Raw genomic sequence first — 57374 nt, forward strand, 5'->3', positions numbered from 1 at the left:
CGGCCCCCCCCGACCCCACCCCCCCCCGCGCTGCGCCCGGACACCGCCCCCCCCCCCCCCCCCAACCCCCCCCCCCCCCCCCCGGCGCGGGGGGGGGGGGGGGGGGCCGCCCCGCCCCCCCGCCCCGAAGACGTCACCAGGTGGCGGATCGCGCGAGTCCGATTTCCTCGCCCTATCGGCGCTCGGCGGTGGGGCCAGCGTTGTCCGCGACGGCAGCGGTCTCCGCGGCGAGTCGTTCGGAGGCGTCGCGAGTGGCGGAGAGTCAGGTCAGCTGATCCTGGGTGGGCTGGGCGTCGGTGGTCTGTTCCGGGTGGGGTGCGGAGCTGCGCAGGGTGACCGCCGCGATGACAGCTCCTGCGGCGGCGAGGATCCCGGCGCCGATGAAGGCGGCGGAGTAACCGTCGGTCAGGGCCGGCAGGTCGCCGAGTTGGTCGGCGCCGTAGGACGCGGCGACGGCGGTCATGGCGGCCAGGCCGAGGGCGGAGCCGACCTGGTAGCTGGTGTTGACGATGCCGGATGCCAGCCCGCCTTCCTCGGGGCGGGCGTTGGAGATCGCGGTGCCCAGCGACGGGATGAAGGCGAGTGACATGCCCAGCGCCGCGACGAGCGAGGCGGGCAGGACGTCGGCGACGAAGGTGCCGTCGGGACGGATCAGAGCGAGCCATCCGAGTCCGGCGGCGAGGACCGCGAGGCCGGTCACGACCATGGGCTTGGGGCCGAACCGGTTGATGGCCCGCGGTGCGAGGGCGATCATCCCGACCATGATGAGGACGGTCATGGGCAGCAGTGCGGCACCGCTGGGGAACGCGGTGTAGCCGAGGACCTGCTGCAGGTACAGGTTGAGGTAGAACCACATCGGGATCCAGGCCGCGCCGAGCAGCAGTTGGGCGATGTTCGCGGCGGCGAGGTTCGTGGCGCGGAAGATGGACAGGCGCATCAGCGGCTCCCGACGCGCGGCCTGGATGGCGAGGAACGCCGCCAGGGCGGCGACGGCGCCGGCCAGGACCAACCAGGTCTGCCCCGAGGACCAGCCGACCTCGGGGGCGCGCACGATGGCGTAGACGGCGGCCCCGAGACCGAGGGTCACGGTGAGCGCTCCGGCGACGTCGAGGGAGCCTCGGCGGGCGCCGCCGGCCGGCATCAGCGCCGGGGTGGCGAGGACGGCGACCAGTGCGATCGGGATGTTGATGTAGAAGACCCAGGGCCAGCTGACGTACTCGGTGATGACGCCGCCGAGGAAGACGCCGGCGGTGCCGCCGGCGGGTGCCGCGGCTCCGTAGAGAGCAAGGGCTCTGGTGAGTTCCCGCGGCTCGGCGCCGAAGAGCATCATCAGCAGGGTCAGCGCCGAGGGCGCGATCAGGGCGGCGCCGGCGCCCTGGACGGCGCGGGCGGCCAGTTCGACTGCGACGCTGTCGGCCAGGCCGGCGGCGGCCGACCCGGCCAGGAGGATCAGCCAGCCAGCGGTGAACATGCGGCGGGCGCCGAACAGGTCGGACAACCGGCCACCGAGCAGCAGCAGGCCGCCGAAGGCGACGACGTAGGCGTTGAACACCCAGGACAGGTTCTCTGGCGAGAAGCCGAGGTCCGTCTGCATCCGAGGTAGAGCGACGCCGATGATCGAGGTGTCCATGATGACCATGAACTGGGCGAGCGCGATGAGGCCGAGCGCCCACCACCGCTTGGTCCTGGGTGACATCACAACCACTCCTTTATGCCCCTAGGGGGTACGGGTAAGTGGAGAATGTTTACCCCCTAGGGGTATTGGACGTCAAGTGATCCACGTCAACGACGCCCGATCACGCGAACCCCTTGCGCCATATACCCCCCTGGGGTAGCTTCCGCCTATCAAGAAAGGCGGATCGTGACGGGACACCGGCACCCAGACAGAGGACGGGACCACGCCGCAGCTCGGCCGGGCTGAGGGAGGACTCCGGGTGACCAGGAGGTCAGACGAGCACTGGCGCAGATGTACGCCGTGCCGCCCAGGCGGCTTCCCCAACCCCGAAGCCACGCTGCGGAGGATTCGATGCCGCTGACCGCCCCGTCCGGTCCTGATCTGCCTTGCCCACCCACACCCACCAGAGGAGATGTCCATGTGCAACAGCGAATCCGGTTGCGGCTGCGCCACTGCCGTTGACACCGCCCCGGCAGCCACCGCCACCCAGGACGGCGTCCGGACCACCTACACCGTGTCCGGAATGACCTGCGGGGGCTGCGCCAACTCCGTGCGCAAGCACCTCAGCACCGTCGCTGGCGTCACGGGCGTCGAGGTCGATGTGACCGACGGCCTGGTCACCGTCACCAGCGACGCCGCCCTGGAGACCGCCGACGTACGCACCGCGGTCGAACAGGCCGGCTATCAGCTCGTCGGCTGACCACCTGGCCGGTCGTGTCCGTCCCAGGCACGGGCACGACCGGCCGCGCCCCTGCCGCATCAACACGGTCACAGGAGTCGACATGACTGGCGCAGATCATCCCGACCACTACCCCACCAGCCCTGGGCTCGTGGTCTACGGCACCGGCTGGTGCCCCGACGTGCGGCGCAGCCGGGCCGTGCTCGACGCCGCCGGCGTCGCCTACCACTACGTCGACCTCGACCGGGACCAAGCCGCCACCAGGCTCGTCCGACGGCTGCAGCACGGACGTCGACGCGTCCCCACGCTGCTGTGGCCGGACGGCACCTGCCTGGTCGAGCCCACGGATGAGGACCTGCGGACTCACCTCGACCAGCGAGAAGCAGAATCCAGCACCGGTGACCGGTGACGGCCTACCGGCCACCACCGCCGCTGGAGCGAGAAGAACATGGCGAGGCCGAGGTATCTCGCCGCGAGCCGATGGAGCGGGAGATCTGGGGGCCGCCTGGCGGCGGTCCGGCGTTCCGGAACGCGCTGCCGGACCGTCCGGGCGGCACCCGTGCGGCTGCCACCCGGACCACCCTTCAGTCGCTGGAACCCCCTGCACTGATGAGCTGCCCGAACAGGTCGGTGCTGATGTTGCCGCCGGAGACGACCAACCCGACCCGGCGGTGCGGCATCCGGACCCGGCCGGCCAACATCGCGGCTACGGCAAGGGCGCCGCTCGGCTCAACGACGAGCTTCATCCGATCGAACAGGAATTTCATCGCGATCAGAATTTCCTCGTCGGTGACCACGACGACCTCGTCCACGAACCGCTGAATGATGGGAAACGTGACGTCCCCGGTCCGCTCCCCGGTCACACCGTCCGCGATGGTGCGGGGCACCGGAATGCGGACCGGTTGACCGGCCCGCAGAGATCGCCGGCTCTTGTCCTCAGCCTCAGTTTCCACCCCGACGATGTGCGTGGTGGGTGCGATCGTCCGAAGGACGGTGGCACAGCCAGCCAGTTGTCCGCCACCGCCGAGCAGGACGACCAGCGCGTCCAAACCGTCGACGTCGTCCCAGAACTCCACCGCCGTCGTGCCCGCACCGGCGACCACGTCCGGATGGTCATATGGTGGGATCACGGTCAACCCGCGCTCGGCAGCGAGCCGGTCGGTGATCTCGAACCGGTTGTCGGTGTAGCGGTCGAACATGACCACCTCAGCGCCGTAGTGGGCGGTGGCAGTCACCTTGGGCGCCGACGCGTCGCTCGACATGACAACGACGGCGTGGGAGCCAAGCACACGCGCGGCTAGCGCGACCGCCCGTGCGGGGTTGCCTGCGGAGAAGGCGACGACGCCACGGCGGCGGGCATCGTCGTTCAACCGGGCGACGGCGTTGTAGGCACCCCGGAACTTGAATGCACCGACGCGTTGGAGGCTCTCACATTTGACGAACAATGTGGCGCTGGTTCGCTGGTTCACGGTGCGTGAAGGGAAGACGGGTGTGCGGTGGACGACACCGAAGAGCCGTTTGAACCCGACGTACCCGAGTCGCCTGCACCTCCAGACGCGCGGCGGCCCGGTCGGATCATCCCGACCGGGCCGCCGTTCGTGCGCCTGTCAGTGCTCTCCGGGGGTGAGCTTGACCCGGCGCAGCAGCTGGGCGTTCAGCGCCACCACGATGGTGGAGGCGGACATCAGCACCGCACCGACCGCCGGGCTGAGCGTGAACCCAGCCCAGGCCAGCGCGCCGGCGGCAAGTGGGATCGCCACCACGTTGTAGCCGGCGGCCCAGACCAGGTTCTGGATCATCTTCCGGTACGACGCGCGCGACAGCCGGATCACGCCGATGACCCCACGCGGGTCCGACGAGGCCAGGATGACCCCCGCGGACTCGATCGCGACGTCGGTGCCGGCGCCGATCGCCAGGCCGACGTCGGCACGGGCCAGGGCCGGGGCGTCGTTGACGCCGTCGCCGACCATCGCCACGGTCAGCCCCCGGGCCTGCAGCTCGGCGACCGCCCGGTCCTTGTCCGCGGGCAGCACCTCGGCGAAGACCTCGTCCACCCCCGACCGGAACCCGAGATCCGCGGCGATCGCCTCGGCAACCGGCCGGGCATCTCCGGTAATCATGACGATCTTCTTGACGCCCTGTTCGCGCAGATCGGCGATGGCCTGGCGGGCCTCCGGACGGACCTCGTCCTCCAAGGCGAACGCACCGACCGCAGCCGGTTGGCCGGCCTCCGGCAGACGGATCAGATGCAGCACCGCCGCACCACGGGCCGACCATCCCCGCGCAACGGTGTCCAGCTCCTCGGGAACCTGCGCGCCGAGTTCCCGCAGCAGGGCGGGGCCACCCACCGCCCAGGTGGTGCCGTCGACGACCGCCCGGACCCCTCGACCGGTCAGGGACCGGAAGTCCCGGGCGGTCGCCCGCAGCCCCCGGTCCTGCGCGACCTTGACGAGAGCCTTGGCGAGGGGGTGTTCGCTGTCGGCCTCGACCGCGCCGGCGATCCGCAGCACCTCGTCCTCGGTGGTGCCGCTGGCGGCGGCCGTGGCGGTGACGGTGTGGGCGCCCTTGGTCAGGGTGCCGGTCTTGTCGAACAGCACCGCGTCGACGGTGCGCATCCGCTCCAGCGCCAGGCGGTCCTTGACCAGGATGCCGGCCTTGGCCGACACCGCGGTGGACAACGCGATCACCAGCGGAATGGCCAGCCCGAGGGCATGAGGGCAGGCGATCACCAACACCGTCACCGTCCGGACCACAGACTCGTCAACATCACCCAGCGCCCACCAGGCGGCGAAGGTGACCAGCGCCGCGGCAGTGGCAACGTAGAACAGCATCGCGGCGAACCGGTCAGCCAGGACCTGCGCCCGGCCGCTGGACGCCTGAGCCTGGCTGACCAACCGACCAATGCCGGCCAGCGCCGTGTCCTCGCCCACCGCGTCGACCCGGACCCGCAACGCGGAGTCGGTGGCCACCGTGCCGGCCACCACCCGGTCCCCCACGCCACGCGGCACCGGCCGGGACTCCCCCGTGATCATCGACTCGTCCAGCTCGGCGGAGCCGTCGATGATCCGGCCGTCGGCCGGCACCCGGGCACCGGAGCGGACCAGGACCACGTCTCCGACCCGCAACTCGGACACCGACACGCGGTGCACGGCGCCGTCATCATGGACCCGTTCGGCGTCATCCGGGAGCAACGCCGCCAGCGCGGCGAGGGCGCCCTGCGCCTGGCCGATCGCCTTCATCTCCTGCCAGTGCCCCAGCAGCATGATCGTGACCAGCGCCGCCAGTTCCCACCAGAAGTCCAGATCGAACGCACCGAGACTGGTGGCCATCGAGGCGACATAGGCCACCGCGATCGCCATCGAGATCAGCAGCATCATCCCTGGAGCGCGGTCGCGGACCTCGCGGACGCCGCCGACCAGGAACGGCCAGCCGCCGTAGAAGAAGACCACCGAGCCGAGGACCGGGCCCGCCCAGCTCATGCCCGGGAAGTCGAGGGTGTAGCCGAACCAGCCCATCACCATGTGACTGGTCGCCACGATCGGAATCGTCAGCGCCAAGCTCAGCCAGAACTTGCGCCGGAACTGCTCCGGGTCGTGCCCCGCGTGCTTGTCGTGACCGCCGTGCCCACCGGCAGATCCATGCCCCGCGTGGTCATGGTGACCGCCGTGGTGGCCACCCGCAGCCCCAGCACCGCTTCCATGCCCGCCATCGGGTCCACCGCCAGGCTGCTCGCCCACCGGCACCAGATGCCCGTGATGCCCAACGGTGACCATGGCATCGGTGTCAGTCGCGTGTTCGTGCCTCATGCCGTCCACCTCCAACCGGAACCATATACCCCCTAGGGGTATATGGCAACCGTCGGGCCATTACCCACCCCTCCCCTGCTACAACGATGGTTCGGGAGTCCGACGGACAGCACGGGACGCAACCCCTACCCCCCAGCCGTATCGAACCATGACCGGAGAGGCGGGCACGCCCTCGCCGTGTCGCAGACACCTGGAGCGAGGGCGAGCCAGGAGGCTCCAGCAGCAAACGGGACAGCAAGCACAGGGACACTGCTGCCGCCGCCCGCCGCCCGCCGCCCGCCGTCGCAGCCGCGATAGCCGCGTACGGCCGGGCGCCCAACTCCCCCGACCCCACTGGCAATCGGGACCGAGGCGGCCGTTGCCCTCGCCGCCGCCGGATGGATCGCCGACCCCGGCCGACAGCGCGCCGAGCAAACGCGAGCAGGCCATGACGGCCGCCAAGGCTCCGGACGGCATCAGCCCCCACCGAAGAAGGGATCGTCGCCATCGCTGAGAACCGGGCGACCTGGTGAGCGCCCAGCTGAACCGGGCCAACCGCCCCAGAATGTGAAACAACTACTTATAGCAGCCGAAGGCATGTTCGCCTCAAAAACCTGGAAAGCACTCCGACCGGACATGAATCCTTCTTATGTTCGTCGTGGCTCGTCTTCCTGAGCCGACCAGAAGGGAGTGAGGGACATGTCCAAGAGGTTTCTGACCCGGCTCGCCGGCGGGGTAGCGCTGGGCAGCGCCGCCCTGCTGCTCGGTACGCCCGCCGCCGCGCTCGCCGCGCCCTACGGACACCCGGAGCCCGGGGCCTGGGACCGCACCGAGGTTGTCTGCGCGAACACCGAGCAGAGCAACGAGGTGATCGTCGCCCAAATCATCAAGGACAACACCATCCGGGACAGCGAAGTCAACGTCGAGCAGTCCGCAGCGGTCGAGACGACGAACGACAACAGGACTCAGCCCAACAACGTCGTCGTCTGCATCGGCAACGTCGACGTCGACGTGGAGTAGGGCCGGGAGCTGCTCGAGTCGCTCCAGCATGCCGGTTTCAGCGGGTCCGGCTCGCCGGTGGGCCAGCATGCCGGCAAACGGGTGGTCGGGGTGACGAAGGCTTGAGGGGTTCTTCGCGGGCAGCGGTCGGCTGCCCGCGAAGAACCGCCAGTGGCCGGGGTCAGTAATGCCGGCAGAGCAGGAGACGGAGTGCGGTCGCAGTATTCTCCAACGGGCGGTGGCAGCGACGTAGGCCCCGAGCGCTCGTCGAGTTACCCGAGCCCGGCGACGGCGGTGCGTAGGTCCGCTCCCCGTCGCCGTGCTTGCCCGGTCCTCGCACGTCGGACGCGCGGGGTGCGGGCAGGACCCGCACTGCCGCTGAGGGCAGGGCGAGGTCGCCGTGGGAGCCCCGTTGCCCGGGGCAGCCTTACGTCCCGGTGGTGGCTCGTGGCGTTTGAGGCACGTAGGCGCTCGATCGGTGATGTGCTGGGCTGTCGTGGCAGCCACGACGGTGGTGACGCGACCTTGGCGGCAACGTGCAGAGCCGCACGAAGGCGATGGGGCACGCGATCCACCCAATGTTGATCGTGTTCCCCTTGGGGCTGCTTGCCACCACGGTGATCTTCGACATCGTGTAACTGGCCGCCGACCGCCCGGGGTTCGCCCTGGCGGCGGCGGGTTACATGATCGCGGCGGGAATCATCGGTGGGCTGACAGCGCGGTCCTCGCCCTGGTGTTCAGTTTCGCCGGTGCGGCCCTAGCCGGTGTTACCGGATGGCTTCGCGGCGAGCTGGTCGAGCGGCTCAGGGTCGGCATGGACGAGGGCGCCGACGTGAACGCGCCGAGTTCGCTGTCCCACAAGCACGCCTGAATCTCTGATCGAGCGAGGGGTGGACCGGGCTGATGGCAAGCAGACACGAAACTCCGCAACCAGCTGGGTTGGGCACAGCCCAGCGGTTGGCCACCACCGGGCGTGCCGTCGCCCAAGCCTGCGGCACGTGCTTGCCGGGGAGGACGAGACGTGGGCCTGAACCGGCCGGAGCACTCGTCGTGCCAACTGTGAACAGTCGCGACGTCGACCGCTGCTGAGATGGACTGGGCCGGATGGGCGTTGTTCGGGTTGGTCGCTACCGTGGCGCTCACCGCAGCGCTGATCACTGCACAACTGGCCGGCCTCACCCGCCTCGACATTCCTCTGGTGCTCGGGACCCTCGTCACCGAGGATCCCGACCGGGCCCGGGTCGTCGGGTTCTTCATCCACCTCTGCGCCGGTCAGGGCTTCGCCCTCGGCTACGCGGCCATGTTTGCCCTGCTGCACCGCGCCACCTGGTGGATCGGGGCGCTGATCGGGAGCCTCCACGTCGGGATCGCGCTGACGGTGCTCCTGCCGCTGCTTCCGGGTTTTCACCCGCGCATGGCCTCGCAACGGGCGGGCCCGGCCAGCACAGCCGTGTTGGAGCCGCCTGGCCTGTTCGCCCTCAACTACGGGGTCCAAACTCCCGCGGTCGCGGCAGTCGTCCACATCATCTACGGAAGCGTCCTCGGACTGCTCCTTCAGGCCGATTGACCGGCGTCACGCGACTCCTTGGGAAGCTATCTCCATGACTGGCGGGCCCGACGTGACGTGGCCTCGGCCCCCAGCGCCCATCAGCGACTATGGGCTGCTGGGTGACACGCGCACCGCTGCCCTCGTCGCCTCTGACGGCGGGATCGACTGGCTCTGCCTGCCCCGCTTCGACGGCGAGCCCCTGTTCGGCCGGCTGGTCGGCGGCCCGGACGCGGGAACCTTCCGGCTCGGCCCGGCCGGGCCGGCCACGGTCGTCGAACGACGTTACCGGCAACACACCGCCACACTGACGACGACCTGGGCGGTGGGCAGCAGCCGCCTCACCCTCACCGAGGCCATGGTGGCCGAGGTCAGCGGTCGCCTGCTGCCCACGACACTGATCGTCCGGCGCCTGTCGACCGAGGAGGCAACGGTGGACGCCGTCGTCGAGTTCGACCCTCGCCTCGGCGTACGGCACCGCAGGCCCCGGGTCCACCGCCGACGCCGGGCACTGGTGTGTGATTGGGGGTCGCTCGCGGTCTCGCTGGTCGCCGCACCCGACCTCACCATCGAGCCAGGTCGACCTGCCTCGATCACGGTCAGGCCAGGCCGACCGATCACCCTCGTACTGGCCGTGGCCCACCGTGAGCCGCTGATCCACGTCGAACCGGCGGCAGCCTGGGAACTGCTCATCGAGGACGAAAACCGATGGCGTGCCTGGACCACCGAAATCGACGCGTCGCTGCCGTTCCGGGAGCACGTCGTACGAAGCCTGCTGACCCTGCGGCTGTTGACCTACTCGCCCTCGCAAGCGCCGGTGGCGGCACCCACAACGTCCCTGCCCGAAGATCCCGGCGGGGTGCGGAACTGGGACTACCGCTATGTCTGGCCCCGTGACGCCAGCATCGGCGTGAGCGCCTTCCTCAGCGTCGGCAAGGCAGCCGAAGCCCACGGTTTCCTCGCGTGGCTGTTGCACGCCAGCCGGCTGCAGCGGCCACGCCTACCGGCCCTACTCACCCTCCACGGCCGCCACGTACCTACGGAACGGGAACTGCCCGGCTGGCCCGGCTATCTCGACAGCCTTCCGGTACGGATCGGCAACGGCGCTGCCGGGCAACACCAACTCGACGGCTACGGCTGGGTGATCGACGCCGCCTGGGCGTTCGCGCAGTCCGGACACCGCCTCTACACGGAGACGTGGCGCGCGGTGCGCGGCTTCGCCGACCTGGTCGCCCTTAGCTGGCAGGAGCCCGACGCCGGCATCTGGGAGGTCCGCGAACCCGGCCAACACGTACATTCCAAGCTCATGGGCTGGCTCGCCCTGGACCGGGCCCTGCGCATCGCTGACACCCACCCACTGCCGGACCGCCAACGTCGACGCTGGCAGAAAACACGAGATGCCATCGCCGACGAGGTCCGGACACACGGCTTCGACCCGACGACGAACAGCTACGTCCGCAGCTACGGCTGCCGGGACCTCGACGCGGCCCTGCTCGTCCTGCCGCTGCTGGGCATGGACAGCGTCGACTCGCCCCGTGTGCATGGCACCATCGACGCCATTCGGGACAGACTTTCCGCTGGTGGTCCCCTCCTCTACCGCTACCCGCCGGGACGTGACGGCTTCCCCGGTACCGAAGGCGCGTTCCTGCCCTGCTCGTTCTGGCTCGTTCAAGCCCTCGCCCGCACCGGGCGCCGCATCGAGGCGCTCGAGCTGTTCGAGACCATGCTCGGCCACGCCAGCCCGCTCGGCCTCTACGCCGAGGAGCTGAACCCCGCGACCGGCGCCCACCTCGGCAACTACCCCCAGACGCTGACCCACGCCGCGCTCGTCCAAGCCGCACTCGCGATTCGAGACGCCCCCCACTCGTGATCCAGGCAGGTCGTCGCGGCTCGGCGCGGGCGTAGGGCTGCGGCAGGCAACCACATCCTTGCGGCGGTACGACTTCTGCGCGGGAGACGGGAGCGGCTTAGGCTCGTTATGACCCACTTGAAGGAGTTGGCCATGCTGAGCCTGTCGTCCCCTTCCACGACTGTCCTTCGTGCCGCCGTCGCGGCCGCGCTGGCCGTTGGCGTCGCCGCGTCCATGCCAGCCTGCACCTCGGCTGCTCCCACGGCTGGGGAAGCCACCGCCTCGCCGGTGACATCGGCACCCGCCAGCGGGGCCGTGGACACGCCCTCGGCCACCGGCTCCACCCCGGGCAACGAGTCGCAGCCGGCCGCCCCGGGGGCGGCCGGCAGCGCAGACCCGATCATGCGGGGCGAGCGGCAGGTCGTTCTGCGGCCGGTCGGGTCGTTCGAGTCGATCCTGGCGGTCGACGCCAAGGGCCGACTGAACCTGACCGACGGCGACACGGACAAGGGCCTGTTCGTGTTGTTGCCCGCCAGCGGCAACCGCTACCAGATCCGGACCGCAAAGGCCCACAACGGCAGCGAGCCCGACTGCATGGGCCTGCGCAACAACGGCAGCGCCCCGGCGACGGTCGTGGCCGCTGCCTGCGACGCCGGCCGAGCCGGCCAAATGTTCACCATCGAGAAGACGCAGGAAAAGAGCCAAGGCCGCCCGACCTACACCATCAGCGGCGAGGGCAAGGTCCACCTGCGCGCATCGGACGAGCAGGGCCTGATCGCCCAACGGATGGGCGAGGGCGACACCGGCGAAGGCCTCACCTTCGACTTCGTCGACAACGGCGCGGCGCCCGCGGGCCCGGGCGACTGAGCGCGCCGAGATCGCCGGGGCGGCGTCGTCGGGACGGACGCAGACACGCCGGGTCCTACCTGGAGGCCATGTCGGCTGACTGTGAGCATGGCGGGGTCGGCTCAGCAGTGGTGAGCTGGCAGTGGCGGGCGTGACCCTTCGCCTGACTGGCCTTTGTGCCTTTGGGTCGACTTGTCCGCCCGCTGTTGCCGGCGCCGGCCCGGCGGGAGACGTTTGGCCTGATCAGGAGCTTGACCGCCAGTTAGCGGCTGGCGTGTCTCATCACAGTCCTGCCATCTCCGCACCGGACCGGACCCGTGCGTCCCCACGGTGAGGAGAGAACGCATGTCCATGCTGACAGAACTGGTCGAGGTCGTCATCGGCGTCGACACGCACAAAGACACACACACCGCCGCCGTGCTCGACACCCGCACCGGCGGGGTCCTGGCCAGGGCCACGGTGAGCACCGACCCGGACGGCTACGCCGCACTGCTGGCCCTGGCCGAGCAGCACTCGGGGCTGCGGGCCTGGGCGTTGGAGGGCTCCGGCGGCTACGGCGCCGGCCTGGCCCGGCACCTGGCCGATCGTGGTGAGCTGGTCGTCGAACTGGACCGGCCGCAGCGTCCCGCCCGCCGCGCCGGGGCGAAGTCCGACGCGATCGACGCCGAACGCGCCGCCCGCGACGCCCTGGCGCGCACTCGCCTGGCGCAACCCAAGACCGGCCCCGAGCGGGCCGCACTGCAGATGCGCCTGACCGCCCGCCGCGCCGCCGTGGAAGCCAGCGCCGACGCCCAGCGGCAGCTGCACGCCCTGGTGACCACCGCCCCCGAAGTGGTGCGGGCCCGCTTCCGCGGCCAGAGCACCCGGGTCATGCTCACCACCGCCACCCGACTGCGCCCCACCACCAACGCCGACGTCGAGGTGTTCACCTGCCTGAGTGTGCTGCGCGACCTCGCCCGCCGCGTCCGCTTCCTCGAAGCCGAAGCCACCGAGCACGAGAAGGCGATCCGAACAATCGTCCGCTCCTGGCGACCGGACCTGCTCGACCTCACCGGCGTCGGACCGATCGTCGCGGCCACCGTGCTCACCGCCTGGTCACACCCCGGCCGCTGCCGCAACGACGCCGCGTTCGCCATGCTCGCCGGCACCGCCCCCATCCCCGCGTCCTCCGGCAAGACCGTCCGCTACCGCCTCAACCGCTCAGGAAACCGCCAACTCAACCGCGCCCTGCACACCATCGTCCTGACCCGCCTCCAACACGATGAACGCACCCGCGCCTACGCCGACCGCCGCCGCAGCCAAGGCAAAACCGACCGAGAGATCAAACGCTGCCTCAAACGCTACGTCGCCCGAGAGATCTACCGACGCCTCGAAACTCCACCCCAACCACTTGACGCGGCATAGGAGCGTCGACCAAGTCGGCGGTACCGACCCGGCAGATGCCTCACATGCTTCTCGTCGCCGCCGCCCTCGCGGCCGACCAGCCGGCCCCCGACGGCTGGCGGTCGAACCCGTCCCGCCAGACATTGAAGGACGTCCTTGAAAGGCCGCATAGCTCGTCCAGGACGATCTGGCTCGCTGCGGTGAGAGTTGACCGGCTGCGCACCGCCGCATAGACGTGGCGGCTCAACGGTCGGCGCAGCGGGCGGGTGTCGACGTGGTAGCGACGGTCGACGGCAAGCTCGGGCAGGAGCGACACGGACAGGCCGGCTTCGACATGCGCCAGAAGCAGTTCGTAGCTGGCGAAGCGGCCAGCCACCACTGGCTCGAAGCCGGCCTGCCGGCACGTACTCGTCACCAGGTTGGACAGGTACGTGCCGGGCATGTCGACGGACCACGCCGCATCGGCGAAGTCGGCCAGGTCCGCCGATTCGTCCGACGCGACCTGCGACCGTGGCAGCACGAGCACGATGGCATCGGTGAGCAGAGGGATGGTGTGCACGTCAGGATGCAGCGGCATGGACCCGTCGATGAAGTCCGCCGTCACGATGATGTCGTAGTCGCCGCGGCGCAGGGCCGGTTGGCTGGCCTGGGGATCGAGTTCGGCGACCTCGAGCTCGACCCTGGGATGCGCCTTCTGGAGCCGCACGGCGAGCGGAACGACGAGGGCCCGGATGGCGCTGGAGAAAGCCGCGAGGCGTACCGGTCCCGTTGGTTGTCCGGAGAGGCCCTGTAAGTCCACCTCGGCGGCCTTGATCTGGTCGAGGATGATGCGGGCGTGCCGGGCGAGCGTGCGCCCAGCAGGCGTGAGCTGTACGCGGCGGCCGGTGCGCCGCAGGAGTTCGGTGTGGGTCTCCGCCTCCAGGACCGCCAGCTGTGCCGACACTGCCGACGGACTCATGTGCAGGGCCGCGGCGACGGCCCGCATGGTGCCGAGGCTGTCCAGCAGGCTGAGCATCTCCAGGCGTGCTGTGTTGAGCCGCATCGGAAACTCCTTGTGCATAAATTCCGCACAGCGTAGCCAGAAACCTTGGCTTTTCGTGCATAACGAACGGCCCTATCGTGAGGCGTATGACGCTGACTACGGAGCAGAGCGCCGCCGAACAGTTCTGGTCTGACGTCGACCGCCATCTGGTGCGCTACGGCGGTCCGTTCACGCCCGAGATCATCGAGCGCGCGGCCGGCAGCTTCGTGTACGCCGCCGACGGCCGGCAGATCCTGGACTTCACCTCAGGTCAGATGAGCGCCATTCTCGGCCACTGTCATCCCGCGATCGTCCACACGGTGCAGCGGGAAATCGCCAGCCTGGACCATCTCTTCAGCGGCATGCTGTCGCGCTCGGTGGTCGACCTCGCGCGCCGGCTCGCCGAGTCCCTCCCCCCGCCACTCGAGAAGGCGCTGCTGCTGACGACCGGCGCCGAGTCGAACGAGGCAGCCATTCGGATGGCCAAGCTCGTGACGGGCAAACACGAGATCGTCGCCTTCGCCAAGTCGTGGCACGGCATGACGCACGCGGCGGCCGCCGCAACATACAGCGCCGGCCACCGGGGTTACGGGCCTACGCCGCCGGGAAACTTCGCGATCCCCACGCCCAACCCGTACCGCCCCGACTTCACCACCTCGGACGGCGAGTTTGACTGGCAGCGGCAGCTCGACTACGGCTTCACCCTCGTCGATGCCCAGTCGTCGGGGAGTCTCGCGGCGTGCATCGTCGAGCCGATCCTCAGCTCTGGCGGCATCATCGAGCCACCGCCGGGCTACTTCGCCGCCCTGGCCCGCAAGTGCCGCGAGCGCGGCATGCTGCTGATCGTCGACGAGGCGCAGACCGGCCTGTGCCGCACCGGCACGTGGTACGCCTTCCAACGCGACGGCATCGTGCCCGACATCCTCACGCTGTCCAAGACGCTGGGCGCCGGCCTACCACTCGCCGCGGTAATCACGACCGAAGAGATCGAACAACGGGCACACGAGCTGGGTTACCTCTTCTACACCACCCACGTGTCCGACCCCCTCGTCGCCGCCGTCGGCAACACCGTGCTCGACGTCCTCCAACAGGAGCAGATGGACATCCGAGCACGGGAGCTGGGCGGGTTCCTACGCGCCGGCCTGCTTGACATCAGAGACCGGCACGACGTGGTGGGAGACGTACGGGGGCGCGGGCTGATGCAGGGGATCGAACTCGTCATCGACCGGGAAACGCGTGAAGGCTCCGACGTCCTCGGCGCCCAGGTCACCCGCCGCTGCCTCGAACTTGGCCTCCACATGAACGTCGTGCAACTGCCCGGCATGGGAAGCACCTTCCGGATCGCACCACCCCTCACCACGACCCGAGAGGAACTGGCCCTCGGTCTGGAAATCCTCGACCAGGCGATCGGCGAAGCGGCGCCGGCCTGACCGGCCGCGTCACCCGTTCCCGTCGGCGTTGATGGCGTCACCTGGCCGCCGACGCAGACCAGATCGAGCAAGGCGTAGGGCGTACGCGTCTTGGCTCCTGCTCGAATACCGCGATGGCGCGTGCGCGCGGCGAGCCGGTCACGGTGCCGCGCCCGCCAGTGCGGCCCCAGCTCGTTGATCAGGCCCTCGATCGTCGAGCAGGACGGGCGTGTCAACCGCCAGTTCGTCATGATCGCAGCACCCACCGCGGCATGGATAACGATCGCCGATACTCAATGACTCGCGACGAGACACGAGGTAACCGCTCAGCCGGGCCGACGTCGGGCCCGGTGTGCAGCGGACCGTCCCGGGCAAACGGCGCCCTCCAGCTCAGGACAGCACACGGTAGGTCACATGCATAACCGAGGTCGCGGCTCGCGACTTCACCTGCTCGAGTTTCAGCGGCGGGACACCCTCGAACAGCCGCGTGCCGGCACCGAGCGTGAGCGGCACGATGTGCAGCCGCAGCTCGTCGATCAGGCCGGCGGCGAGGTACTGGTTGATGGTGGTCGCGCCGCCCAGGATCGCGACATCGCCGTCGCCGGCCACCGCGCGTGCCTGTGCCAGCGCCGACTCGACTCCGTCCGTGACGAAGTAGTACGTGGTGCCGCCGTCCATCGGCTGCGGGTCGCGCCCGTGGTGGGTGAGCACGAAGACCGGTGCGTGGAACGGCGGATCGTCGCCCCACCAGCCGTTCCACTGCCGATCCCACTCGCCACGCACCGGGCCGAACATGTTGCGCCCCATGATGAATGCGTTGGCGGCGGTCATCTGGTCGACCTCGGCCCGGTTCTCGGAGGGAGTGTCGAACATCCAGGCGTGCAGCTTGCCGCCCGAGCCGTCGCCGCCGTCGTCGCCGAACGGGCGTTCCTCGGTCTGGTTGAGCCCGGCCGAGTATCCGTCGGCCGAGATCGTGATGTCGCAGATCGCCCGGCCCATTCCGCTGGTCATTGCTTTCTCCTCCTCGTAACGGCCTCCGTCGCCTTCGCAGGGTCGCGTCCCGCCGAGAGGGGCTGAGTCTCCGCTCGTCTTTTCGGGGGGTGCTGGTCCCAAAAGGTGTCGTCGATGAGCCAGTGGACGGCTTCCGATTCGACATCCTGCTGGACCGGCAATATGTACCGCCGTTCGCGCCATGCCACCGCCTCCAAGGAGGCGCTTCAGACCGCAGCGAACAACAACAAAGTGAACGATCCCACTTTAACGTATATCGCACCGGGGGGCTTGCCGCAAGACCCGGGGCTTACCGCAGAATCGTCGGCCGGACCCAAGAAAACGGATGAAGAAAATGAGGGCACGACATGCGTGCGTTGTTGACGACCTATGGGAGGCGCGGTGACGTCGAAGCGCTGGTCGCGTTCCGGGTGCGATTGCGGCCGATCGACGCGGAGATGGGGGTGTGCGCACCGCCCGAATGGGCGGAGCGGCCAGCCGACCGCCACAGGGGAAGGCAGGGAGAGACGAGGGCAAACCCAGCGGGTCGGACCGAACTCGAGACGCGGGTGATCCGCCCGGTCGGTGGAGTGCCGCGGAGGACGGCCGCCTCGGAGGTATCGCGATGATCGAGCAGTACGTGACGAGTCTCCAAAAGGTCGACGAGATGCAGGCCGCAATCGTTGGCGGCAAGGGCGCGCACCTGGGGGCGTTGTCGCGGATCGACGGCATCCGGGTGCCGGCTGGCTTTTGCGTGACAACAGACGCCTTCCGGCGGATCATGGCCGAAGCGCCGTCGATCGACGGCCGGCTCGATCAGCTGTCGCGCCTGAAGCCGGACGACCGGGAGACGATCCGCACGCTCAGTGCGGAGATCCGCCGGACCATCGAGGCGATCGTCCTCCCCGACGATGTGGCGGCAGCCATCACCCGGGCTCTCACCCAGCTGGGCGAGCGAGCCGCCTACGCCGTCCGGTCCAGCGCGACGGCAGAGGACCTGCCGACGGCCTCCTTCGCAGGGCAGCAGGACACGTACCTGAACATCATGGGGCAGGCGGCGATCCTCCAGCACGTCAGCCGGTGCTGGGCCTCGCTGTTCACCGAGCGGGCCGTGACCTACCGTCAGCGCAACGGCATCGACCACCGCGCGGTCCACATGGCCGTTGTCGTACAGAAGATGGTTTTCCCGCAGGTGGCCGGCGTCCTGTTCACGGCCGACCCCGTCACGTCCAACCGGAAGGTCGCCGCTGTGGAGGCCAGCTTCGGCCTCGGCGAGGCTCTGGTCTCCGGGTTGGTGAACGCGGACGCCTACAAGGAGAGCGACGGTAAGATCATCGACAAGGCAATCGCCACCAAGCGGCTTGCCATCCACGCCCTGCCGGCTGGCGGGACGAAGGAACAGCCGGTCGACTCGGAGCGGCAGGAGCAGCCGGCACTGGCGGATGCACAGGTCCTGCGGCTGGTGCAGCTGGGCCGGCGGATCGAAGCCCACTTCGGCCACCCGCAGGACATCGAATGGTGCCTGGTCGACGATGACTTCCAGATCGTCCAGAGCCGGCCGATCACCACGCTGTTCCCCGTCCCCGAGACCCGCGACGGGGCCAACCACGTCTACGTCTCCGTCGGTCACCAGCAGATGATGACGGACCCCATGAAGCCTCTGGGGCTTTCCGTGTGGCAACTGACGGCCCTCGCGCCGATGCACGACGCCGGTGGTCGACTGTTCGTCGACGTCACCCGGGCTCTGGCGTCGCCGTCGAGCCGCGCCGGCCTCCTGGAGCTCGTGGGAAGATCCGATCCGCTGACCAGGGACGCGCTGGAGACCATCATCGACCGCGGCGACCTCATCCCGTCGCTGCCCGACCAGGGTCCACCAGGGCCGCCCGCTGGCGGCGGCGCCCCCGAACCGGTCGAGACCGATCCGGCCATCGTCACCGACCTGGTCGAACGCAGCCAGGCGTCCATCGCCACCTTGCAGCGCGACATCGCGACGAAATCCGGGCCGGCGCTGTTCGACTTCCTCCTGGCGTCCTTCGAGGAGCACAAGCGGCTCGTCGGCGATCCGCGGAGCATGCAGGTGATCATGGCGGGGATGGAAGCCTCGTGGTGGCTCAACGAGCAGCTGCAGGCGTGGCTGGGCGAAAAGAATGCTTCCGACACGCTCACGTTGTCCGCGCCCCACAACGTCACGTCGGAGATGGGGCTGGCGCTCCTGGACGTCGCCGACGTCATCCGCCCGCATCCGGAGGTCGTGACCTTCCTGCGGCAGGTCAAGGACGAAGGCTTCCTGGATGAGCTGACCGGGCTCCCGGGCGGCCAGGATGCGCGAGACGCCATCAGGGCCTATCTCGACAGGTACGGCATGCGCTGCGTCGGCGAGATCGACATCACGAGGCCGCGCTGGAGCGAACGCCCCACCACGCTGGTGTCCCTCATCCTCGACAACATCAGGAACTTCGAGCCGGGCGCTCGCAAGCGGCGCTTCGAGCAAGGACGCCAGGAGGCGGAGAAAAAGGAACACGACGTCCTGGAACGCTTGCGGGCCCTGCCGGACGGGGAACGGAAAGCCGAAGAAACCAAGCGGATGATCGACCGGGTCCGCACCTTCATCGGGTACCGGGAGTACCCGAAGTACGTCATTGTCAGCCGCTACTTCGTCTACAAACAGGCCCTGCTCGACGAGGCCGAGCGCCTCGTGCAGGCCAACGTGCTTCGCGAGAAGGAAGACATCTTCTACCTGACGTTCCAGGAGCTTCACGACGTCGTGCGCACGAACCAGGCGGATGATCAGCTCATCCGGCAGCGCAAGGACGCGTTCAGGTCGTACCAAGCGCTCACACCGCCCCGGGTGCTCACGTCGGAAGGGGAAGGTGTCGCCGGGGCGTACCGACGAGACGATGTGCCGCACGACGCGCTGGTCGGCCTCCCGGTTTCCGGTGGAACCGTCGAGGGGCGAGCTCGCGTCATCCTGGACATCTCCGAGGCCGATCTCGCACCAGGCGACATCCTGGTCACCGCCTACACCGACCCGAGCTGGTCGCCCCTGTTCGTCGCGATCGAGGGGTTGGTGACGGAGGCGGGCGGCCTCATGACCCACGGGGCGGTGGTCGCCCGGGAGTACGGCCTGCCCGCCGTCGTCGGTGTGGAGCATGCGACCAGGCTGATCCGGGATGGGCAGCGGATTCGCGTGCACGGAACCGACGGGTACGTCGAGATCCTGCCCTGACTCCCATCGACCGAGAGGTCATCCGAGCTTCTGGCAGACGCCGAACTCGATCACGAGCGCCCGGAGCGGTCGGGCGGCGACCGCCCGTGGACGGGGACGTCACGGACGGTGCCGCGCGAACGGCACCCCCACGTGACCTCCGACGTCCACGGCGGCCGGTGACCGTTGCCGAGGTACGAGTACGGCGAGCCACCCGTTCCGTGCGGGTCGCCGAGGATCACACCTGGTGCAGCTCAGTGACGGTGGTCGAGCAGCGCGTCGGCGAGCTTCTCGGGGTCGATCCCGTTGACCGCCCGGAGCTGGTCGAACAGGTCCCGGGGGATGGCGGAGAGCCCGCTGACCGCGCCGGCCATCCCGGTCGCGATCGCGCCGATGGTGTCGGTGTCCCCGCCGAGGTTCGCCGCCAGCACGGCGCAGCGCAACGGGTCCGCGTCCGAGCGGACCAGCAGACCGATCGCGGCGGGCACCGTCTCGGCGGTCGCCACGCCACCACCGACCAGGTCGTAGAGGTCCGCGAGGAAGTCGACGTCGTCCCCGGGCTGCCGCGCCAGGTCGGCGGCCCACTGGGCGCGGCGGACCACCGAGGGGCTGACCACCTGCTCGCCCCGGGTCGCGCCGAGCCGGCCCGCCTCATACCCGACCTCCAGCGCCCCGGCCAGCCGGGTGGGCCGGTCGGCCGAGCCAGGCGCCTCGACAGCGGCGCTGATGGTGCCCGCGACGAGGCTGGCACCGCTGATCGCCACGCTGGTGTGGTGGGACATCAGCGAGGCGGCCACCACCCCGTCGACCAGCGCGTCGAGTCGGTCGCTGCGGTGCAGCAGGCCGACCGGGGCGATCCGCATCGCGGCGCCGTTGGTCTCCCCGCCCTTGCCGGTCTCCGCCGGGTCGGCCCCCTCCCGGAGCCGCCGGATCGCCTGGGCCGAACTGGGGCCTAGGAAATTGCCCTCGCTCGCTCCCACCCGGTCGGCCCACTCGACGAGGTGCCGGGCGACCACGGCGGTGTCCACGGTGCCGCCCGCGGCGAGGATCGCCCCGGCGAGCATGTACGTCTGCTGCGTGTCGTCGGTGACCTGGCCGGCGACGAAGCCGTCCACCACGAAGTGGCCGTCCGGGCCGGGCAGGAAACGGTCGATCCAGCCGAAGGTCGACACGACCCGCTGGCGTGGCCACAGCTCGCCGGGCATGCCCATGGCGTCGCCGAGCGCGACCCCGGCCAGGCAGCCCCGCGCCCGATCCGCCGTGGTCACGGTGTCCAGCGTCGCTCGGTCGGTCATGTCGGGTACTCCATTCATCGGTTCTACAGTGGTCACAACGATCCCCACCCCGTCAGCCGGGCCCAGACGACCACGCCGACCACCACGGCGGTCACCACGGCTATGGCGGGATCACGCCAGGTCGGACGCAGGATGGTCAGCGCGGTGGGTTGCCGGGTGATGCCGTAGCCACGGTTGAGCATCGCGGCGGCCAACTCCTCGGACATCCGGATGCCGGTGGAGAAGAGCGGCACCATGATGGTGGTGTAGGCGCGAATCGCACCGATCATCCCGCCGTCGATCTTTGCGCCCCGGGCCCGCTGGGCGTCCAGTACCTGATTGGCCCGGTGCTGCATGGTCGGGACGAACCGCAGGGCGGTCATCACGATGAAGACCACCGGAAACGGCAGCCGGGCCATGCGCATCAGGGCGACGAAGTGCTCCACCGGCGTACTGACGATCAGCGCGGCGGTCAGGCACACCATGGTGAGGATCCGCAGGCCCAGGTTGGCGCCGTGGGCCAGGCCGCCGACGGTCAGCGGCAGGCCGTCACCGAACCAGAGGTGCACCAGCACCCGGGCGGAGGAGGACGAGCCGAAGTCACCGGGGCCCCGACTGAGCGCCGCGAAGACCAGAATCAGGACGACGACCGGGGCCAAGGGCGCCAGTAGCTTGCCCACCTGCCGCCCCGGCACGCCAAGCGCGGGCAGGAGCAGCAGCGAGCCGACGGCCAGCAGCGCGTTGGGCAGCGGGTGGGCGAACTGGAAGGTCAACACCACCGCGACCACGAAGACGAGGAGCTTGGTGCGGACGTCCATCCGGTGAAAGAAGCTCGTGCCGTGCCGGTACTCGAGGAACATCAGGCTTCCTCCCACAGTTCGACGAACGCTTCCACGGTGGTGACCGGGGGCAGCCCGAGCCGCCGGGCCAGGCGGGTCACCTGGGGTGCGACGAGTTGGGTCCCGGCGAGCAGGTCCTCGTCGGCGAAGAGGTCGGCCACCGGAAGGTCGGCGCGCAGCCGCCCGGCATCGAACACCAGCGCCCGATGTGCGTACTCGGCGACCAGGGGCATGTCGTGCGTGACCATCAGGATGGTCCGGCCGGCCCGGTTCAACTCGCGGACCAGGTCCATGATCGCCCGCGCGCCGCGCCAGTCCTGGCCGGTCGTCGGCTCGTCGACGATGAGGATCCGGGGTTCCAGGGCCAGGACGCTGGCCACCGCCAGCCGCTGCCGCTGCCCCTTACCGAGCCGGAACGGGTGGTGGTCGAGGTGGGCGCGCATGCCCACCAGGTCGAGCACCTCGCGTACCTTCTCCTCGATCCGGTCGTCCGCCCAGCCCGCGTTACGGAGCCCGAACGCGACCTCGTCGCGGACGGTCGGGGCGAAGATCTGGTGATCCGGATTCTGGAAGACGTACCCGACGTCGGTGGCCAGGTCGCTGACCGAGCGGTCGCCGGTGGGGCGGCCGTACACCCGCAACTGGCCGGCAGTGGGACGGAGCAGGCCGTTGAGGTGCCGGGCGAAGGTTGTCTTCCCGGCGCCGTTACGGCCGAGCAGGGCGACGAACTCGCCCTCCCGGACCCGGACGTCCACGTCGGACAGGGCCTGGACCCCGGACGGGTAGCGGTGGCCGAGGCCGGTCGCCTCGATCACGACGGCCGCGTCCGCCGCAACCGCCGGCTGCGGGGCTCGGGCGCTGGCGCGTGCCCGGGCGGTGACCGGTAGCCGGTCCTGGAGCACGGCGACCGCCTCGTCCAGGGTCACCGCCGTCCGGTCGGCGGGCAGCCGGCCGGCCCGCTGGAGCGCGTGGCAGACGGTGGTCACCTGCGGTGGTCGCAGTCCCACCGCCTCGGCCCGCTCCGCGGCGGCGAAGAACTCCGCCGGTGGGCCGTCGTGTACGAGGGCACCGTCGTGCAGGACGATCAGCCGGTCGGCCCACTGCGCCACGAGTTCCGGCTCGTGCTCGACCAGGACCACGGTCCGGTGGCGGTCGGCGGCGGCCTGCTCCACCACCGCGAACACCTGGGCCGTACCGGCCGGGTCCAGTTCGCTGGTCGGCTCGTCGAGCACGAGGATCTCCGGAGCCATGGCCAGGATGCCGGCGATGGCCAGCCGCTGCTGCTGCCCACCGGACATCTGCCCGGTGTCCCGGTCGGCCAGCTCGCCGAGGCCGACCGCGTCGAGGGCCCGGCGGGCCCGGTCGAGCACCTCGGCGCGGGGCAGCCCGAGGTTTGCCGGGCCGACCGCCGCGTCGTCCAGCGCGAGCCGGCCGGTGATCTGCGACTCCGGGTCCTGCATGACCAGGCCGACGTGCCGGACCAGGTCGACCACGTCGTGTTCGACGGTGTCCAGGCCGACCGCGGTCAGGTACCCGTGCATCTCACCGTCGTGGTGGTGCGGGATGAGCCCGTTGAACATCATCAACAAGGTGGTCTTCCCGGCCCCGGTGGCGCCCATGACGGCGACCCGCTCGCCGCGCCGGATCTGGAAGGAGACGTCGGTGAGCTGGCGCTCGGTGGCCGACCGGTACCGGAAGCCGACGCCGTCGGCGCGCAGCACGGCGTCCGGGTCGCCGGTGCCCCGCGACTCGCCGCCGGCGGCTCGGGTCAGTCCTCGGGTGGTCATGGTGCCTCCTCGGTCAGGTCGGCGACCACGCTCACCGGCAGCGGATCGGGGAAGGCGGCACGGACCGCGGTCAGGTCGGTCGGGCGGCAGCTCACCAGGACGCAGGCCGACGGGCCGGCGGAGCGGTCGACCGGTACGGGATGGTCGGTCCGCCAGTCGACGGTGAGCCCGGCGCTGGCCGCGAGCTGCGGCACCTCCCAGGCCAGGCCCTTGGAGCCCACCGGGAGCGCGTCGTGGACGATGCCGCTGTCGAGCAGGGCCCGCAGGTCGGCGAGACCGACGAAGTCGGGGTGGCCGGGGACGACCCGGTCCCGGGGTGCCGAGCGGGGCAGACCCAGGCAGACCACCACGTCCCCCGGGCGGGAGGCCCCGGGGCGCAGCGCCCCGTGAGCCGCCTCGCCGAGGACGGTCACCCCGATGCCGGTGGCGACGGTGGGGACGTTGTCCTCGGTCGTACCGGTGACCCGGTCGGCGTCAAGGCCGACCTCGGCGGCGAGCGCGACGACCGCGGCGATCATCTCCCGGCCCTGCGGGTCGGCCTCCACGCAGAGCGTGTTGACCACGAGGGTCGGAGTGGCTCCGGCGCAGAGCACCTCCAGCAGCGGCACGCGGGTGGCGAAGTGCGCGACGGTCGACGCCGGTACGGCCACCGTGTCGTGCGGCTTCGGGCCGATGCCGCCCACGGAGTCGCAGGCGACGACGAGGCAGCTGTCGGTGAGGTCGAGTACGGTGAGGTCCCGGATTCGCCGGACGCCGCGTACCGCGCCGGTCATCTGGTCTCCTCCTCTGCGAGGCCGGCGGAGCGCAGGGCCCGGGTCGCGGCGGCAGCGACCAGGATGTTGATCGCCGACCCGACGGTGAGTGGCAGCACGAGCGCGGCGAAGAGTCCGACGCCGCCGATCGGGATCATGATGGCGGCGCCGCCGACCCCGTTGAGCACGATGCCGACGACGATCGCGAGCCAGATGTTCACCCGGCGGGCCAGCAGGCCGAAGATCGCCACGAAGACGGCCATCTCGGCCGCGACCAGCAGGTGGACGGGGAGGCCGAGCGGGAAACCGGTGGTCAGGGCGGAGAGCAGGTGCCCGAGCGCCCCGACGATGGACCCTTCGAGCGGGCTGAACGCGGCGCCGGCGAGGAAGGCGGGCGCGGAGTCGAGCGCCACCGTGCCGGTCGGGCTGGGCAGCTTGATGAACGCGCCGACGGCGCTGAGCGCGACGAGGATGGCGATGCGGGCGATCCGGCGGGGGGTGAAGAAGCGCGCGGCACCGCGACGGCGTTCGACCCGCCGGGCTTCGCCATTGCTCGGGCCGGTTCTTTCCGGCGCTCGGAGACCGTCACGAGGTTCGTCCGGACCGTGCTTGATGTTTCGCTCGCTGGGCTCGCTCATGGGGGAACCTCCGGTCAGCTTTCGGGGGTGGGGGGTGTGTGCGGGGAACGGGCCGCCTCGAGGTCGAGGTCGGTGCGGATGGTGAACCGATCGGCGCGCAGGACGCTCTTGACGTACTCGACTGCGCGGTCGGCGGCGTCGTAGGTGACCCGTTCGACCAGGAAGGCGGGGGCGCCGACCCGCTGGTCGAGGCAGGTCGCCTCGAAGTCGTCGAGGACGGTGGCGGTGAGCTGCTCGTGCCCGCGTACCGGCTGGATGCCGAAGGCGCGCAGCGAGTCGTAGAGCGACCGGTCGTTCAGGTCGACGCCGAGCAGGGGGGCGCACCGGTCGGCGGGGAGCCACACCGTCTCCAGCGACACCGGGCTGCCGTCGAGGGAACGGACCCGGCGCAGCTCGATCACCGTGTCCGGGCCGTCGGCGACCCGGAGGACCTCGCAGAGCCGGGCGGAGGGACGGACGGCGCCCATGGCGAGGACCTTCGAGCGGACTCGGTGCCCGCGCCGGGCCAGCTCGGCGGAGAACCCGTGCAGGAACCGCATGTCGTGCTCGACCCGGGGTTCGGCCACATACGTGCCGTCGCCCTGCCGCCGGTTGACGAGCCCATCGCGTTCGAGGCGGGTCAGCGCCTCGCGGACCGTCGCCCGGCTCACGCCCAACTGCTCGGCCATGGCCCGTTCGGTGGGCAGCCGGCTGCCCGGGGGGAGGTCGGAGCCGCCGAGCCGCTGCCGCAACGCCTCGTAGACCTGGTAGTACGCGGGTACCGGCCGGGTCTCGTCGACGACGACATCGCTGATGTCGGCGGGCTCGTACATGATCACCTCGAACATTGGGCGGCTATTGGTCCCGAACCGTAGACCAATGACCGCCCAATGACAATGCCCTGGTCAAGCTGCGTCTCGTGGGTGACCCCGCAACGGGCTCCCGGACGCACCCGACGGGTCGAGATCCCGGCACGACCGGCTCATCTGCCGAGCGGCGCCTCCTGGCGTGCGACGGTGCCGATGGCGTCGATGCGGCCCCACCGCCCTGGAATGTCGAGCAGTTCGATCCGACCGAACCGTTCGGGCAGTGCCGGCGCGACCACCAGATCCTCGCCGTACGGCTCAAGGCCGAGCAGCGTGCGCACCAGCAGCAGGGGGGCCGCGGTGGCCAGGGCCTGCGGGCTGTTCGCCGGCGGATACTGGACGGGGTGCCGGGTCAACTCGCGGTCGTAGCCGCCGAAGGCCTCCGGAAGGCGCCCCTGGAAATGCCGGGACGCGTCGAGGATTCCCTCGGCGATGCGCCCGGCCTCCTGGTGGAATCCGTAGCGGCGCAGGCCCCAGGCAATGAAGGAGTTGTCGAACGGCCAGACGGTGCCGACGTGGTAGCCGAGCGGGTTGTACCGCCCCTCGCCGTGCGCGAGGGTGCGTACCCCCCAGCCGGAGAAGAGGCGGGGGCCGAGCAGGTGCTCGGCGATCTTCGCGGCTCGGGATTCGTCGACGATGCCGCTCCACAGGAGGTGGCCGATGTTGGAGGAGAGGGCGTCGACCTGACGGCCGTCGCCGTCGAGGGCGAGCGCGTAGTACTCGCCCTCGTCGATCCAGAAGTCGCGGTTGAAGCGGTCCTTGAGTTCGGCGGCCTCGCTTTCCAGCCGATCGGCGTACGCGGGGTCGCGCCAGAACCGGCGGGCGAGTCGGGCGCCGCGGACCTTGGCGTCGTAGGCGTAGCCCTGCAGTTCGCAGGTCGCCCGGGGCTGGCTCGGCAGCCGGCCGTCGCGGAACGAGATGGCGTTCGGGGATTCCTTCCAGCACTGGTTCTCCAGCCCGGTCCGCTCGTTGCGGCGCTGGTACCAGACGTAGCCGTCGCCCATGATGTCGCCGTACTCGTCGATCCAGTGCAGCGCCGCGCGCGCCTCGTCCTCGAATTCGCGCACGAGTGTGGCGTCCCCCGTCCACCGCTCGTACTCGTCGAGCAGAATCACGTAGAGCGGGGTGCTGTCGGCAGCACCGAAATACTCCGACTGGGGGCGTTCCTCGAACGCGACCAGCTCGCTGTAGCGGACCTCGCGCGCGACCTTGCCCGGCTCCTCGTCGAGGAAGTCGTCGAGCACGGAGCCCTGGTCGATGCCGAGCATCCGCAGGGTGTGGACGGCCAACTCCGGCGTGAACGGCAACACCTGCAGGCTGGTGAGGATGGCGTCGCGGCCGGTGAGAGTCGCGTTCCACGGCAGCCCCGCCGCCGGCAACGGCTCGGTCGGCAGCGTCAGCGGCGCGAACCGGAGCGCGGCGAGATCGACCAGGCTGCGCTCGTAGGCCCGCTCCACCGGCTTCCAGTCGCAGCCCAACCGCGGAGCCTTGTCGAGCCACTGCCGCAGGTCGTCCTGCAGCCGCGCGGCGTCGCGTCGTTCGCGGGCGGGAGAAATGTGCTCTCGGACATCCTGACCGTCGGGGCGCAGCACCAGCCCCTGGACGTGCAGCTTGGTGCTCCACTGCCCGTGGGGTTCGATCCGGATGTGGTAGGTCAGCCCCTGTTCGTCGACCTGCGCCGGCTCAGTCGTGGAGATCACCGTCTCCCGCCGGAACTTCTCCCGCACGTAGCCGAGGTGCAGGCGCCCGTCCTCGACGTGCTGGTAGAGCCGACCGGGTCTCACCCATTCCTGTCCGATCGCGAGCACCGAGACGAAGTCACCGGCCGCGTCCACGCGGACCGTGAAATCAGCCGGTTCCCCGGAATGGTTGAGCACCGTCAACCGCTCCTCGAAGCTGCTGCCGACCACCGACCGTTCCCGGATCACCGACACCTTGGCGTCCACGTAGTGCGTCGGGGCCCCCGGCACCAGGAAGAACCGCACCTCGAAGTACGACGGGTCGTCCACGGCCAGCGCGCTCACCCGTTCGCCGTTGACGGTCAGCCGCCACCGCGACAGGAACCGGGTGTCGAACGAGAAGAATCCCAACGGGACGGTGGGGCCGGCGTCAATGTCGCCACTGCCGTCGCTCAACACGAAGACGTTGCCGTCCAGGACTCTGACGAGGTCGCTCTTCATCCCTGCCTCCGAACGTCACGGGCGGCGAACCGCGGGTGACGCGCGCCGGGCGGAGGCGCGAAAAGCCGCTCCAACAGGAGGACGAACCGGAACTGTCCTTCGGAGGTTATGTCGTTCCGCAGCCACGCCGCGAGCGGTTTGGCCTCGCCACGCGCCAACCGGTCGAAGAACGCGCTGTCGGCGCGGACGACCGCGTCGGCGTCGCTGTTCTGCTGCGACACCCGAACGGTGCCACCGCGGATCTCCACCAACCAGTGGTCGACCTCGTGGTCGTGCGCGAGGTCGAAGCGTATGGTGCCGTTCGTCTTCTTCAGCAGGCGTTCGTGGCCGTGGCGTTCGAGCGCCTCGAAGAACGTCCTGGTCGCCTCCGACATGGCACCACCTCCCGCAGAATCCGCCGGACCACGGGCAGCATCATTCGGACCAGGGTGGGGCCACCTCACCCGGATCGGATGAACCTGGCGGGCGTCCGCGGGCCCGCGCGGTGCCGCCGGCCCGCGGGGAGCAACTGCCCGCCAGGTCCGCCCCGGTCGGCCTGCCCACCGGGTACGCCCGACGGCTGCCGCCTCGATCGCGTGCGCCCGGGAACGTACGCGCCTTCGCCCACGCCCGCGGACGGATACCTGGATCTCGGGTACGAGCGCGACCAGTTCCGGCGGGAGACGATCAACTCCACCAACGAGCCGGCGCGGGTCGACGAGGGCTGCAACCGCCACCGGCCGTGACTCGATCCTTACCGGTCTACAGGCGCTGCCCGTGGTGCCGGACCAAGCCGTGGCCACCTTGCGCCTACTCGGTCTCGATCAGGCTGCTGCCCAAGACGACTTCCGCGACGAGGAGCCGGGAAAGATCATGCACGAGTTCCGGTACAGCGAGTTGTCCGCGTTCGAGGAGCAGCCCGACACGCCGTACTTCGCCAGGACGTGGAGCCGACCATGAGACCCGCAGCGGAGAGCATCATAGCGACACGACCCAACCGCCGTCGACGGTGAGCGTGTGCCCGGTGACGTACGCGGACGCGTTCGAGGCGAGGAACACCACGGCGCCGGCCAGGTCCCCCGCCTCGCCGACCCGGCCCAGGGGGATGTGCCTTGCCACCAGTTCGTCCTCGACTTCCCTGGTGGGCATGAGGTCGGCGGTCATCTCCGTGCGCATGTAGCCCGGGGCGATGGCATTCACCCGGATGCCATGCCTGCCCCACTCGTAGGCGAGGTTCTTCGTCAGCTGCACCACGGCGGCCTTCGACGCGTCGTACACCGAGGACCGCTCGCCGTCGACGACCAGACCGCCGATGGAGGCGAGGTTGATGATCCGGCCCCCGCCGCGCGGCCGCATGGCCCGCGCGGCGCGCTGGGCCACGAAGTACGTGCCGCGCAGGTTGACCCCCAGGGTCAGGTCGAACTCGGCGGCGGTGGCGTCCAACGCGCTGTTACGCAGCGACACACCGGCGTTGTTCACCACCACGTCGGGGACGCGGCCTTGCTGTTCGAGGGCGCCGAACGCGGCCTCGATACTGTCGAGGGAGGTGACCTCCAGCGCCAGCGGAAGCGCGCGGACGCCCTGCTGGCGCAGGTAGTCGCAGGCCTGCTCGGCGCGGTCCGCCGTCAGATCGGTCGCGATGATCTCGGCGCCGGCGTGGCCGAGGGCGAGGGCCTGGGCGCGGCCGAGACCGCCGTGGGCGCCGGTGACGAGGGCGCGTGCTCCGTCGAGGGTGAACAGGGATGTCAGTGCGGCCGATCGCACGGCGCTGTCCTTTCCGGCTCGGGCACGCCCCCCTCGGGCGGCTACAGGCCGTAGTTGGTGAGGATCTCGAACACCTGCTGGGAGTCGTGGCGGACGTGCTCGCGCATCTGCTCGGCGGCGGTGGCGGCGTCATCGTCGGCGATGGCCGCCGCGAGGGGACGGTGGTCCACCGCGGTCCAGTCCGGGGTGGTGACCACCTTGGAGCAGAAGTACCACTGCCGCAGGGCCAGGTTGAAGTGGATCCGGGCGGTCGTCTTGAGGTACTCGTTGCGGCTCATTAGGTAGATGCCCTTGTGGAACGCGGCGTCCAGGTCGATGCACCGTTGCAGGTCGGTGGTGCGGGCCTGCTCCTCGGCGAGCGCGACGAGTTGTTCCTTCTCCGCTTTAGAGCCGCGGCGGCAGGCCAGCGTCGTGGCCAGGGACTCCAGTTCCAGTCGCAGTTCCATGACCGAGCGGGAGTCCTTGAGCGCGATCTCGGTGGCGTAGGTGCCGCTGCGCGGGTAGATGACCACCAGCTTCTCGAACTCCAGCCGCCTGATGGCCTCACGCACCGGGGAGAGGCCCACGCCGAGGTCGGCCCGCAGGTCGTTCTCGACGAGCCGGTCCCCGGGCATGATCTCGGCGCGGACGAGTCGAGAGCACAGGCTGGCGTAGGCCGACTGGCTCAGCAGGGCGTTACCCGTCTGGTCAATGCCGACGAGCGCGCCCTTTCCGACGTACTCCGACAACATCGCGATTCCTTCCCCACGTCGTGCGCCGCTTCTGGGCAGCGGCCCCGCACTCTGGCAAGCTACCGGACGGTTACGGGCGCTTCGACGCTCCGGCGCGGGACGGGTCGCCGAGAAGGTCGTCGATCACCGTCGAGATGCCGTTCTCCACCGTGCAGGCATAGTCCCCGACGGAGAACTCCCCACCGAGCACCTCGACCACCTTCAACCCGACGCCGTTGACCGAGAGCGAGTCGGTGAGCTCGACGGCTGCGGGTCCGAAGCTCCGGTGCTTGAGAACGAAGTCCTTCGAGGTGTCCCGGGAGACGATCTCGAAGATCCGGAACCCCGGCCCGTCGGCTTCCGGCAGGGCGTGGACCTGAAGGTGCGGGTAGAGGGACATGTCCGCCCAGGCCGTGTTGTCGTGCCCGTCCCCGGGGGTCATCGAGATACCGAAGATCAGCTTGCCGGAGCGGTGCACGGCGCCGGAGACCGCGTCGGCGGTGTCGGTCAGCGCGATGTCGGCGTACTGCTTGGGATAGCCCCAGACCTCCCGGCCGAAGGCGACGCTCCAGGGCTGGTCCTCGTACTCGAAGAAGTAGTTGACTCCCCGGTGATCGCCGTAGCGGACGGGAATGACGACGCCCGAGTCGTAGAAGGGGCCGGGGGTGGCGTTGCCGAAGTCCGCGATCTGCACGACGAACCGGTCGTCGGCGAGCTCGAACGGGGTTGGCGCGAGGAGCGCCTCCAGGTTCGCCCGGTCGCCTCGGCAGTAGACGGAGAGGCTGCGCAGGTCCTTGCACCAGTAGGGCCGGTCGCCGCTCGGGTACCCGAGGTAGGTGAAGAAGTCCCTGGTGTCGTACGTCTTGCTCATCGGTTGGTTTCCCTGACCTTGTCTTATCGAGGGTGGGCCTAGTCCCGGCCGGCTTCGTGGATCTTGCGGAGGAACGACCGGAGTTCGGGCGCGGTGGGTGATTCGAAGATCTGCTCGGGCGGGCCCTGCTCGAGGATCACGCCCCGGTGCAGGAAGCAGACCTTCGATGAGATCTCGCGGGCGAAGGGCATCTCGTGGGTCGTCATCATCATGGTGATGCCGTCGGAGGCGAGTTCCCGGACCAGGTTCAGCACCTCGATCACGAGTTCCGGGTCGAGGGCTGAGGTGATCTCGTCCAGCAGCAGGGCCTGCGGGCGCATGAGCATCGCCCGGGCGATGGCGACGCGCTGCTGCTGGCCGCCGGAGAGCTGCGAGGGATAGGCGTCGGCCTTGTCGCGCAGGCCCACGCGGTCGAGCATCGCCCGCGCGTTGGCCTCGGCCTCGACCTTGCTCGCCACGCCGGCGCGGATCGGGGTGAGCGTGCAGTTCCGCAGCACCGTCATGTGCGGGAACAGGTTGTAGCTCTGGAAGACGATCCCGACCCGGCGGCGCAGCCCGACCAGGTCGACGCCCTCGCCGGAGACGACGTCACCATCGAGGAGGATCTGCCCGCCCTGGACGTCCTCCAGCCCGTTGACGCAGCGCAGCAGCGTCGACTTGCCGGAACCGGAGGCGCCGATGAGCGTGACGACCTCGTGCCGGCCGACGGTGAGGTCGACCTTGTCCAGCACGGTGAGGTCGCCGTACCGCTTGGTCACCTTGTCGAACTCGATAAACGCTCGGGACATGACTCACGCCCCTGTCTTCCTGGCCCCGGTACGGGCGAGCAGGTAGTCGACGAACCGGGTCTGCGGGATGGTGATGAGAACGAAGACGATGCACACGGCGGTCACCGCGGAGAGGTTGAAATCGTTCGCCGAGTAGATCTTGGCCTGGCTGAACGCGTCGATGATGCCGACGACGATCACCAGCGCGGTGTCCTTCTGCAAGCCGATGAAGGTGCTGAGCATGGGCGCGGCGATGTTGCGGGCCATCTGCGGCAGGATGACGAACCGCTGGACGTCGGTCTGGGTCAGGCCCATGGAGAGGGCTGCGGAGCTCTGGCCGGGGTTGATCGACTCGATCCCGGCGCGGTACAGCTCCGCGTTGTAGGCGCTGTACGTCATGGCCAACGCCACGATGGCGTAGACGACCAGCGATCCGCCGCTGAGGAACGGCACCTCGGTCAGCGGTAGGCCGTAGCAGACGAGGTAGATCAGGACGACCGACGGGATGCCGCGGAACACGTCGATGTAGGCGATGGACAGCGCCCTGACCGGGCGGAAGCCCCGGCCCGGCAGTTGCCGGCCGATGGCGAGCACGAGCCCGAAGACCATGGCGAGGACCTGGGCGCCGAGCGCGATCTGGATGTTGATCCACAGGGCGCGGAGGATGTCGAGGAAGCTGCGCGACATGTACTCGCCGTTGAAGAACGTCTTCTGCACCGCCCCGTCGTTGGTGAAGACCATCAGGGCGAGCACGGCCACGATGGCCAGGCAGCCGCTGAGTCCGAGGGACGAGATGGCGGCGTTGCGGGAATGTGCCGCCGCCCGGCGGGCCTCGACGTACCGACCGGCCCCCCAGTCCTGCCGGGACCGGCGGCTGCGCCGGTAGGCCAGCGAGAGGGGCCAACCGAGCGCGGCGACCGGGAGCGCGGCACCGAGCAGGATCCGGGTGGCGGGTGCGTCGACCAGCATGGTGGCGAGCTGGTAGCACAGGGTCGCGGCCAGGACGGTGAGGACGGCGGCGGCGGTGAGGTAGGCCGTCGTCGACAGTGGCCTGGTCGGAGTGAGGCCGGTACCGGACGTTGTCGGCGGGGCGTCACGTGTCTCGGGTGACTGTACCTTCATGGTCAGACACTCCAGTCGGCCAGTTTGTCAGGGTCGCCGCCGAGGATCGGGTTCAGCCACTTGTCCATGATGGCGGCGAGCGTGCCGTCCTTCTCCATGTCGGCGAGGATCTGGTTGACCGCCGTGACGTTCTGCGAGCCCTTGGGGAACAGCGCTGCCACGTCGCCGCCGACCGGGTACTGTCCGATGACCTCGAGCTTGCCGTCCGAGCTGGCCGCCCGGGGCATGACGGTGGCGGTGTCGTTGAGCGCGGCGTCGACCTGCCCGGCCAGTACGGCGTTGAAGAGGTCGTCGTTGGAGGCGAAGACCCGCACCTGCTTGGGCTTGAGCGTCTCGTTGACGTACGTGAGCTGAACGGATCCGGCGAGCACGCCGACGGTGGCCGTCCTGATGCTCTCCTTGGTCAGGCTGGATCCGGTCTTGACGAGGACACCGGTGCGATAGGTGTTGTAGGGCGTGGAGAAGTCGACGGCCTTGCGCCGTTCGGGTGTGTCGTAGATGTCCCAGACCGCGAAGTCGAAGTTCGAGGTCTTGGCGGTGACGAGGGCCTCGAACGAGGCATTCACCAGCTTGATCTTGCTCAGTCCGGCGCGGTTGGCGATCTCGGCGTCGAGGCAGTACATGTAGCCGCCGTTGACCGATTCGAGGGTGTTGCCCCGGTAGCCGGCCGGGTAGGGCAGCGAGGCGGCGACGGTGAGGGTGCCCTCGGTCATGGTCTTCAACTCGTGGACCGTGGGGTTCGCTGTTACCTCACAGTCGCCGAAGCCGGTTGCCCCGGAGCCGGCGGACGAGGTGTCCGTGCCGCACGCGGCCAGGGCGAGCATCCCGGTGATGGCCGTGGCAACGCCGAGGGAGCGGAGTGACCTCTTCATCTGACACCTCCGTGTCGATGGTCATGACGCAATGGGGGAGAATGGAATGTCAGTGACATGTTAGTGAAGTGTGAAAGACGCTACACCTGATCAGCAGGTCAGTCCAGAGGGCTTTCAGCTGGTAGGGCCCGTCAGCGGGAGCCCATGTGGGGGTAACGATGGTCGCGCGGCGGGTCGAAGGTCTCCTTGATCGACCGCGGCGAGATCCAGCGGGTCAGGTTCGACGCCGCGCCCGCCTTGTCGTTGGTGCCCGAGGCACGGGAGCCGCCGAACGGCTGCTGCCCGACCACCGCCCCGGTCGGCTTGTCGTTGACGTAGAAGTTGCCGGCGGCGAACCGCAGCCGTTGGCTGGCCCAGGCGATCGCCGCGCGGTCGCGGGCAACGACCGCGCCGGTCAGCGCGTACGACGAGAATGACTCCATCTGGTCGACCGCGTCGGTGAAAGCGTCGTCGTCGAAGACGTGCACGGCCAGGATCGGCCCGAAGTACTCCGTGCGGAACATCTCGTCGGTGGGGTCGGCGCTGTGCACGACGGTGGGGCGGACGAAATAACCGGTCGAATCGTCGACCTCGCCACCGGCGAGCACCGTCAGCGAGTCCCGCCGGTGGGCCCGGTCGATCGCGGCCCGGTGCCGGCTCAACGCCCGGGCGTCGATCACCGCCCCCATGAAGTGGGAGAGGTCGGTGACGTCGCCCATCGTCAGTGCCTCCACCTCGGCGAGCAGCGGTTCGCGCACCCTGTCCCACACCGACCGGGCCACGTACGCCCGGGAGGCAGCCGAGCACTTCTGCCCCTGGTACTCGAACGCGCCCCGCAGCAGCGCCACCCGCAGCACGTCCGGATCGGCCGAGCCGTGCGCGAGCACGAAACCCTTCCCGCCGGTCTCTCCGACGATCCGGGGGTACGACCGGTAGCCCCCGAGGTTCGCCCCCACCGTCGACCACAAATGCTGGAACGTCGCGGTGGAGCCGGTGAAGTGGATACCGGCCAGGTCGCGGTGGGCGAGCGCCACTGCCGAGACGTCGAGGCCGTCGCCCGGCAACATGTTGATCACGCCGGGCGGCAGACCGGCCTCCTCCAGCAACTCCATGATCAGGCTCGCGGCGAGCTGCTGGGTCGGCGCGGGCTTCCAGAGCACCGTGTTGCCCATCAGCGCCGGCGCGGTCGGCAGGTTTCCCGCGATCGCGGTGAAGTTGAACGGGGTGACGGCGTAGACGAAGCCCTCCAGGGGGCGATGGTCGGTGCGGTTCCACACCCCACGGGAGTTCGCCACCGGCTGTTCGCCCATGATCTGCCGGGCGTAGTGGACGTTGAACCGCCAGAAGTCGGCCAGCTCGCACGCGGAGTCGATCTCGGCTTGGACAGCGGTCTTCGACTGGCCCAGCATCGTCGCGGCGTTCAGTCGCTGCCGCCACGGGCCGGCCAGCAGATCGGCAGCCTTGAGCAGGATCGCGGCGCGGTCGTCGAGGGACAGCTCGCGCCAGCCGGGCGCCGCCTCCCCCGCCGCCGCGATGGCGTCCTCGGCGTCGGTCCGGGTGGAGTTACGCAGCACCCCGAGCACGTGGCGGTGGTCGTGCGGCTGCACCACCGCGATCTCCGCTCCCCCACCCATCCGGCGGCGGCCACCGATCGCGGCGGTCAACTCCACCGCTCGGCTCTCCTGCCGCGCCAGCTCCCGCTCCAGCTCTGCCCGCTCGGGGCTGCCGGGGGCGTAGCTCAGGGTCGCTTCGTTGACCGGGGACGGCGGACTCGTAACGGCATCCACTCTTGTCCTCCTCGCATCGACGGAATCCACGGTCCAGCTGAGGCCGGACCGGCGGGTGGGCGCGGTTGGTGATGCCCGCCGAGGCTTACCCAGATCTGGGCACCTCGGCCGGCGGGCTGACATTACACTAAAATGTCAGATGGGCCAGCCCTCAACTCCTGACGCCCCTGCCGCCTGACCACTGACGCCGCCAACGCACAGTTGGTCTCGAATCGCCCCCGCGATCCCGACGCGGGTTCGCCCCACTCAGCCACGCCTGCCCGCGCACCAACAACATGATCATTGTGTGCGACCACCGCGCATGGCCCCTCGAAGCCGAGACCGCGATCCACACCCTCGGCGCACGCGGGCCGCCACCCAGGCCCCTGCCGGCAGCACGGCCGGGCAGCGCCACCGGGCCGAGGACATCCAAGAGCGCGGTCGCGTCATCCTCACCAACCCTCGCTACAGCGGGGTGGCAGGCGTGGAACCAAGCAACGCGCCGACGAGGTACTACTGGACGTCGAGGACGTGGCGATGGACCACCGGCGTCATGCGCTGGAACGCCTGTGACAAGTAGGTGGTCTCCAGGGAGATCACCCGTGAGCACTCATCAACGAACGAATCCTTCCCGAATTTTCGCCCCACCTTGCACTCAGGTCCCCTGCCAGTCTGGGGTATGGGACTGGACATCCGCCGGGATGCCGATTCGCCCATTCGTCAGAACAAGAGGCGTGATCTCCGTCGTCTCGCAAAAGCGCAGGTAGCCGACGAAGCAGTCGACACCATCACCGCAATCGACAGCGCGCAAGCCCAGCCACTCCAGCAGCGCCCGAAGCTGGTAAAACATGTCAGGATGCAGTTCCTGGCGCACAGTCAACGCCCAGCCGTCCGGCTGCTCCCGCCTGACCAACTCGGCGATGAGCGCGCCTCCCGCTCGCCAGGCCACGCCCCGTTGCCCGAACATCGGCGCTGGTTCGGCGGTTTCCCACTCGCAATCGGGATCGTCGGGATCCCCCAGCGGATAGGTCTCCAGATAGGCGTCCGCGCCGATCAGCAGCTGCCCAGGCCTGGGCCCCTGTCCCACGTGCCACCGCAGCTCGGCAAGCTCCCCGTCGGGGACGTCGCCACGCAAGTCGATACTCAACACAATTTCGTACAGGTCTCCCACTAAGCGCACCCTACCCTCTCTACCAAGACCAGATAAGACCCCCGAGGGACCCAGACCTCACGGAGAACAGCGGTGGCGTCAGGCTGGTTCGGGCGAGGAATCCGTCGAGCAGGTCGGGGCGGTACTGGATGCGCTTGAGCCGGTTCTCGATCCTCGCGAAAAGGTGGTCGACGCCGTAACAGCAAGTTGCCGATGCTGCGTTTCAAGTGCGACCGGACGCCCTCTAATACTTCAGAACACAGTAAACAACAGTGGGGTGCGTGAACCGGTACCAGTGGTTCCACCGGTAGTCCCGCGTGCACCTGTCGCCGTTGGACGCCCCTGGGACGATGTCGACAACGTGAACCGTGCCCTTTGCCTTACACTTCGACGCGCCGACGATCCAGCCGTCATCCTTTGGGAATTTGTAACAGTAATTGCGCACCAGGTGAAGCTCCAGGCACAGGCGGTAGCCGTCTTCCGTAATGTACGCAGACTCGGGATCGGCGCACGCACCCCGGTCATAGTCCACCGAAACCACCCGATAGGTGCCACGCGTGCCGTTGCAGTTGCCAATCCCCAGGAAGTCACCGTCTTCGCTGACGACGATGCACTGCCCGATCTTCGCGGGCGGCGGTGGCGGAGCCGCCTCGGTCGTCCGGTCCTCCTCCTCAGGCGGGGAATACGTCTCCTCGGTGGACGGCGGTGAGGGTGTCGTCGGCGACAGCACGGGAGAGGATCCGTCCGCGACGTTTGTGGGCCGGCCATCGTCGCCCATGTTGGAGACGACGAGCGCGCCGGCCGCGACCACGCAGGTCCCGAGCAGGCACAACGCCAGCACCCCGGCGATGACGCCGATGATGAGCCCGTTGCGCTTCGGCGGCGCCGACGGCGGCGCGGCCATGCCGGGTTCCGGTGGGGTCACACCCTGGTTGTGGGGCACGTCAGACGGCGGAGGCAGCGTCACCCGAGGAGTGTGACATAGATCCACTAAGGACGGCCAGACTCTCGGCCCGGGCCAGATCAGCGGCCAGCAGGCTGGTCTTCAGCGGGCACCGTACCGCGCTGGCTCGGTAGATCAGCCGATGCGGGAAGGCTCACGCCATGCGATCGTCACCGCTGGCCCGCGACGGCGGCCGGGAGCAGAGGGGATTCCGCCTTGAGATCGTGAATCCGCTGCCGCAGCGATTCTTCGACTCCCGGCGGCTGCGGTTCACCCCGGTCGCGGCGCAATCGGGCGAACGCCAGGTCCAGTTGCGCGGAGTGCAGACGCCTCATCCGGGTGTAGGCCGGACGGTCGCCACGCAGGAGTGCCTGTAGCCGCATCCGGAAGCGCAGTGGCGGATTCACCAGTACGGGCACCTCGGCCGGGATGATCGCGCCGCGCGAATCGCGGGCCTCCCTCCGGAGGTGCTGGTGCAGCGACCTGGTTTCTTGACGCAACGCGATGATGATGAGAAACAGCAGGATGGCGAACGCCGGTCCCTTGAGGACGACGAGGTTCAGCGGCTGCACCACGAACAGCTGAAGCAGGGAATTGTCAGACTCCCAGTACAGGCGGCCCATTGCGAAGACGTCCCAGATCAGGTGGGCCGCGATGGCGACGAGGAAGCCGCTACCGACGCAGACCGCCCGCCGCCGCCAGTCGTTGAACTGTGTGGCGAGTCCGATGCCGGCGCCGATGATCCCCGTGTAGGTGGCGTGGCTGACCAGGAGCCCGGTGACCTGCCGGTACCAGTGCTGGTAGAGCACGGTGCCGAAGTCTCCCGTCATGTAGGACATCGACTCGGCGAACTGGAAGCCGATTCCGACGCAGGCGCCGATGACGATGCCACCGAGCATGCCGTCGACGCGCCGCCAGGCGAGCAGCACGATCACGAGGACCCCCGCACCCTTGCCCAACTCCTCCGGGACCGCGGCGGCGGCCGCGTGACTGAGGATCGCCGCGGTGCCCGGCAGAAGCTCTGCCGTGATGACGACGTGCAGGATGCCCTCGACCATCTGGGCGAAGTACGCGGCGACGAACAGGCCCCAGGCGAAGGCGACCACGACCAGTCGCCACGGTGGCTTGCGGTTGCGCTGCATCCGGCGGAATGTCCACAGCGCGAAAAGGGTCGTTGGAATGCTCAGCAGCGCGCCCCGCCAGGCGATTCCCACCTGCAGGAGGGTGAGGAACACAACCAGGAGGGCGGGCACGGCGAACACCAGTCCACCGCAGATGGCCCAGGTCATGAAGCGGCGACGCGGCGAGCCACCCGCGGCTGAGGTTACGGCGACGACGACAGCGGCGATGCAGGCGGTGAACAGTGAGATGCCGGCAACCCCGAGGCTGACCATGCCGAGGACGCGTACCCCCGTGCCGTCATCGCGGATGACACCGACCAGCGACGCTACGGCGATCATCACCAGCAGCGCCTCACCCGTCGTGAGCGCGGCGCCGAGCCGGTCGAGCCGGTACGCCGCCGGCACGGTCGGATCCGGCACCACCGGGCGGGGCGGCGGTGCGAGGCCGAGCCCGGATCCCTCCGGCGGCGCGCTGGTCGGCTGCGGCGTCTCCTCCGTCATCGCTCGATTTCCACGTGCACCCAGGCGAGCACCTCCTCCGCCCGGTTTCCTCGGACGGTGGCCAACACAAACTGGTATGTCCCAGCGGGTACCGCGGAGGTGGCGCTCAACGGCACCGGACTGGCCCGCAGGCCGTCGAGATCCGGCAGGTCCACGCTGTTGGTCCGGTGGCCGAACGCGTCGTACCAACTCGCCCGCGCGGGTTCCGCGGCTACGGACGCGGCCACACCCTCGTCGATCGTGGCGGCCGGGATCTGTCCCTGCCGGAATCTCTCCTGCGGCAGATCGCCAATGCTCGCGGTGGCCGAGTCGAATGCGTAGAGCCGGATCGGCAGGGCCGGAGAACGTTGTGGGGTGGCCGGCCAGGACACGGCCAGGACGACAGCCGAGGCGAGGACGACGACCACCGCGATCAGACCGAGGACAGTCATCACGCGTACCGGAAGACGAGCTTCCGTGGGCTCGGTCCCGTCTGGCACGGCTCCCTCCGTCCACAGTGGTGGGTTACCCTAGCCTAACCCGTAGCGGCGGTCGTACAGGCGTACGTGGACGCGCATGCGCATGGCTCAATCCCGACGCTCGGATTGGGAGGCTATGTCTGCGGCGGTGTCTGTCAACGTGCTGGCCGAGGGCGTACCCATCGATTGTGGCGGCATGGCCGACGGCCTCGCCGGCTGTTACGGAGCGGTCCCCGCCGTCGGCATCGCAGCGATCGCGGTGCTGGGTGGCGCCGCCCTCGCCGGTTACACGGCGTTCGCCGTGTTCTTTCCACAGGTGCTCGATGCCCTGATGGGAATACCGGCGACGACGGACTCGATGGGCCGCAGGTCGGACTGGAAAGATCCCGGCACACATCCGCACCAGCCGACCCGGCCGCCGGACTCGCAACTCGCCGGTGGCGACCCGGTCTACCACCGCCCGGGCGCCACGGCGATCGGCTACGACGAGCGGACCATGCGGAACTTCGACGCCGTCGCACCCGAGCCGGGTTACCACGACGTCGTGGTCCATGGTGAGCGCAACGGGCTGTTCCTGCCGGGCCTGATCGGGGCAGACGGTGCCGACCATCCGTCGAACTACACCCACCCGGCCCAGATCGCCGAGGCGATCCGCGGCAATCCGCACTACGACGGCGGGCCGGTGCGTCTGGTGTCCTGCCACTCGGGCACCGTGAGGCCCGACGCGGGTGTCCCGCCGCCGGCCCAGCAGGTCGCGGACGCGCTGGGGGTGACGGTCATGGCGCCTACCGACGCGGTCGGTGTGAACCGGTATGGTCCGGTGGGGCAGGTTCCTCGGATCAGGCCCGGTGGCCAGTGGGTGACCTTCTATCCCGGCGGGGGGACCGATGGGTAAGCCGGCGTTGCGGTTCGCCGGGATGTTCCGCGAACTGGGACCCGTCGGCCTGGGCCTGGTTCAGGAGAGCATCTTCGACAACGTCTCCGCCGAGGAGATGCCGGATGTCGACGAGGTCGTCCGTTACCTGAGAGCGGGGTACGTCCTCATCGACATGATGGACCTGGCCGACGACCCGTTCGACTCGGCGCGACAGGTCATGAACGGGTCGACGATCCGCACCGACGGCGACTGGCTGTGGCGCGATGATCTGGCGTACTACGTCCACCGGCACCGGGTGGCCCTCCCCGAGGACTTCCTGGCGCTGATCCGCGAACGCCGCTACACCGTGCCGCACCGGGACGACGAACTGCTCCGCGAATGCTCACTGGTGGCCGAGGAACTGATGTTCTGACCACAACACCCTGGTCGAGGTCCGAAGCGTCAGCACTGGCGCGGCATCGCCCGGCCAGGCACCGCGTCGGCGGCAGTGGGGCCGAGCGCGGACAGGCGGCGTACGGCCACGAGCGCGGGACAGCGTTGCCGTCCAATTAAGCCAGGTCAGCCGATCCATCCATCGACGCCGGCGTCTCGACGCCGATTGGTCGCGGACCCGGCGCAGCGCCGCGAGCAGTTCGGTGCCGATCTCCCGGCCGCCGGAGCGGTCGGGGCAGAGCAGCTGGGACAGTCGTTCGCTGCCGATCATCGGCTGCCACGGGCGGTGCGCCGGGGGCGGCCGCGTCCACCCGCAGGCGCACGGTCGGGGGTTCGCCGGTCGCGGGGAGCGCGGCGGCGGTGACCGGCGCGGAGAGCGGACCGGTGACCGTCACCTCCGGCACGGAGGCGACCGACGGGGAAGCGGGCTGGCCGATCCTGCGGCGCAGGCATCGGCCTGCGCCGCAGGATGGTCAACGGCCTCACTGCGGCGTCAGGGGGTCTCCGGGCGCGGCAGGGAGAACTGCTCCATCCGCATCAGCGGCGCGACACGCTGCTTCATGGCGCCCTCGCTGAACGGCTTACGAAGCAGGTCCTGGGCGAGCGCGTTGCCCAGCGCCGCCATGACCATGCCCTGGTCCAGCGCCAGGTAGCGCTTCGACACCTGCCCACTGGTCACGTTGACGGCGTCGTAGAAGCCGCCAGGGCCGTACGCGTCGAAGTCCCGCCGCAGGTTGGCCAGGTTCCGCAGGGCGTCGTCCTCGGCGTAGCGCAGCGCGAGGAACGAGGCGTGGGGGGTCACCACACCCTGCCCGTACGCCGTGGGCAGCGGCTGCGCCGGCCGGCATTCGCCGTACCCGTAGTCGACGGTGGTGCGCTCCTGGTCGGAGCTGTACCCGCCGGCGTCCATCCCGATCGGGTCCACGCCGTACTCCCGGTACCCGCCGGCCGGGTTGTTTGACGGCGAGAATCCCCAGTAGCCGTAGCCGGCCTCGCGCAGCCCGTGCTCGATCTGCGCCCGGACGTACGTCGGGTGGTTGATCGCCCAGCTGTCCTTGCCCCACTGCTCCTCGGGCACGAACAGCGGCACCATCAGCGCCTCGAACATCGAGCCGCCCCAGGTGGGCACCAGTTGCATCCCGCGGTAGCGGTAGGCGCCCTCGAACAGCCGCACCCCGAGGTAGGTGCGCCACTCGCCGACCGCCCGCTGCTCGGACCACGACCAGTCACAGCCCTCCGGCGGGAAGGTCCGCCACATGCCGAAGTAGTGCTGGGGCGGGATCTGGCCGGCGGCGATGCCCAGGTAGCTGGCGATGCGCGGCTCGGTGTTGAAGGCGCCGTAGTGGTGGCAGGTGTAGTACACGTCGGGGCCGCCGCGGTAGTTGCCGGCGACGGAGCAGCCGGGCGGCGGCTCCGCCCAGAAGCCGCCGCGGATCTGCCGCTCGGCCGGGTTGTAGTAGTAGCCGAAGTCCATCCGGCGCAGCAGCGCGTCGGCCGGCGCCGCCAGCTCCGGCACCTGGTCCTTGACGATCGTCAGGGCGGTGGCGATCCAGCCGTTGTCGACGCTGGACAGGAACGGGTGCAGGGTGCTGCCGTCGGCCGGCCAGGTGGTGAGCTTCGCCCCGGTCGACGGGTGGTACCAGTTGTAGTACATGCCCGATGCCTCATGGATCTCCAGCCGGGCCAGCGTGGCCAGGGTCTGGGCGATGCGGGCCCGTGCCTCGTCGGCCGGGATCAGCCGGGTCTCCCGGGCGACAACGGTGCTCCACAGGTAGGCGCCGATGTTGGTCGGTGAGGTGTACGCCGAGCGGTCGGCCGGGTCGAGGCCACCGCCGATGTTGTCGGCGACCAGGCCGGTGGCCGGATCGACCAGGGCGGCGAACGAGCGCCACGTGTCCGCGGCGTACTGGTGCAGGAGAGCGTTGTGGCCCGTGGTGGACCGGGTGGCCGGAGAGGGGGCGGCGGTGGCCGCGGGGGCGGCGACGACCAGTCCGACGGACATGATCACCCCCGCGGCGACGGTCAGACGATTTCTGGGTCGCACGGAAGACTCCTCACTTGAGGCCGGTCATGGCGATGCCTTGCACGAAGTAGCGCTGCAGCAACACGAAGATGAGCAGGATCGGCAGGATGGTCACCACCGCGCCCGCCATCAGCAGGCCGTAGCGGGTGTTGTTCTCCCCGATGGCGTAGAGCGCGAGGGCCACGGGGAGGGTGTACTTCTCCTCGGACTGGGCGACGACCAGCGGCCAGAGGAAGTTGTTCCAGGTGGCCAGGAACTGCAGGATCCCGAGCGTGGCCAGGGCCGGTCCGCACAGCGGCAGGATGACTCGGGCGAAGATCCGGAACTCCCCGGCACCGTCCACCCGCGCCGCCTGGATCAGGTCGTCGGGCAGGCCCAGGATGAACTGTCGCATCAGGAACACCCCGAGTGGCTGGGCCAGCCACGGCAGGATGAGCCCGGCATAGCTGTTCACCATGCCGAGCTTGCTGACCAGCATGAACAGCGGGACGAAGGTGACCATGCCCGGCACCATCAGCATCCCGAGCACGAGCGCGAACACCGCCCGCCTGCCGGGGAAACGGAGCTTCGCCAGGGCGTAGCCGAGCATCGAGCAGAAGACGAGATTGCCCAGGGTGATGGCGACGGCCACCAGGGTGCTGTTGAAGAAGAACTGCGGGAAGTCCAACTGCGTGAACAGGTGCCGGTAGTTGTCCAGCGTTGGAGACTCGGGCAGCCAGGTGGGTGGCACCCGGCGGACCTCGGCGTTGGTCTTGAACGAGCCGAGCAGCATCCAGACGAACGGACCGACCAGGAGTACCAGCCCACCGGCGAGGACGGTGTACACCCACAGGTGGCCCCGGGCCTCCGGCGCGCCACCCACGACCCGGCGCCTTCTGCCGGTACGGCGCGGTGCGGGCGGGGCCGGTGTTTGCACGGACGTGGTCATGACGGCTCCCTCACGTCTTCGACCGGAGCAGCCGGAACTGCACCAGGGTGAGGACGAGGATGGCGACGAAGAGGACGTAGCTGATGGCCGCGGCGTAGCTGTAGTTGCCGAAGCCGAACTGGTTGTAGCTGTAGAAGGCCACCGACAGCGTCCGGTCCAGCGGCCCGCCCTGCGTCATCACGAACGGCTCCTCGAAGAACTGCAGGTATCCGATGCCGGTGATGACGCCGCCGAACAGCAGCGTGGGCCGCATCAGCGGCAGCGTGACGTGGCGGAACCGCGACCACGCGCCGCTGCCGTCCATGGCCGCCGCCTCGTACAGCTCCCCGGGAATCGCCTGCAGGCCGGCCAGGAAGATCACCATCAGGTACCCCAGGTTCCGCCAGGCCGCCATCAGGATGAGCGCGGGCATCGCCGTCGTCGGGTCGGTCAGCCAACTCGGGCCGTCGATGCCGACGTAGCCCAGCAGCGTGTTGACCAGCCCGCCGTCCGGCTCGAGCACGAAGCGCCAGACGACGGCAACGGCCACGATGCTGGTGACGACGGGCAGGTAGTAGCCGACCCGGAAGAACGTCCGGAACCTGGTGATCCCCGCGTCCAGGCCGACCGCGGCCGCGAGCCCGAGCACCATCGTCAGCGGGACCCCGACCAGCACGAAGTACGCCGTGTTGATGGCGGCCTGCCGGAACGTGTCGTCACCGAACAGCTTGACGTAGTTGTCCAGGCCGACCGGGTTGACCCCGAGGGGGTCGCGCAGGTCGGCGCTGCGCAGGTCGGTGAAGCTCATGGCGAGCGAGGCCAGCACCGGGCCCGCCATGAACACCACGAACACGAGCAGGAACGGGAGCGCGAAGCCCCAACCCGCGATGCCCTCCCGGCGCCTGCCCGTGGTCGTCCGGTTGCCGCCGGTGCACGCGGGTCGCGCGGTGGCGGAGGTCATCTCAGCTCCCGGTGCCGATCGAGGACGCCTTGGCCTGCATCTCCTTGGTGGCGGTGGCGGGATCGGAGACACCGCGGACCACCCGCTCGATGCCGTCGTCGATGACGTCGGCGACCTGCTCCCAGGTGGCGATCGCCGGGGCCGACTTCGCGTCCTTGAGCTGCTGGCCGAACGCCTTCAGGAGCGGGTCGTCGGCCAGCTTGCCGGACTGCCAGGCCTCCTGCACCGACGGGAGGCTGCCGACCAGGTCGTACAGCTTCTGCTGCGCCGCGGGCGTGGTGAGGAACTGGACGAACTTCCAGGCCGTGTCGCGGTTCTTGGAGTCCTTGTAGACCACCAGGTCGGAGCCGCCGATGAAGGAGGTGCCGGCCTTCTCGCGGGGCATCTGCGCGACGTCCCACTTGCCCTCGAGCGCCGCGCCGCCGTCCTCACGCAGGATGCCCATGTGCCACGGGCCGGACACGAAGGCACCCACCTCACCCTTGATGAAGCCGGGTCCCACGGCTTCGGGGGCGAGCTGCGCCGACGCGAGTCCCTGCTTGAAGAACGAGGAGTAGCACTCCAGCGCCTTCTGCATCTCCGGGGTGTCGAGGGTGAACGTGCCGTCCCGCATGATGTCGGCGCCGGCCTGCCAGGCAAAGGGCATGAACGTCTGCCACGAGCCGGTCCCGCCCGGTTGCAGGTAGATGCCCCACTTGGCGCCGCCCCTGTCCTTCATGCCCTTGGCGAAGTCGGTGAGCCCCTGCCAGTTGGTCGGCTTCTGCACGCCCGCCTTCGCGGCGAGGTCGCTGCGGTGGAAGATCAGCCGCGTCTCGACATACCACGGGACGCCGTAGGAGGTGCTGTTGACGACCGTGGTGTTCCACGCGCCCTCGAAGAACTTGCTCTTGTCGACAATCCCGTCGGGGGTGGGGTCGAGCGCACCCGTCTTGGCGAACTCCCCCATCCACGTCGTACCCATCATGCTGACGTCCGGCGTCTGCCGACCCGCGATGGCGGTGGCGATCTTGTCGTGCGCCGCGTCGAAGGGGAACGACGTGACGTTGACCTTGGCCTCCGGGTTCTCCTTCGTGAATTCGGCGGCGAGCGCGGTCAGCTTCTCGCCCTCGGCGCCCATGGCCCAGACCGTGATCTCGCCCTTGGCCTTGCCTTCGGCGATCTCCTTGCCGGCGGGCTGGCCACCGGAACCCGAGCCGCCGTCGTCCCGGCCACAGCCGGTCACGCCCAGCGCAAGGGCAGCCACCAGGGCTGTGGCGTACCTCCAGTGTTTCTTCATGGCTTTCCCTTCCTTGGGGTGGTCGCCGACGCCGCTCGGCTCGTGCCGCTGTGGCGCGATCTGGGGGTGTGGCGTCAACCGGTGGGTGTGGGTGTGGTGCTCGTGGGGCAGCCGCAGCTGCCGCGGATGACGAGGAGCCCGGGGCAGCGGCAGCCCCAGGTCGCGATGGGCCTGGCGGAATCCCGCCCAGCGCTCGGTCACGTCGGGCGAGCCGTTCGGGTCGCCGACGAACTCCAGCCGGCGCAAGCTGTGGTCGGCAAGCAGGTGCCGGGTCAGCGCGGCCGTCGCAGCGGTGTTGTCCACCCGCACGGCCGGCACTCGGGCGGGCCCGTCGCCGGCCAGGACGACGATCGGACGCATGGTGGCGAGCTCCTCGATCGTGTCGTGGGAGACCGCTCCGCCGAGCACCGCCAGGCCGTCGACCCGGTGGGCCATCTCGATGACCTCGGCGTCCGAGTCGGCGCGCAGATGGGTGCAGAGAATGTGGACGCTGGTCCTGGTCTTCACCGCCTCCGACTCGAAGCCCTGGATCAGCTCGGAGAAGTAGGGCCCGGACAACCCCGGAAAGACCAGGCCGACCGCGCCGTGCCGGCGTGCCGCCAGGGCCCGGCCGAGATGGTCCGGCTGATAGCCGTGCTCTTCGATGGCCCGCAGCACCCGGCGGCGGGTCTCCTCGGACACCTGCCCGGTGCCGTTGGAGACCCGGGACACCGTCGCGACCGAGACCCCGGCCAACCGAGCGATCTCCCGGACCGTCAGCCGACTGTTGCTCATGCCACCACCGACCCGTTACGTCTTCGATCCCTGAAACCGGTTACAGCAGCACCATAGGCAGCTGTGTTCCAGTTCACAACCTCACGGCCCGAGATTTCCGACGACGAGGAGTTGGGATGCCACCGTCGCACCAGGGTCGAATGTGGAACCGACCCCACCGGACGGGCCGCCGACCAGCGCGGCCACCGCGCCCTTCACCCCGGCCCCGATGGCCGTCCCCGGAGGCGAGACGCCATGATCGAACCAGTGCCGGTCAGTTAGGGTTCGCGCATGCCTAAAGCGCCATCGGGATCGCAATGGACGATCAGCTTCGGCGACCAGACCGCCGTCATCGTGGAGGTCGGCGGAGGCCTGCGGACCTACCAGGTCGGAGACCGTGAGGTCGTCGACGGGTACGCCGAGGACGAGATCTGCCCGGCCGGCGCCGGTCAAGTCCTCGCGCCCTGGCCCAACCGGCTGCGCGACGGGCAGTACACCTTCGGCGGGCACACCTACCGGCTACCGCTGTCCGAACCGGCGACCCACAACGCCGTCCACGGCCTGGTCCGCTGGGCCCCCTGGCGGCTGCTGGAGCAGACCCCGTCCGCCGTCACGCTCGGCTTCGACCTTCCGGCACAACCGGGGTACCCGTGGAGCCTCAGCCTGACCACCCGGTGGGAACTGACGGGCGACGGCCTGACGGTGACCCACACCGCGACCAACGACGCCGCGGAGCCGGCACCGTTCGGCTTGGGCGTCCACCCCTACCTGCTGCCGCCGGTCTCGGTCGACGAGACCTGGCTACGCATCCCGGCCCGGTCACGGCTGCTCTTCGACGCGCGCCATCTGCCGATCGGGGAGGCGAAGGTCGCCGGCTCGGAGTTCGACTACACCGTCCCGAAGCAGATCGGGACCGCCCGCCTGGGCACCGCCTTCGGCGACGTCATCCTGGCCAGCCGAGATCGGCACACCGTCACGCTCGGCACCCCAGACGCGCCGGTGACCAGCCTGTGGGCCGACGCTGCGTTCGCCTGGTGGCAGGTGTACACGGCCGACAGCGTGCCGTCGCCCCGCCACCGGCGGTCGATCGCGGTGGAGCCGATGACCTGCCCGCCGGATGCCCTGCGGTCAGGTCGCGACCTGATCGTGCTCAAGCCGGGCGAGCCGTGGAGCGCTTCCTGGGGCATCACCCCCCACTGACAGATGCTGATGAAGCACTACCCCGCGCAGTTCAAGGCCGACGCGGTGGCGTTGTACCGGTCTCGGCCGGCTGCGACGATCGCCGGTGACGCGTTGGTCAGCGCGGGGCGGGGACGACGGCCGGGGCCTGTTCCAGCAGCGCCGGCGGAAGCTGGGGCCCGGCGGGCAGCGCCACCGGCTACTTGGCGCGGGTGACCAGGTCGACCACGGTTCGGCTGAGTCGCTGACTCGGCCACCTCCAGGATGGTTTCCGGGCGGACGGTGGGGGTCTGGATCACCCGGGCGACCTGCGGCACGGCCGTCCTCGACGCCGCCGCGTACGCGGACAGCACGTCGTTGGCGCCCGTTCCACCCGTCGTTGTCGCCCATCGAGCCGCTGCCGTCGAGGCAGTAGTGGACGGCGACCGGCCGGCGGTAGCGGGTCTGGTAGCGGTCCAGCGCGGCCTGGATGACCAGGGCGGACGGAAACTGGATGGGCCGCGCGGGGTACCCGGGCCGTTGCCGGCGAAGTGGTCGGATGGACGCTGGCCGAGGGGCCGACGGGCCCGGACCTTCGCGGTCCGGGCCGTCGGGTTGTCGCGGGTGCCGCTGGCGTCGCGCAAGCCCGGGACAGCCTCAGCCGGGCTGGCCCCGCAACTGCCGGCGCCACCGCGCCCTTTCCTCGGGAACGCGGAGCACGCCCGGCGCGACCCAGGTGCCCGCATCGTCGCGGGCCCCGACGAGGGCGAGCCCGTAGAAGACGCGCGGTGCGCCATCCAGGACGAGAGACACGGTGCGGCCGGTCGCCGGCAGTTCGGTGACCTGCCCGATGGAGTCGACCTGGCGCACTGAGTCAGCCTTCGTGACGGCCGTGATCTCGGTCTTTGTCGGCCACGGGTCGACCCAGACCTCCGGGGCCGGGAAGTACCACCCGCTCGGGTCGTGATCGGGGTTGAGCAGGTAGCCGTCGGCGCGGTTCCACAGCACCGCCGCCTCGCCGTCCGGGGTGTCGAAGAGCAGCCCCTTGGTCTTCGGGTCGGCGAACGTGAGCCACCCGATGAAGTCGGCCCGGTCGAGCAGCCGCGCCGCGTTCGCGTAGGCCAGAAGCGACGGCTTTGCGCTGAGGTCACGGTTCATCAGGCCGAAGTGGTACTCGACGTTGCCCGGATCGGCCACCTGCGGGTTGCCGAGGACGCTGTCGTGGAACTGGTACCAGCAGACCCCGCGTACCCCTTCCGCCTTGGCGAGCGCGAGGGTGAGGAAGACGTTTTCCGCCGCGTGCCGGTAGGTGTCGTTCCACCAGGCGTTCGGCCGGGTGCACGCGTACGCCTCGCTCAGCCAGATCTCCTTCTCGCCGTACTCGGCCATGAGTGCCTTGAGTTGCCGCAGGCCACCGAGGAAGTTCCAGTAGGTTCCCGTGCTTCCCGCGTCCCAGTCGTCACCGTCCGGCACGTAGTCGGGGGTGAAGTTGCCCCGCCCCGGGTGGTAGGCGAAGGCGTCGATGAGGTCCCAGCCACCGCCTGCGTAGAAGTTTTCGAGCCACGGCTTGTCCATGCCCGCCAGGCCGTTGTTCATGATTTTGATCGGCGCCCCGATCGCGGCGGCACGATCCGCCACCGGGCGTAGCGCCTTGTCGATGTAGGCCTGCGCCGCCAGCCCGGTGTTGAACGGGCGATTGAGCTCGTTGCCAACCTCGAAGTAACCTGCCCCCGCATCGAGCGCCGTCGCCAGGCTCGACGCGGCCCAGGCGGCGGCCTGCTCGTCGGTGACCTGCAGGGATGGCTGGAGCTCGATGTTGTGGCGCATGCCCCGCTCGTCGAAGGCGCTCGGCGGCAGGCCCGGTCCCCCGGCATACGAGATGCGGACGACACTGACCCCGACGGCTTGCCACAGGTTGAGCAGCGCGTCGGCGGACGGCCGCTGCAGCCACGGATAGTTGGCCATGCCGAACATGCTCGATGCACCCGCCTGGTACGTGTGTGGTTCGAGCACAGCGAGATTCGTACGGGCGAAGGCCTCGTCCCCTCCTGACGACGCCGTGACCTCAGAGACGCAGATGCCTGCGGGCGGGGCCGGGAGGCTGAACGTGTGCTCCCGTGCGGCCCGCGCTGGGACGGTGATCTGCGCGACATCCGTGGCGAGCTGCGCGCCGTTGAAGTCCCGGACCCACCACCTCAGGTTGACGACCCGGTCGCTGGCGCCGCCGTTCGCGACCAGGGCCGTCACCTCCATCGGCTCGCCTCCGGCCTGCCAGATGTTGAAGTCGCGGTTTGTCCACAGCTCGATGCCGAGGTCGCGACCACGACCGATGGTCGCCGTCGCCGAGGGTCGGGTCGCACTGAAGAAGAAGTCTGCTTCACTCCGGTATGTCCCGTCATTCTGGAGGACTCCTGGCGCGTGGATCCACGTCGAGTTCGTCCAGGCCTGTCGGGACCGCTGGAGGAGAAACATGCCGTGGAGGGTCGCCCACGTCGACACGTGCGCGACGCCCGAGGTCACCTCGAAGGGGATGCCGCCCCCGCCGTCTCGCACCCACTCGGTCACCGCGACGTAGTCGTCCGGCTCCGTCGGGCTGAGGATCGCCCGGCTGAAGAGGAACCCCTCGGGCACGAGGGTCTCGGGGCCCGAGACGTGCCATTCGATGTGCGCGCGGTCGGTCGACACCGACACGAGGGCGTGGACGGCGACCCCGCCCGCCGCCGGGCCGAAGGTGTAGTCCATGCGGATCATCGGCGATCCGTCCGCGCCTTCGACGAGGCTCGGGAGGCCGCCGGTCGACGTGTGGATCCCCGTGATCCGGTCCTTGACCTGGAACCGCGACCCCTGCGATCGGATGGTGCCAGCCCCGTCCCGGATCGCGAGCCGCCCACCGACACTCCCGACGACGCTGATCCCCGCCGCCGACAGCACGATGTCACCCGCGGTGGCGGCGGCGCTCACCGGGCTCGGCTCGACCATGAGGAGCACTCCCCCGACGAGGGTCGCTCCGAGGAACCCGCGCCGGGTCAGGCTGGGCTGTTGGGGCCGTGGTGACGCCATGGCGACCTTCCTCTCCCCGGCGGACGCCGAGTGATAATGCGTATCTGCGGATGAGTCGGCGCCATCGTGGACTGCCGGCGATGGCGCCGTCAAGACTCTTGCGCGACACCGCTGATACGGATTATCTTCACCATCCCCGGGTGCAGATACGGATTATCACGGTGGAGACCACATGACGTCCAAGTCCCGCAAGATCACTCAACGCGAGATCGCCCGCATCGCCGGCGTGAGCCAGACAACCGTGTCGACGGTCCTCAACGACCGGGAAGGGTCCACCGCGCGCATCCCTGCGGCGACACGCGCGCGGGTCATGGAGGCGATCGAGCGATCGGCCTACGTCGCCGACCCGGCGGCGCGGCGCCTCGCGGGCCTGGACAACCAGATCATCGGCGTTTTCACGTACGAGCCCGCCCTCTCCCCGGAGAGCATGGACTTCTACGGGCCGCTGCTCAACGGCATCGAGCGCAGCGCCGAGACGCTCGGCTGCGACCTCCTCTTCTTCACCAGTTCGCCGGTCCAAGACGGGAGGCGCAAACTCTTCCACCGCAGGACTCGCCTGGGGCTCGCGGACGGCTGCATCCTCCTCGGCCAGGAGATGGACGGGGCCGATCTCGATCGACTCGTCGACGAGCGCTTCCCCTTCGTGGCGGTGGGACGCCGGGACGAGACGGACGCTCGGGTCCCGTACGTCGGGATCGACTACGCGGCCCCGACCGTGGACCTCATTGACCGGGCGGTCGGGCTGGGCCACGAACGGGCCGTCTACGTCCACCGCGGCCGCGAGACCGCCACGGCGCGCGACCGGCGCGGGGCCGTGCAGTCCCCCGCCGCCACGCGCCGGCTCCGGACGACCCTCGTCACCGACGAGGACCTGACCGCCGTGGCCGGGACCGTGCGCGACGCGGGGGCGACGCTCGTCCTCGCCGAGGACGCCTTCCTCGCCGAGGACGTCGTCCACGTCCTGCACACCGAGGGCTTCGACGTGCCGAACGCTGTCTCCGTCGCCGCTCTCGCCGAAGTACGAGGGCACCGCATCGGCGAGCGCGCCCTCACCGGTTTCCACGTGCGGCGCAGGCAGGTCGCCGCGGAGGCGCTCACCCTGCTCCAGCAGCTCATCACCACAGCGCCTGAGGAGTGGGACACCCTCGACATCCAACGCCTTCTCAGCGCGGATCTCGAGGCCGGCGAGACCGTCGTCGAACGGCGGCCGGCATGAGGACCATCAACGCAGACGTCGCGATCATCGGCGGCGGGCTCGGCGGCGTCGCGGCCGCCCTCGCCGCCCTCGAGCGCGGCATGCGCGTCGTGCTGACCGAGGAGCACGAGTGGCTCGGCGGCCAGTTGACGTCCCAGGCCGTTCCGCCCGACGAACACGTGTGGGTCGAGCAGTTCGGCGTCACCGCCCGCTATCGCTCGCTTCGGGAGGGGATCCGCTCCTACTACCGGTCCTTCTACCCCCTGTCGGAGGAGGCTCGCACGGACCGCGCGCTCAACCCCGGCCGGGGACGCGTCAGCGCGCTGTGCCATGAGCCGAGAGTCGCTGTCGCGATCATCGACCAGATGCTCGCGCCCTATCGCTCCAGCGGACGGCTCGTGCTGGTGCAGCAGGCACGCCCGGTCGACGCGGTCGTCGTCGACGACACGGTCCGCTCCGTCGTGGTCGAGGACCTTCGGTCCGGAGATCTCACCACCGTAGCGGCGCCCTTCGTGCTCGACGCGACGGAGACCGGCGATCTGCTCCCGCTGACCAACACCGAGTACGTCGTCGGCACCGAGTCACGGACCGAGACCGGCGAGCCGAGCGCGCCGGAGCTGGCCGATGTGAGCAACGTGCAGGCCATTGCCTGGTGCTTCGCGTTCGACCACGCGCCCGGCGACCACACCATCGAACGCCCGGCCAACTACGACGAGTGGCGCCAGCACGAGCTGCCCTTCTGGGGAGCGCCGATGCTGTCGTTCACCGCCCCGAATCCGCGAACCCTGGAGCCGGAGGCACGTACGCTCCACGTCAACCCCGAGCAGGACCCGACCGGCGACCCGCGCGTCGACCCGGGCGACCGCGACCTGTGGCAGTTCCGCAGGATCGCCGCTCGGCGCAACTTCCGGCCCGGCTTCTACGAGAGCGACATCGTCCTGGCCAACTGGCCGCAGCTCGACTACGTCGGCGGCTCGATCATCGACGTCGCCGACCGGGAAAAGCACCTCGCCGCCGCGAAGGCCCAATCCCGGGCGTACTTCTACTGGCTGCAGACCGAGGCACCGCGACCCGACGGGGGCCGTGGCTGGCCGGGTCTGCGCCTTCGCGGCGACGTCGTGGGCACCGACGACGGCTTCGCCCAGGCCCCGTACATCCGCGAGTCACGACGGATCCGCGCCCACCGGACCATCGTCGAGCAGGACGTCTCCGTCGCCGCCCGCGGTCACGCGGATCCCGCGCGCTTCGAGGCGTCCGTCGGCGTCGGGATGTACCGGATCGACCTTCACCCCTCCACCGGGGGCGACAACTACATCGACGTCGAGTGCGCGCCCTTCGAGATCCCCCTCGGGGCGCTCGTGCCCCTGCGCACCACCAACCTCCTGCCCGCAGCGAAGAACATCGGCACGACGCACATCACCAACGGCGCGTACCGGCTGCACCCGGTCGAGTGGAACGTCGGCGAGGCCGCCGGCGAGCTCGCGGCCTTCTGCATCGAGCGATCCGTGCTGCCGGCCGCCGTCCTCGCCGACCAGGCCCTCGTCGCCGAGTTCCAGGCCCGCCTCGTCGAGGCGGGCGTCGAGATCCACTGGCCCCACATCACCGGCTACTAGAGAAGAGAAAGACCATGTTCACCCGAAGGAAGCTTCTCACCGCCCTCACACTCGCGACAGCCGTCGGGCTCGCCGGGTCGGGCTGCTCCGCCGCGTCGCCGCAGGCCTCGTCGGCCGCGCCCGGCAGCGTCGACCTCCGCATGACGGTCTGGACGTCGAACAAGGACCAGCTGGCACTGCTCGACTCGATCGCGCAGTCCTACAAGGCCTCCCGGCCGGCCATCAAGTCGATCACCTTCGACAGCCTCCCCTTCGCCGACTACAACTCGACGCTGACGACACAGATTGCCGGCGGCAACTCCCCGGACCTGGTCTGGATGGGTGACCTGTCGAAGGACCTCATCTCCGCCAAGGCGCTCGTCCCGCTGACTGACCGCCTCAAGGCAACACCGGAGTGGGGCTACGACGACCTCCTCGAGAGCGTCACCGCCGAGTTCTCGGCCGACGGTCAGCTCTTCGCCTACCCGTTCTCGAACTCGCCCTTCGCGCTGTACGTCAACAAGGACCTTCTCGCCCGCGCGGGGCAGAAGCTCGACCCCGCGGGCCTCACGTGGGATCGGGTCTCGGCGATCGGGGCTGCGGTCCATTCGGCGACCGGCAAGGCGGGCTTCGTCGTACGCGACTTCGACTACTCGTCGTGGAACATGTTGGCGACCGTCTGGACGGGCTGGGGCGCCTCGGCATGGTCGCCGGACGGGAAGACGTGCACCTTCGACAGCCCGCAGATGACCGACGCCATGCGCTTCCTCCACAACGCGGCCTTCGTCGACAAGTCGATGCCGGGGCCGGGGACGAAGGTCGACTTCTTCGCCGGCGACGCCGCCTTCACCGTCGCTCAGGTCTCCCGCGCGTCACTGCTCGACGGCTCCTTCGCCTTCGACGTACTCCCCCTGCCGAAGGGCCCGGCCGGCGCCTACTCGGTGATCGGGCAGGCCGGCGTCGGAGTCCTCGCCTCCAGCCGTCACGTGGAGGAGGCGACGAACTTCCTCGCATACCTGACCAACCCCGAGAACGCCCGCCTCCTCGCGCAGTACTTCCCGCCGCCGCGCGCCTCGCTGCTCACCGGCGACAAGCTCGCGGAGAACAACAAGAAGCTCTCGGCCGCCCAACTGCAATCCGTCGTCGTCGACCAACTGGGCGGGGCCGTCACCCTGCCGAACCACACGAACCCGGCCGAGGTCGCCAAGAGGGGCAAGGGTGCCCTCGACGCTCTCTGGACCGAGAAGGCCGACGTGCCCGCCGTGCTCGGATCAGTCTGCGCCACCCTCGACCCCGTCCTCGCCAAGTGACGACCGGACCGCTTCTCACGGCCGGGGCGGAGCACGACGTCGCCCCGGCCGCAGGGCCACCGCCACGGCGCCGTCCCAAGCGCACCCGGCGAGGTGAGGGCCTCGTCGGTTACCTCTTCATCGCACCGCAGTTGCTCGGCGTGCTCGCCTTCGTCATCGTTCCCGTCGTTCTCGCCGTGTACTACAGCCTCAACAAGTGGAACATCTTCACCGGTCAGCTCACGTTCGTAGGGGGAGACAACTACGCGGAACTGTTCCGGGACCCGCAGCTACCCAGAGTGCTCGGCGCCACCGCCGTCTTCTCCCTCGGCGTCGTTGTCCTCAACATCACCCTCGGGCTCCTCCTCGCGGTCCTGCTCAACCGGCGCTTCCGCGGCACTGCGCTCTTCCGAACCCTGTTCTTCTCCCCAGTCGTCGTCTCGGTCGTCGCCTGGACGCTCGTGTGGGGATTCCTCCTCCAGGACAACGGTGGGGTCAACGGGTTGCTCGCGCTCGTCGGCGTCGACGGCCCGAACTGGCTCCAGCAGGGCGACACCGCCATGGCATCCGTCATCGTCACGCAGGTCATCCGCAGCGTCGGCGTCAACATGGTCCTGTTCCTGGCCGCGCTCCAAGGGGTGCCGTCAGAACTCCACGAAGCGGCCCGTATCGACGGAGCCTCGAACCGGACGATCTTCCGGCTGATCACCCTGCCCCTCATCTCGCCGACCCTCCTGCTCACCGCGATCATCACAGTCGTCGGCGCCCTCCAGGCGTTCGCTCAGGTCGCGGTGCTCACCGAGGGCGGCCCCGGCCTGTCGACCACCGTGCTCGTCTACTACGTCTTCCAGCAGGCCTTCGAGTTCAACAACATCGGCTACGGGTCGACGCTCGCGCTCATGCTCGTCACCTTCGTCATGCTCCTCACGCTGCTCCAGTGGCAGCTTCGCCGGAAGTGGGTCTTCTATGAGGCCTGACACCGCCACCGCCCGACCCGGCCGCGGCGCCCGCGTGGTCCGCCGCGCCGTCCTCATCGGCTCGCTCGCCCTGCTCGCCACCCCGTTCGTCATCCCCACCGTGTGGATGGTCACGTCGTCGTTCAAGCCATTGAGCGAGATATTCAAGGCACCACCGACGATGTTCACCGCCTCGCCGACGACCGCCGCGTACGCGGAGGTCTTCACCTTCCAGCCCTTCGCGAGGCAGTACTTCAACAGCCTCTACATCGCGACCGCGGTAACCCTCATCACGCTTCTGGTCTCGAGTCTCGCGGGCTACGCCTTCGCCAGAATCCGGTTCGCCGGACGCAACGTCCTGTTCATCGTCGTCCTCACCGGCCTCCTCGTCCCGAGCGAGGTCACCATCGTGCCGCTGTTCCAGATGTTCAAGCAGGCCGGCCTCGTCAACACCCACTGGCCGCTGATCCTCGTGACCGCTCTGGCGGCACCCTGCGTCCTGGCGACCTTCATCATGAGGCAGTTCTTCATCGCCCTGCCGGTCGAGCTCGAGGAGGCCGCCCGCCTCGACGGCTTACGGCATACGGGGATCTGGTGGCGCATCAGCCTGCCCCTCGCGCGGCCCGCCCTGTCCGCCGTCGCCATCCTCACGTTCCTCGCCTCGTGGAACCTCTACCTCGAGCCCACGGTGTACCTCACGTCACCGGAGCTGTTCACCCTGCCCCAGGCCCTGCCCCGCTACACGGACCCCTACGGCGGAGAGATGTGGAGCACCCAGCTCGCGGCAGCCACGTTGTCGGTGGTGCCCATGCTCATCGTCTTCGTCGCAGCGCAGCGGCACTTCGTCGAGGGCATCGCGCACTCCGGGCTGAAGGGCTGACGGGATGGCGGATGCACGAGAAAGCAGGTCGTTCCGTGGATGAGATCGAAACCCCTGAGCCGGACAAGGCGCGCTCGGTGCCCGCCGAATGGTGGCGTTCCGCCGTCATCTACCAGATCTACCCGCGTAGTTTCGCCGACGGCAACGGTGACGGCATCGGAGATCTGGCGGGCGTCCGCGCGCGCCTGGGCCACCTGGCCGGTCTCGGCGTCGATGCGATCTGGTTCAACCCCTGGTACGCCTCGCCGCAGGCGGACGCCGGCTACGACGTCGCCGACTACCGGGCCATCGACCCGGTGTTCGGCACCCT

Annotated in this window: 51 protein-coding genes and 1 pseudogene (1 of these 52 running past the window's edge); 22 read left to right on the forward strand and 30 right to left on the reverse strand. The window is 69.6% G+C overall.

What is annotated here, in order from left to right; genetic code table 11:
• Positions 1-262: 262 nt before the first annotated feature.
• Positions 263-1696 (reverse strand): MFS transporter, encoded by a 1434-nt coding sequence (locus ACGF5G_RS29270; RefSeq protein ID WP_393268598.1) that lies wholly within the window; start codon positions 1694-1696, stop codon positions 263-265.
• Positions 1697-2093: 397 nt separating this feature from the next.
• Between ACGF5G_RS29270 and ACGF5G_RS29275 the strand changes: the two genes are divergently transcribed.
• Positions 2094-2375, forward strand: a complete 282-nt coding sequence (locus ACGF5G_RS29275; protein ID WP_393268600.1) for a heavy-metal-associated domain-containing protein — start codon at positions 2094-2096, stop codon at positions 2373-2375.
• Between the two features lie 82 nt (positions 2376-2457).
• The gene (locus ACGF5G_RS29280; protein WP_393268602.1) at positions 2458-2763 is read left to right on the forward strand and encodes a glutaredoxin family protein; all 306 of its coding nucleotides are present in this window, start codon (positions 2458-2460) and stop codon (positions 2761-2763) included.
• A gap of 175 nt (positions 2764-2938) precedes the next feature.
• Here the strand turns inward: ACGF5G_RS29280 and ACGF5G_RS29285 are convergent.
• The 3 genes and pseudogenes from ACGF5G_RS29285 to ACGF5G_RS29295 all read right to left on the reverse strand — a co-directional run.
• Positions 2939-3847 (reverse strand): annotated as a pseudogene (locus ACGF5G_RS29285) (pyridoxal-phosphate dependent enzyme); the annotation flags it as partial.
• A 114-nt stretch (positions 3848-3961) separates the two neighbouring features.
• The gene (locus ACGF5G_RS29290; RefSeq protein WP_393268604.1) at positions 3962-5890 is read right to left on the reverse strand and encodes a heavy metal translocating P-type ATPase; all 1929 of its coding nucleotides are present in this window, start codon (positions 5888-5890) and stop codon (positions 3962-3964) included.
• Positions 5891-5913: 23 nt separating this feature from the next.
• The gene (locus ACGF5G_RS29295; RefSeq protein ID WP_393268606.1) at positions 5914-6063 is read right to left on the reverse strand and encodes a hypothetical protein; all 150 of its coding nucleotides are present in this window, start codon (positions 6061-6063) and stop codon (positions 5914-5916) included.
• 775 nt (positions 6064-6838) lie between these two features.
• Between ACGF5G_RS29295 and ACGF5G_RS29300 the strand changes: the two genes are divergently transcribed.
• The 6 genes from ACGF5G_RS29300 (at position 6839) to ACGF5G_RS29325 (ending at position 12783) form a co-directional block, all read left to right on the forward strand.
• Positions 6839-7159, forward strand: a complete 321-nt coding sequence (locus ACGF5G_RS29300; protein ID WP_393268609.1) for a hypothetical protein — start codon at positions 6839-6841, stop codon at positions 7157-7159.
• Between the two features lie 712 nt (positions 7160-7871).
• Entirely contained in the window at positions 7872-8009 is a 138-nt protein-coding gene (locus ACGF5G_RS29305) for a hypothetical protein (protein ID WP_393268611.1), read from the forward strand.
• 261 nt (positions 8010-8270) lie between these two features.
• A complete protein-coding gene (locus tag ACGF5G_RS29310) occupies positions 8271-8705 on the forward strand; it encodes a hypothetical protein (protein WP_393268612.1) in 435 nt (144 codons plus the stop codon).
• Positions 8706-8739: 34 nt separating this feature from the next.
• On the forward strand, positions 8740-10554 hold the full coding sequence (locus ACGF5G_RS29315; RefSeq protein ID WP_393268614.1) for a glycoside hydrolase family 15 protein: 1815 nt from the start codon (positions 8740-8742) through the stop codon (positions 10552-10554).
• 132 nt (positions 10555-10686) lie between these two features.
• A complete protein-coding gene (locus ACGF5G_RS29320) occupies positions 10687-11400 on the forward strand; it encodes a hypothetical protein (RefSeq protein ID WP_393268617.1) in 714 nt (237 codons plus the stop codon).
• Positions 11401-11724: 324 nt separating this feature from the next.
• Positions 11725-12783 (forward strand): IS110 family transposase, encoded by a 1059-nt coding sequence (locus ACGF5G_RS29325; protein ID WP_393268619.1) that lies wholly within the window; start codon positions 11725-11727, stop codon positions 12781-12783.
• A 40-nt stretch (positions 12784-12823) separates the two neighbouring features.
• Here the strand turns inward: ACGF5G_RS29325 and ACGF5G_RS29330 are convergent, their stop codons facing one another.
• Positions 12824-13804 carry a LysR family transcriptional regulator gene (locus tag ACGF5G_RS29330; protein ID WP_393268620.1) on the reverse strand — a complete coding sequence of 327 codons (981 nt, stop codon included), beginning with the start codon at positions 13802-13804 and terminating at the stop codon, positions 12824-12826.
• A gap of 86 nt (positions 13805-13890) precedes the next feature.
• On the opposite strand from ACGF5G_RS29330, the gene ACGF5G_RS29335 reads away from it, so the two are divergent.
• A complete protein-coding gene (locus ACGF5G_RS29335; RefSeq protein WP_393268623.1) occupies positions 13891-15213 on the forward strand; it encodes an aspartate aminotransferase family protein in 1323 nt (440 codons plus the stop codon).
• Between the two features lie 369 nt (positions 15214-15582).
• Here the strand turns inward: ACGF5G_RS29335 and ACGF5G_RS29340 are convergent, their stop codons facing one another.
• Positions 15583-16203, reverse strand: coding sequence for a dihydrofolate reductase family protein (locus tag ACGF5G_RS29340; RefSeq protein WP_393268625.1), 621 nt, complete (start codon positions 16201-16203; stop codon positions 15583-15585).
• 114 nt (positions 16204-16317) lie between these two features.
• On the opposite strand from ACGF5G_RS29340, the gene ACGF5G_RS29345 reads away from it, so the two are divergent.
• Positions 16318-16566 (forward strand): hypothetical protein, encoded by a 249-nt coding sequence (locus ACGF5G_RS29345; RefSeq protein WP_393268628.1) that lies wholly within the window; start codon positions 16318-16320, stop codon positions 16564-16566.
• Between the two features lie 241 nt (positions 16567-16807).
• Complete coding sequence (rph, locus tag ACGF5G_RS29350; RefSeq protein WP_393268629.1) at positions 16808-19408, forward strand: rifamycin-inactivating phosphotransferase; 2601 nt, start codon at positions 16808-16810, stop codon at positions 19406-19408.
• Positions 19409-19641: 233 nt separating this feature from the next.
• On the opposite strand, the gene ACGF5G_RS29355 is transcribed toward rph, so the two are convergent.
• The 8 genes from ACGF5G_RS29355 to ACGF5G_RS29390 all read right to left on the reverse strand — a co-directional run bounded on the left by ACGF5G_RS29355 (position 19642) and on the right by ACGF5G_RS29390 (position 28076).
• Entirely contained in the window at positions 19642-20682 is a 1041-nt protein-coding gene (locus tag ACGF5G_RS29355) for an ADP-ribosylglycohydrolase family protein (RefSeq protein WP_393268631.1), read from the reverse strand.
• A 32-nt stretch (positions 20683-20714) separates the two neighbouring features.
• Positions 20715-21521 (reverse strand): energy-coupling factor transporter transmembrane component T family protein, encoded by an 807-nt coding sequence (locus tag ACGF5G_RS29360; protein ID WP_393268634.1) that lies wholly within the window; start codon positions 21519-21521, stop codon positions 20715-20717.
• Complete coding sequence (locus ACGF5G_RS29365) at positions 21521-23287, reverse strand: ABC transporter ATP-binding protein (protein WP_393268636.1); 1767 nt, start codon at positions 23285-23287, stop codon at positions 21521-21523. Before ACGF5G_RS29365 ends, ACGF5G_RS29360 begins: the two co-directional genes overlap by 1 nt.
• On the reverse strand, positions 23284-24060 hold the full coding sequence (locus ACGF5G_RS29370; protein ID WP_393268637.1) for a hypothetical protein: 777 nt from the start codon (positions 24058-24060) through the stop codon (positions 23284-23286). The genes ACGF5G_RS29365 and ACGF5G_RS29370 overlap by 4 nt, the downstream gene beginning before the upstream one ends.
• On the reverse strand, positions 24057-24677 hold the full coding sequence (locus tag ACGF5G_RS29375) for an ECF transporter S component (protein ID WP_393268639.1): 621 nt from the start codon (positions 24675-24677) through the stop codon (positions 24057-24059). The genes ACGF5G_RS29370 and ACGF5G_RS29375 overlap by 4 nt, the downstream gene beginning before the upstream one ends.
• Before the next feature lie 14 nt (positions 24678-24691).
• Positions 24692-25504 (reverse strand): GntR family transcriptional regulator, encoded by an 813-nt coding sequence (locus ACGF5G_RS29380; protein ID WP_393268642.1) that lies wholly within the window; start codon positions 25502-25504, stop codon positions 24692-24694.
• A 134-nt stretch (positions 25505-25638) separates the two neighbouring features.
• Positions 25639-27702: a glycogen debranching N-terminal domain-containing protein gene (locus ACGF5G_RS29385; protein ID WP_393268644.1), complete on the reverse strand. Its 2064-nt coding sequence runs from the start codon at positions 27700-27702 to the stop codon at positions 25639-25641.
• Positions 27699-28076, reverse strand: coding sequence for an SCP2 sterol-binding domain-containing protein (locus tag ACGF5G_RS29390; RefSeq protein WP_393268647.1), 378 nt, complete (start codon positions 28074-28076; stop codon positions 27699-27701). The genes ACGF5G_RS29385 and ACGF5G_RS29390 overlap by 4 nt, the downstream gene beginning before the upstream one ends.
• Before the next feature lie 201 nt (positions 28077-28277).
• Between ACGF5G_RS29390 and ACGF5G_RS29395 the strand changes: the two genes are divergently transcribed.
• Positions 28278-28427 carry a hypothetical protein gene (locus ACGF5G_RS29395; RefSeq protein WP_393268648.1) on the forward strand — a complete coding sequence of 50 codons (150 nt, stop codon included), beginning with the start codon at positions 28278-28280 and terminating at the stop codon, positions 28425-28427.
• A 49-nt stretch (positions 28428-28476) separates the two neighbouring features.
• Positions 28477-28641, forward strand: a complete 165-nt coding sequence (locus ACGF5G_RS29400; RefSeq protein ID WP_393268650.1) for a hypothetical protein — start codon at positions 28477-28479, stop codon at positions 28639-28641.
• Positions 28642-28659: 18 nt separating this feature from the next.
• Here the strand turns inward: ACGF5G_RS29400 and ACGF5G_RS29405 are convergent, their stop codons facing one another.
• The 11 genes from ACGF5G_RS29405 to ACGF5G_RS29455 all read right to left on the reverse strand — a co-directional run bounded on the left by ACGF5G_RS29405 (position 28660) and on the right by ACGF5G_RS29455 (position 39678).
• Positions 28660-29445, reverse strand: coding sequence for an SDR family NAD(P)-dependent oxidoreductase (locus ACGF5G_RS29405; protein WP_393268652.1), 786 nt, complete (start codon positions 29443-29445; stop codon positions 28660-28662).
• A 41-nt stretch (positions 29446-29486) separates the two neighbouring features.
• A complete protein-coding gene (locus ACGF5G_RS29410) occupies positions 29487-30176 on the reverse strand; it encodes a GntR family transcriptional regulator (RefSeq protein ID WP_393268655.1) in 690 nt (229 codons plus the stop codon).
• A 70-nt stretch (positions 30177-30246) separates the two neighbouring features.
• Positions 30247-31026, reverse strand: a complete 780-nt coding sequence (locus ACGF5G_RS29415) for an acetoacetate decarboxylase family protein (protein WP_393268658.1) — start codon at positions 31024-31026, stop codon at positions 30247-30249.
• Between the two features lie 38 nt (positions 31027-31064).
• A complete protein-coding gene (locus tag ACGF5G_RS29420; protein ID WP_393268661.1) occupies positions 31065-31814 on the reverse strand; it encodes an amino acid ABC transporter ATP-binding protein in 750 nt (249 codons plus the stop codon).
• A gap of 3 nt (positions 31815-31817) precedes the next feature.
• Positions 31818-32915 (reverse strand): amino acid ABC transporter permease, encoded by a 1098-nt coding sequence (locus ACGF5G_RS29425; protein ID WP_393268664.1) that lies wholly within the window; start codon positions 32913-32915, stop codon positions 31818-31820.
• 2 nt (positions 32916-32917) lie between these two features.
• Positions 32918-33787, reverse strand: a complete 870-nt coding sequence (locus ACGF5G_RS29430; RefSeq protein WP_393268667.1) for an ABC transporter substrate-binding protein — start codon at positions 33785-33787, stop codon at positions 32918-32920.
• Between the two features lie 131 nt (positions 33788-33918).
• Positions 33919-35553 (reverse strand): L-glutamate gamma-semialdehyde dehydrogenase, encoded by a 1635-nt coding sequence (gene pruA, locus ACGF5G_RS29435; RefSeq protein ID WP_393268670.1) that lies wholly within the window; start codon positions 35551-35553, stop codon positions 33919-33921.
• Between the two features lie 634 nt (positions 35554-36187).
• Complete coding sequence (locus ACGF5G_RS29440) at positions 36188-36703, reverse strand: hypothetical protein (protein ID WP_393268673.1); 516 nt, start codon at positions 36701-36703, stop codon at positions 36188-36190.
• Positions 36704-36926: 223 nt separating this feature from the next.
• Entirely contained in the window at positions 36927-37649 is a 723-nt protein-coding gene (locus ACGF5G_RS29445) for a hypothetical protein (protein WP_393268675.1), read from the reverse strand.
• A 146-nt stretch (positions 37650-37795) separates the two neighbouring features.
• Positions 37796-39151 (reverse strand): PrsW family intramembrane metalloprotease, encoded by a 1356-nt coding sequence (locus ACGF5G_RS29450; protein WP_393268678.1) that lies wholly within the window; start codon positions 39149-39151, stop codon positions 37796-37798.
• A gap of 92 nt (positions 39152-39243) precedes the next feature.
• Positions 39244-39678, reverse strand: coding sequence for a hypothetical protein (locus tag ACGF5G_RS29455; protein WP_393268679.1), 435 nt, complete (start codon positions 39676-39678; stop codon positions 39244-39246).
• Between the two features lie 175 nt (positions 39679-39853).
• Here ACGF5G_RS29455 and ACGF5G_RS29460 point away from each other — a divergent pair, with 175 nt between their 5' ends.
• A complete protein-coding gene (locus ACGF5G_RS29460; RefSeq protein WP_393268682.1) occupies positions 39854-40600 on the forward strand; it encodes a hypothetical protein in 747 nt (248 codons plus the stop codon).
• Positions 40593-40994: a hypothetical protein gene (locus ACGF5G_RS29465; protein WP_393268684.1), complete on the forward strand. Its 402-nt coding sequence runs from the start codon at positions 40593-40595 to the stop codon at positions 40992-40994. The genes ACGF5G_RS29460 and ACGF5G_RS29465 overlap by 8 nt, the downstream gene beginning before the upstream one ends.
• 513 nt (positions 40995-41507) lie before the next feature.
• Here the strand turns inward: ACGF5G_RS29465 and ACGF5G_RS29470 are convergent.
• From ACGF5G_RS29470 to ACGF5G_RS29485, 4 genes are all read right to left on the reverse strand, one after another.
• Complete coding sequence (locus ACGF5G_RS29470; RefSeq protein WP_393268686.1) at positions 41508-43058, reverse strand: glucoamylase family protein; 1551 nt, start codon at positions 43056-43058, stop codon at positions 41508-41510.
• A 10-nt stretch (positions 43059-43068) separates the two neighbouring features.
• Positions 43069-43899, reverse strand: a complete 831-nt coding sequence (locus tag ACGF5G_RS29475) for a carbohydrate ABC transporter permease (RefSeq protein ID WP_393268688.1) — start codon at positions 43897-43899, stop codon at positions 43069-43071.
• A gap of 76 nt (positions 43900-43975) precedes the next feature.
• Positions 43976-44905 carry a carbohydrate ABC transporter permease gene (locus ACGF5G_RS29480; protein WP_393268691.1) on the reverse strand — a complete coding sequence of 310 codons (930 nt, stop codon included), beginning with the start codon at positions 44903-44905 and terminating at the stop codon, positions 43976-43978.
• A gap of 1 nt (position 44906) precedes the next feature.
• Positions 44907-46955 (reverse strand): extracellular solute-binding protein, encoded by a 2049-nt coding sequence (locus tag ACGF5G_RS29485; protein ID WP_393268693.1) that lies wholly within the window; start codon positions 46953-46955, stop codon positions 44907-44909.
• A gap of 270 nt (positions 46956-47225) precedes the next feature.
• On the opposite strand from ACGF5G_RS29485, the gene ACGF5G_RS29490 reads away from it, so the two are divergent.
• Positions 47226-48134 carry an aldose 1-epimerase family protein gene (locus tag ACGF5G_RS29490; protein WP_393268696.1) on the forward strand — a complete coding sequence of 303 codons (909 nt, stop codon included), beginning with the start codon at positions 47226-47228 and terminating at the stop codon, positions 48132-48134.
• A 615-nt stretch (positions 48135-48749) separates the two neighbouring features.
• Here the strand turns inward: ACGF5G_RS29490 and ACGF5G_RS29495 are convergent.
• Positions 48750-51245 carry a hypothetical protein gene (locus ACGF5G_RS29495; RefSeq protein WP_393268699.1) on the reverse strand — a complete coding sequence of 832 codons (2496 nt, stop codon included), beginning with the start codon at positions 51243-51245 and terminating at the stop codon, positions 48750-48752.
• Positions 51246-51324: 79 nt separating this feature from the next.
• Between ACGF5G_RS29495 and ACGF5G_RS29500 the strand changes: the two genes are divergently transcribed.
• The 6 genes in view from ACGF5G_RS29500 to ACGF5G_RS29525 are tightly spaced (at most 35 nt apart) and all read left to right on the forward strand, a layout consistent with a single transcriptional unit that may run on beyond the window.
• Positions 51325-52368, forward strand: a complete 1044-nt coding sequence (locus tag ACGF5G_RS29500; protein WP_393268700.1) for a LacI family DNA-binding transcriptional regulator — start codon at positions 51325-51327, stop codon at positions 52366-52368.
• The gene (locus tag ACGF5G_RS29505) at positions 52365-53960 is read left to right on the forward strand and encodes an FAD-dependent oxidoreductase (RefSeq protein ID WP_393268703.1); all 1596 of its coding nucleotides are present in this window, start codon (positions 52365-52367) and stop codon (positions 53958-53960) included. Before ACGF5G_RS29500 ends, ACGF5G_RS29505 begins: the two co-directional genes overlap by 4 nt.
• Positions 53961-53974: 14 nt before the next feature.
• Entirely contained in the window at positions 53975-55249 is a 1275-nt protein-coding gene (locus ACGF5G_RS29510) for an ABC transporter substrate-binding protein (RefSeq protein WP_393268705.1), read from the forward strand.
• The gene (locus ACGF5G_RS29515) at positions 55246-56205 is read left to right on the forward strand and encodes a carbohydrate ABC transporter permease (RefSeq protein WP_393268707.1); all 960 of its coding nucleotides are present in this window, start codon (positions 55246-55248) and stop codon (positions 56203-56205) included. Before ACGF5G_RS29510 ends, ACGF5G_RS29515 begins: the two co-directional genes overlap by 4 nt.
• A complete protein-coding gene (locus tag ACGF5G_RS29520) occupies positions 56195-57064 on the forward strand; it encodes a carbohydrate ABC transporter permease (protein ID WP_393268709.1) in 870 nt (289 codons plus the stop codon). The genes ACGF5G_RS29515 and ACGF5G_RS29520 overlap by 11 nt, the downstream gene beginning before the upstream one ends.
• Before the next feature lie 35 nt (positions 57065-57099).
• Positions 57100-57374 carry the 5' end (the start) of a glycoside hydrolase family 13 protein gene (locus ACGF5G_RS29525; RefSeq protein ID WP_393268711.1) on the forward strand. It continues 1396 nt past the right edge of the window, so the window shows 275 of its 1671 coding nt (coding positions 1-275); it begins with the start codon at positions 57100-57102; its stop codon lies off the right edge, out of view.

Source organism: Micromonospora sp. NPDC047730 (assembly GCF_043204765.1).
Classification (GTDB): domain Bacteria; phylum Actinomycetota; class Actinomycetes; order Mycobacteriales; family Micromonosporaceae; genus Micromonospora.

Coding starts and splice junctions, on each gene's coding strand:
- ACGF5G_RS29270 (WP_393268598.1), bottom strand. CDS start 1,696: ATGTCACCCAGGACCAAGCGGTGGTGGGCGCTCGGCCTCATCGCGCTC.
- ACGF5G_RS29275 (WP_393268600.1), top strand. CDS start 2,094: ATGTGCAACAGCGAATCCGGTTGCGGCTGCGCCACTGCCGTTGACACC.
- ACGF5G_RS29280 (WP_393268602.1), top strand. CDS start 2,458: ATGACTGGCGCAGATCATCCCGACCACTACCCCACCAGCCCTGGGCTC.
- ACGF5G_RS29295 (WP_393268606.1), bottom strand. CDS start 6,063: ATGGCGGGCATGGAAGCGGTGCTGGGGCTGCGGGTGGCCACCACGGCG.
- ACGF5G_RS29300 (WP_393268609.1), top strand. CDS start 6,839: ATGTCCAAGAGGTTTCTGACCCGGCTCGCCGGCGGGGTAGCGCTGGGC.
- ACGF5G_RS29315 (WP_393268614.1), top strand. CDS start 8,740: ATGACTGGCGGGCCCGACGTGACGTGGCCTCGGCCCCCAGCGCCCATC.
- ACGF5G_RS29320 (WP_393268617.1), top strand. CDS start 10,687: ATGCTGAGCCTGTCGTCCCCTTCCACGACTGTCCTTCGTGCCGCCGTC.
- ACGF5G_RS29325 (WP_393268619.1), top strand. CDS start 11,725: ATGTCCATGCTGACAGAACTGGTCGAGGTCGTCATCGGCGTCGACACG.
- ACGF5G_RS29330 (WP_393268620.1), bottom strand. CDS start 13,804: ATGCGGCTCAACACAGCACGCCTGGAGATGCTCAGCCTGCTGGACAGC.
- ACGF5G_RS29335 (WP_393268623.1), top strand. CDS start 13,891: ATGACGCTGACTACGGAGCAGAGCGCCGCCGAACAGTTCTGGTCTGAC.
- ACGF5G_RS29340 (WP_393268625.1), bottom strand. CDS start 16,203: ATGACCAGCGGAATGGGCCGGGCGATCTGCGACATCACGATCTCGGCC.
- ACGF5G_RS29345 (WP_393268628.1), top strand. CDS start 16,318: ATGAGCCAGTGGACGGCTTCCGATTCGACATCCTGCTGGACCGGCAAT.
- rph (WP_393268629.1), top strand. CDS start 16,808: ATGATCGAGCAGTACGTGACGAGTCTCCAAAAGGTCGACGAGATGCAG.
- ACGF5G_RS29355 (WP_393268631.1), bottom strand. CDS start 20,682: ATGACCGACCGAGCGACGCTGGACACCGTGACCACGGCGGATCGGGCG.
- ACGF5G_RS29360 (WP_393268634.1), bottom strand. CDS start 21,521: ATGTTCCTCGAGTACCGGCACGGCACGAGCTTCTTTCACCGGATGGAC.
- ACGF5G_RS29365 (WP_393268636.1), bottom strand. CDS start 23,287: ATGACCACCCGAGGACTGACCCGAGCCGCCGGCGGCGAGTCGCGGGGC.
- ACGF5G_RS29370 (WP_393268637.1), bottom strand. CDS start 24,060: ATGACCGGCGCGGTACGCGGCGTCCGGCGAATCCGGGACCTCACCGTA.
- ACGF5G_RS29375 (WP_393268639.1), bottom strand. CDS start 24,677: ATGAGCGAGCCCAGCGAGCGAAACATCAAGCACGGTCCGGACGAACCT.
- ACGF5G_RS29380 (WP_393268642.1), bottom strand. CDS start 25,504: ATGTTCGAGGTGATCATGTACGAGCCCGCCGACATCAGCGATGTCGTC.
- ACGF5G_RS29385 (WP_393268644.1), bottom strand. CDS start 27,702: ATGAAGAGCGACCTCGTCAGAGTCCTGGACGGCAACGTCTTCGTGTTG.
- ACGF5G_RS29390 (WP_393268647.1), bottom strand. CDS start 28,076: ATGTCGGAGGCGACCAGGACGTTCTTCGAGGCGCTCGAACGCCACGGC.
- ACGF5G_RS29410 (WP_393268655.1), bottom strand. CDS start 30,176: ATGTTGTCGGAGTACGTCGGAAAGGGCGCGCTCGTCGGCATTGACCAG.
- ACGF5G_RS29415 (WP_393268658.1), bottom strand. CDS start 31,026: ATGAGCAAGACGTACGACACCAGGGACTTCTTCACCTACCTCGGGTAC.
- ACGF5G_RS29420 (WP_393268661.1), bottom strand. CDS start 31,814: ATGTCCCGAGCGTTTATCGAGTTCGACAAGGTGACCAAGCGGTACGGC.
- ACGF5G_RS29425 (WP_393268664.1), bottom strand. CDS start 32,915: ATGAAGGTACAGTCACCCGAGACACGTGACGCCCCGCCGACAACGTCC.
- ACGF5G_RS29430 (WP_393268667.1), bottom strand. CDS start 33,787: ATGAAGAGGTCACTCCGCTCCCTCGGCGTTGCCACGGCCATCACCGGG.
- ACGF5G_RS29455 (WP_393268679.1), bottom strand. CDS start 39,678: ATGACTGTCCTCGGTCTGATCGCGGTGGTCGTCGTCCTCGCCTCGGCT.
- ACGF5G_RS29465 (WP_393268684.1), top strand. CDS start 40,593: ATGGGTAAGCCGGCGTTGCGGTTCGCCGGGATGTTCCGCGAACTGGGA.
- ACGF5G_RS29480 (WP_393268691.1), bottom strand. CDS start 44,905: ATGACCTCCGCCACCGCGCGACCCGCGTGCACCGGCGGCAACCGGACG.
- ACGF5G_RS29485 (WP_393268693.1), bottom strand. CDS start 46,955: ATGAGCAACAGTCGGCTGACGGTCCGGGAGATCGCTCGGTTGGCCGGG.
- ACGF5G_RS29490 (WP_393268696.1), top strand. CDS start 47,226: ATGCCTAAAGCGCCATCGGGATCGCAATGGACGATCAGCTTCGGCGAC.
- ACGF5G_RS29500 (WP_393268700.1), top strand. CDS start 51,325: ATGACGTCCAAGTCCCGCAAGATCACTCAACGCGAGATCGCCCGCATC.
- ACGF5G_RS29505 (WP_393268703.1), top strand. CDS start 52,365: ATGAGGACCATCAACGCAGACGTCGCGATCATCGGCGGCGGGCTCGGC.
- ACGF5G_RS29510 (WP_393268705.1), top strand. CDS start 53,975: ATGTTCACCCGAAGGAAGCTTCTCACCGCCCTCACACTCGCGACAGCC.
- ACGF5G_RS29520 (WP_393268709.1), top strand. CDS start 56,195: ATGAGGCCTGACACCGCCACCGCCCGACCCGGCCGCGGCGCCCGCGTG.